The following is a 57,671-nucleotide window of genomic DNA, read 5'->3' on the forward strand; positions in this document are numbered from 1 at the left end:
GGCAACAAGGCCAGAGGCTCCGACGAGCCGGTCACGCTCGACACGATCTTCGACCTGCAGTCGCTGACCAAGGTGCTCGCGACGGCGGCGTCCGCGATCGCGCTCGCGAGCGCGGGCGTCGTCCAGCTGCACGATCGCGTGGCGCGCCATCTGCCAGAGTTCGCCGCGAACGGAAAGGGGTCGATCACGGTCCACGATATGCTCCGCTACGCGGCGGGGCTGCCGGTGGACAACCAGCTCCTGGACGAGCCGGACAGCGAGAAGGTCTGGCGCTGGATGGCCGAGACGCCGCTCGAATACCCGACGGGCTCGTCGGTGCTCTACAGCGACCTCACGTACCGCCTCCTCGGGCGCATGCTCGAGGCGGCCGCCGGGGAGGACCTCGACACCCTCGCGCGCGCGCGCGTCTGGGGCCCGCTCGGGATGAACGACACGATGTTCAACCCGCCCCCGGCGCTGGCCGAGCGCACCGCGGCCACGGGGTACTCCGAGCACCGCGGGTACCTGGTCCGGGGCGAGGTGCAGGACGAGCAGGACTTCGCGCTGGGCGGCGTCACCGGCTGCGACGGGGTCTTCTCGACCGCGATCGATATCGCCATCTTCTGCCAGATGATCCTGAACGGCGGCGCCTACGGCAGCGCCTATGTCCTGAGGCCCGATCTGGTGCGCCGCATGACGAGCAACAACACGCATGAGGTGACGGAGGCGGCGACCGACACGTCGCCCCTCAACAACCTGCTCTTCACCCCGAAGGGCCTCGGCTGGGAGCTGTGGACGAGGCGCTTCTCCCACGGCGGGACGCGCCTGTCCCGGGGCTCTTACGGCAAGGTGGGCGGCTCCGGCACGTTCATGTGGGTCGATCCGGCGCGCGCGCTCATCGGCGTCTTCCTGACCAACCACGGCCTGCCCCACCCGGTCGACGAGCTCAACTGGAATCGGATGCTCGACAGCGTCGGCTGCGTCGAGTTCTTCGACGGCATCGTCAACGCGCTGCGCGATTGACGCGCGCGGATGGCGCCGCAACGCGCTGCGCGATTGATGCGCGCGCGGAAGGCGCCGCCCGCCGCTCCTGCGGGCCTTCCCGGAGCCTCCGCCGGCCGCGCCGGATCGCGCGTGGCGCGGCGCGCCGAGAGACGTGAGACAGGCACCGTGAACCGCTGCGTCCGGCCGCGGCGGCCGCGCGGCCGCCGCCTTGACACTGCCCGTGCGACGCGGTTACGTAGGCGCGCGGGGCCCGCGTCGATGCCGGAGCGGGAGCGGCGCTTGGCAGATCCACGGTGAGGCCTGGGGGCATGGCGGGGGACGGCACACTCCACGATGTTCTGGTGAGCGCGAACGAGGCGCTCCGGAGGCGGAACGCGCAGCTCCGCCGCCAGCTCGACGAGCTGCGGCACAGGATGTCGCAGCGGGCGCGGCAGGGCGGGGCGGAGCCGGCGGCGCAAGAGCGCCCCGGGAGCGTCGATCACGACGCGTGTCAGCTCCGAGAGGACGCGTTGCTCGGCGCCGTCGAGCTGCTCCGCGCCGTCATGGACGCCGCGCCCATACTGCTCTTCGTCAAGGACACAGAGGGCCGCTACATCCTGGCCAACAAGCATTTTATGCGCTGGGCAGGCCTCGAGTGGGATCAGATAGAGGGGAAGACCGATTATGACCTCTTCCCGAAGTACCTCGCGGAGACCTTCCAGTCCTCCGATCTAGAGCTGCTGAAGACGGGGCAGCCGGCGGAGTGGGAGGAGAGTTATCCGATGCCGGACGGCCAGCTGCACCACTACGTGACCACGAAGTTCCTGGTCAGGGACGAGCAGGGGAATATCCGCGGGGTGTGCGGGATATCGACGGACGTCACCAGCTACAAGCGCGCGGAGGCGGAGAGCGGGCGGCGGTGACACGCGGCCTGTCGGAACGGGGCGTGGCCGCCTCCTCGGGACCAGGGGCAGGCTGGACGACAGGGGGCCGCGATCAGTCGGCGTCCAGCGCGTAGATGAACGTGGTCGTCTTGCGGCCCGTCAGGTTGCGCTCGCCCAGGGCGCGCAAGGGGAAAGCGTCGCCGGCGAGGTCCCGGGTCGCCTCGGAGACCAGGACCTGGTTGGGCGCGGCGATCGCCTCCAGGCGCGAGGCCACGTTCACCACGTCGCCGATCACCGTGTACTCCATCCGCTTGTCCGAGCCGATGTTGCCGACGATCGCCTCTCCCGAGTTCACGCCGATGCCGAGGCGGACCTCGATGTCGTATTTGTCGCGCCACTCCTCGTTCGCGGTCTCGAGGAAGCGCATCATGTCCTCCGCGGCCGCGAGCGCGCGGCGCGCGTGATCCGCCTGCGCGAGCGGGGCGCCCCACACCGCCATCACGCAGTCGCCGATGAACTTGTCGACCGTGCCCCCGTGGCGGAAGACGATCTCGGTCAACATCGAGAAGAGCTCGTTCAGGAGCGCGACCATCCGCTCGGCGTCGCGCGACTCGGCGAGCGGGGTGAAGCCGACCACATCGGCGAAGAGCACCGACACGGGCGCGCGCTTGCCGCCGAGCGCGAGCGGGTGCTCGCCCCGGACGATGGCGTCGACGACGGCCTTGTCCATGAAGCGGCCGAGATCGCCGCGGAGCTTCGCCTCCCGCGCGATCTCGGCCTCGCCCTGCTCGAGGTCGTCGGCCATGCGGCGGAGCGAGGTGGTGAGCTCGCCGATCTCGTCGCGCCGGGCGCCGCCCAGGGCGAGCTCGCGCCAGCGCCGGGCGCCGATGAGCCGCGCCTGCGCGACGAGGTGCAGGATCGGGCGCGTCACGTGCCCGGCCGTGAGGACCGCGAGGGCGAGCGCGAGGACCAGCGCGCCCGCGGCGACCGCGAGGCCGCGGCGCCGCATCTCGTCGAGCGCCGCGAAGGCGACGGGCTCGGGGCGCCAGATCGCGACCGCCCAGCCGAGATCGGGCAGCGTCTCGATGACGCCGATCATGCGGTGGCCGCCCTCGTCGTGCGGGCCGACCACGCTGAGCTTGTCGGTCCACACGGCGCCCGGCGGGAGCTTGCTCCAGAGCGGCAGCGCGGAGACGTCGCTCCCCGGCGCGGCGCCCGGCACGCCGAACGCCGCGATCGCCCGTCGATCGTGATCCGCGATGAGCAAGCGCACCTCGCCGCCGTCGAAGCGGCGCTCGGCGATGGCCGCGAGGTCGCGCGCCAGCGCGTCGAGCTCCACCTGCGCGACGACGTAGCCGGCGGGGCCGCCTGCGGCTGCGGCGCCGCCGGCCGCCTCGGGGGGGCGCACGCGGGCCACGAGCAGCCCGCGGGCCGGCCCGACCACGCCGAAGCCGACGCCGTGCTCGTCGGCGAGCCGGCGCAGCGCGGGCGGCGACGCGGGCACATCCGCGGAGGACGACGCCTTGCGGATCACCGTGCCGATGCCCGCCTCGGGCACCTCCAGCCGCACCGCGTCGATCAGCGCGCGCGTCGCGACCAGGGCGCGCACCGACGCGACCGCGTCCTCGTCCCGGATCGCGCCGCCCGCGGCGTGGCCGAAGATCGCCGCGGCCGCGACCGCGTCGCTCTCGACGTCCCGGACCAGCGCGATCGAGGCCGTGGCGATCTCGGAGAGGATCGCCGCCTGCAGGCTCTCCTCGGACGTCCGCACGGCGCGCCGGTTCACGTCGGCGAGCAGCACGACCGCGACGGCCACGGGCGCGAGCGCGATCGCCGCGAAGAGCGCGATCGCCTTCGTCTTGAGCGAGAGCGGCCTCACGCGAAGGCCTCCGCGCGCGCGTCACTCAAGCGGGCCGTCCTTCCAGCCGGCGGCGCCCTCGTCCGTGCGCCGGCGGATCTGGAACTCCACCCGGCGGTTCCTGGCGCGGCCCTCGGCGGCGCGGTTGTCGGCGATCGGGCGCCGCGCGCCGAAGCCGCGCGCCTCGAGCCGGCGGGCGTCGATGCCGTGCGCGGTCAGCCACGCGACCACGGCGAGCGCGCGGCGCTGCGACAGGCTCAGGTTCGCCCGATCCGTGCCCGAGTTGTCGGTGTGGCCGTCGACGGCGACCCGCGCGATCTCGGGGTGCTCCTGCAGCACGGCCGCGACCTCGGAGAGCAGCTCGAAGCTCTCCGGCTCGATCTCGGCCCTGCCCAGCGCGAACTGGACCTGCTGCAGGATCACGATCTGCGAGCCCTCGATGCGCACCGCGAAGGGGCAGCCGTGCGTCGCGCGATCCTCGCTCGGGCGGCCGCGCTCGTAAGGGCAGGCGTCGGCGGCGTTGGGGACGCCGTCGCCGTCCGTGTCGGCAGGGCAGCCGTTCTTCTCGGCGACCGCGCTGCTCTCGCCCGGCACGTCCGGGCAACGATCGTCGATGTCGTAGATCTTGTCGTCGTCCCGATCCGCGGGACAGCCGCGCCGGCCCCCCGCCGGCGGGCTCGCCTCGCCGACCACGCGGGGACACACGTCCTCCGCGTCGGGGACCGAGTCTCCGTCGAGATCGGCCACGGGGATCACCGGCTTCGACGGGACGCGCCGGCGCTCCTCCAGGGCCGGGGAGAGCCCGGCCGGCGTCGCGGGCGGGGCCGCGCGCGCCGCGGGCACGACGTCCGCGGCGACGCCGATCGCCGCGAAGAAACGCGCCTTCGGGACGCCGGGCAGGCGGCCGAGGCCCGGGCCGGCGCCCGCGTCGAACGTGAGCGGGCCGAGCGACCAGCGCGCGGTCAAGAGCAGCTCGGCCCCGGCGCGGCGCGGGCCGCCGAGCGCCATCGCGTCGTCGACGGCGGCCCAGAGGGAGAGCTCCGAGCCGAGCTGCAGCGGCCCCCGGCGGACGCCGGCCCCGGCGGCGACGAAGACCTCGCTGCCGGTCAGGCTGGCCGCCGAGGCCTCCTGGAAGCGGCCGCCCGCGGTCGCGGACCAGCGGAAGACCGGGTGCTCCGCGCCCACGATCACCCGCGGCGCGTAACGCACCGAGCCCGCCCCGGAGAACGCCGCGTCGTCGCCGGTCGGCACCCAGACGGAGAGCCCGATCGCGGCCGCGGGCCGGAGGCCCTCCTGCGGCACCAGCGAGACCCGCGCGCCCGCCTGGAGATCGCCGAGCGCCGCGCCGGAGGGCGCCTCGAGGCGCAGGCTCCCCACCGAGCCGGACGCGCCGCCCTGATCGAGCACGAACGGCGCGTCGAGGTCGAGCTTGAACCTCCGCATGAGCTCGACGCTCGCGAGCGCGTGCAGCACCACCTGCCGCTCCACCCACGCGACCGAGCCGAGCGAGGGCGATGTCCCGCGCACCGTGAGCGGCTGATGCGAATACGAGAACACAAGTCCGCCCGCCGGCCGCAGCTCGCCCGTCACGCCTGCAGAAGGGACAGACAAGAACACGTCGCCCGCCGGCGCAGGAGCGAGCCTGTCGAGCGGCGTGGCCCGCTGCGCCGCGGCCGGCTTGGAGACCAAGACCGAGGCCGAGGCGACGAGGAGCGGGAGAGCCACGAGGGGCGCGGTGACGCGCGCGCGCGTCGGCCAACAGGCCATCGGTCTGCTCGTATCCCATTGCCTCGTCCCTTGCAACGCCGATCTCGATCCGGTAGCGTGCCGCGGGCGTGCGCGTCGCACCGTCAAATGGCCTGTCCGCCGCGGTCGCGGCGCTCCTCGGCTGCGCCGGTCCCATTGGCTACGTCGGCGCCGCGAGCGCCAGAGAGCCGACGCCCGGATATCCGGAGGCAGTCATCCAGTGGGGCGTGCAGAAGGGGGATACATGCGAGGAGATCGCACAGGTCCTCTACGGCTCGGCCAAACATGCTGGGCTGATCCAGCGTTATAACCGCGTCGGGTGCGGCCCGGGCACGACGCTCGCCGAGGGCCTCACGCTCGTCCTCCCCGCCGAGGTGACGTCGATCCCCGACGCGAAGATCCGGGCGATGCGCCCGGACGTGCGCGCGCGCCCCGCCGGCGGGGCCTGGTCGCCCGCCGCGCCGGGGACGCCGCTCGTCACGAACTCCAGCGTCAACACGCTCGATGAGGGGCGCGCAGATATCGAGTTTGTCGACCGGACCCGGGTGCTGCTCGCGCCGAATACGCTCGTCGTCATCCACGGCACGGCGAGCCGCACCCGCGTGTCGAAGACGCCGCCCGCGGCGGTCGAGCTGGAGGCCGGCGAGGTGAAGGCGGCGCTCGCCGCGCTCCGCGGGCAGACGGTCGACGTCGTGACGAGCGGGGGCGGCCGGGTGAGCGCGGCGTCGCGGGACACGGTGGTGCAGCGGCGCGGCGAGCGCACCACGGTCGCGGTGTTCGACGGCAAGGCGGGCGTCAGCTCGGGCGGCCTGTCGGTCGTCGTCCCGAAGGACCACGGCACCCGGTTCGTCGGCAGGTCGCCGCCCGCGCGCCCGCGGCCGCTGCCGCCGGCGCCGGCGTGGGCGCCCGCGGGGAGCGCGCCGATCGCGCTCGCCCCGGCGGGGCTCGGCGCCCTGTCGGCGTCGTGGGAGCCCGCGTCCGGGGCTTCCGGCTACCGCGTCGAGATCGCGCGCGACCCGGAGTTCAACGACCTCGTCGCCCGCGAGGAGGTGAAGCCGGACGTCGTGTCCTTCCGCGCGGAGAAGATGCCGGCCGGCGCCTACTTCCTCCGCGTCCGGGTCGTCGACCGCGAGGAGTACCTCGGGGTGGGCGCGGTGCGCGGGTTCCACCTCGTCGCGGCGCGCGTCGCCGGCGGCGTCGCCCCGGCGGCGGGGGAGATCGCCGCGAGCCCCTACGGCGTCGTCGAGCTCACGCCGTCGCCCGCGCTCGAGCTGTCGATCGACGGCGGGCCGTTCGGCCCGATCCCGGAGCGCATCGACCTGCTCCAGCGCGCGCCGCGCGAGCTCCGGCTGCGCCCGCGGGGCAACGCCGCGCCCGAGGCGGCGGCGTCGATCCCCGTCCGGTACACGCAGGTGGGCGCCGCGGCGACGGCCTCGCGCGCCGCGGACGGGGAGACGCTCGAGGGGCGGGTCGAGCTCTCCGGGCTGGAGGGCATCGACGTCGCGGGGCGGGTCGCGCCGCGGCTCTTCGCCCACCTGCCGGGCGGCGTGCGCTCCGCCGCGCTCGCGCCGGGCCCGGACGGCGCGCTGACCGCGCGGATCCCGCTGCCCCGGGAGGCGACGCTGCCCGGCCCGCCGCTGCGCGTGCGGCTCGACGTCGTCGACGGCCGCGGCGGCGTGCTCGGCACGAGCCACGCCGACCTCCCCGCGGTCGCGGCGGCGGCGCGGGCGGCCCCGCCGGCGCCGCCGCCCGCGCCGGTGCTGGGCGCGTACCTGCCGCTCCTGCCGATGTCCGGGGTGGCCGACGTGCTCTGGCTCGGGCCGACGCCGCCCTCCGTCGCCGCCGCGGGCGCCGTGGCGGCGCGCTCCGGCGGCGGCTGGGTCGCCGCGGGGCAGGTGCGCGCGAGCGGCGCGGTCGGGCGGCTCGGGCTCGACGTCGCGCTCCGCTCGAACCCGGCCGGCGACGGCGAGGCGGTGGGCAGCGCCGGCTGGCTCGGCGCGCGCTTCCGCGCCGTGCGGCTCGGGCTGTCGGCGCTGGAGCTCGGCCCCACGCTCCGCGTGGGCGTGCCCATGGCCGAGGAGGGCCCGCCCGTGCGCGTGGAGCCCGGGATCGCCCTCGGCGGCGCCGCGGGCCGGCTCACGTGGGTGGTCGACGCGGGCGCCCGGATCCGGGCGTCGCGCCGCGGCGACGGCGACGGCGACGCCGCCGGCCCGGCCGCGGCGCCGCCGGTGCAGGGCTTCCTGGTGGCGGGCGCGGCGGGCGACGCGGCGCCGTGGCTCCGGCTGCACGGCGCGCTGGACCTGCACCTCGTCCACCGGGACGGCGGGGCGAACGACGTGCTCGGCGCGGTGTCGGCGGGCGCGGAGGCGGGCGGCGCGCTGTTCGGGGCGCTGTCGCTGCGGGTGAGCCCGTGGCGCGAGCCAGGTGAGGGCGCGGCGATGGCGCAGATCGCGGTGGGGCTCCGCGAGGCGTGGCCGTGAGCGGCGGCGACGGCCCGCGTCGGCCGCCGGACGGGGGCGGGCAGGGGCAGGGGGACCGCACGGTGCAGCGGGAGCCGCGCGCGCCGGGGGCGGCAGAGCGCGGCGCGTCCTACCGGCCGCCGGCGTGGGCGGCGGAGCCGGCGCCGGGGGCGGCGGGGCGCGGCGCGTCCTACCGGCCGCCGGGGCCGCCCGAGAGCGCGCCGCCGGCCTCGGAGGGGCCGCCCGCAGAGGCCTTCGCGGTCGCGGAGACGATCCCCTCGATCGTGCCGGGGCCGGCCGCGTCGCGGCGGGTCGGCGCGGGGCGGGTGCTCGGCGGCAAGTACAACCTCGTCCGGCTGCTCGGCGAGGGCGGGATGGGGGCGGTCTACGAGGCGGAGCACGTGCTGCTCGGCGTCCCGGTCGCGGTGAAGACGATGCACCCGCACCTCGCGGCGAGCGCGGACAGCCGGCGCCGGTTCCTCCGCGAGGCGCGCGCCGCGTCGCGGCTCGTGCACCGGAACGTGGTCAAGGTGCTCGATCTCGGGGGCGACGAGGACGAGGACGACGGGGTGATCTACCTCGTGATGGAGCTGCTCAAGGGCCAGTCGCTCGGCGCGTGGCTCCGGGCGTCGCGCGAGCTCCCCGGCCTCGAGGAGGTCGCGTCGATCTTCGCGGACATCCTCGACGGCGTGGGCGCCGCGCACGCGTCGGGCATCGTGCACCGCGACCTCAAGCCGGAGAACGTGCTGGTCGTGGAGCAGGACGGCGAGCGCGTCGCGAAGGTCGTCGACTTCGGCCTGGCGCACCTCGACGACCCGCTCGACGCGGGGCCGACGCTCACGTCGAAGGACATGGTCGCGGGCACGCCGGAGTACATGAGCCCGGAGCAGTGCCGCTCGCTCGCGGTGGGCCCGAGCGCGGATCTCTACGCGTGCGGCTGCATTCTTACAGCGCTGCTCCAGGGCAGGCCGCCGTTCACGGGGCTGCCCCCGATCGAGCTGATGGCCATGCACATGTTCTCGATCCCGCCGCCGCTCGCCCGGCCGCCCGGGGCCCCGCCGGTGCCGCCGCTCCTGGAGCGGCTCCGGCTGGACCTCCTCGCCAAGCTGCCGCAGAAGCGCCCGGAGAGCGCCGCGGCGGCGCGGTCGCGGCTCGCCGAGGCGATGTCGCGGGAGGCGGAGTCGCGCCGGCTGCCGACGCGAAAAGGCGACGCGCCGCTCGGCGAGCGGATCGAGCGCGCGCCGCGCTGGCCGGAGGGCGAGACGTCGCAGCTCGCGCCCGCCGCGGAGCACACGGTCGCGTTGCTCCGGCTCGCCCCGGCGGGCGAGGGGCTCAGCGAGGCGTGCGAGATCGGGCTCGACGCGCAGGGGATCCACCTCGCCGAGGTGCCCGACGCCGCCGCGCTCGCCGAGTCGGGGCTCGGCATGGCGGTGGTCGACGCCGGGCCGGACGTCGACGCCGCGTGCGCGCTGCTCGCCGCGCTGGCGCGCGCGGCGCCCGGGGTGCGCGCCGTGGTGTGCGCGGCCGGGCTCTCCTCCGATCGGATGAACGCGCTCGTCGAGGCGGGGGCCGCGGACGTCGTGCGTTATCCGGTGGCGCCGGACGTGCTGTCGCGCAAGATCGCGCGCGTCGTGCGCAGGGGGCGATGATCTGCGTGGGCGGCCTCCCTCGCTGAGGGCCTTGTGTCGTCGCGGGACCAGGGGCTCGAGGGAGCGCGGCGAGAAGGGCGCGCGCCGCGTTTCGAGACGTGGTACGCGGCCTCCATGTCCCAAGACGTCGAGCTCCAGTGTCGTTGCGGAAAGGTGCACGGATGGCTGCGCGGTGCGTCGCCGAGCGCGGTGAACCGCGCCGTCTGCTACTGCGACGACTGTCAGGCGTTTGCCCACCACCTCGGCCGCGCGGACCTGCTCGACGAGCACGGCGGCTCGGACATCGTGCAGGTCGCCCCGTCGATGGTCTCGTTCGACCGCGGCAGCGAGCTCGCCGCCGCCGTGCGCCTCACCCCGAAGGGGCTCTATCGGTGGTACGCGAGCTGCTGCAAGACGCCGCTCGGCAACATGGTGTCGCCGCGGCTGCCGTTCCTCGGCATCGCCTCCGAGCTGCTCCAGAAAGCGCCGAGCGCGCGCCCGCTCGACGAGGTCGTCGGCGCGCCGCGCGGCGCGATCCTCGGCAAGTTCGCGATCGGCGAGCCGCCGCCCGGGTCGGTGAAGCCGAACGTGCGCCTCCTCGCGCACGTGACGCGAAAGCTGCTCGGCTGGACGCTGCGCGGCAAGGGGTGGCCACATCCGTTCTTCGATCGCGCGAGCGGCAACCCGAAGCACCCCGTCACGGTGCTGTCCACGGCCGAGCGCGACGCGCTGCGCCCGCTGTGCGGCCCGCGCCCCGCGCGCGCGTGACGGGCCGGATCGCGCGATGGAGACGACGCCGGGCGGCGCGGCCGACACGGCGCCTCTGCGCCTCCTCGTGACCGAGGTGCAGGGCGCGGCGCCGCGCGCCTTGCCGCTCGGCGCCGCGCTCAGGGCGTGAACGCTTCATTGACGTCGGTCGCCCCGAAGCTCTGCTGCGTCCCGCCGCCGGGGACGTAGATCGTCTCGCCGACGGCGGCCGCGCCGGTCCCGTGGCGCGGCGTCCGCATCGGCGCGAGCACCTCCCACGTGTCGGTGGCGGTGTCGTAGGCCTCGTTGTCGTCGAAGACGCCGAGCGAGTCCGGCGCCTCGTTGCCCTCGCCGCCGAGGACGTAGATCTTCTCGCCCACCGCGGCCGCCGCGACGCCGCCGCGCGCCGTCGGCATCGGCGCGCGCGTCGACCAGGCGCGTTCCGACAGGTCGAACGCGAACACGGTATCCTTGACGTTCCCCTGGCCGTTCGCCCGCCCGCCGAGCACATAGAACGTCGAGCGCACGACCGCGCCGCCGACGTGATCGCGCGGCTCGGGCAGGTCCGGCAGCGCCTCCCACGCGCCCGTCTCGACGTCGTACGCGGAGAAATCGAGCACCGTGTCCTGGAAGGCTTCCGACAGCGAGCGCAGCCCGCCGGCGAGGTAGATCGTCGTGCCGTCCACGCCGACAGCCGCGCTCCCTCGCTCGGTGCCCTCGGGCATGGGCGCGAGCGCGGTCCACGCGTCCGTGCCCGGATCGTACACGAACCCGTCGCCGACCGCCGTCCAGGGAAAGCCGCCGAGCATGCCGCCGAGCAGGTAGATCTTGCCGTTCAGCGCCGCGATGTTCGGGTGATTCAGCGCGACGGGCAGCGGAGCGGCCTCGGACCACCTGTCCTCGCGCGGATCGTAGATCTCGACGCGCCCCGTGTTCATCCCGTCGCCGCCGAGGCCGGCGATGACGTAAACCTTGCCGTCGAGCTCCACGACGCTGTGCTCCTGGCGCGGCCCGGTCGCGATGGCGGCGAGCTCGCGCCAGCCAGAACCCTCGTCGGCGCCGGCGCCGGCGCCGGCGCCGCCGCCCCCGCCGGAGCCCGTGGCGCCCTGGCCGGCGCCAGGGCCGTCGTCCACGCAGGCGAGCGCGGACAGGGAGAGGCTGAGAGAGAAGCAGAGGGCAATGATGGGTCGCATGGGTCTCTTTCCTTGTGGTGTTCGGTGATGACAGACCTGCGGTCAGCGCACGACGCCGCGCGCCCGTCGCTCGTCGCAGCGCGCGGAGGTCCTCTCCGCGCTCCGCTGTTCCGAGGCGAGCGGCGGCGCGCGGGCCATTCACGGCGGCGGGGCCTGCGAGGCGAACGCGAGCGCGCTCGTTGTGCGCCCCTCCGCCGTGGTGCACCTTGACGATGCGCCCGCGGGCGCGGACGCGCCATTCGAGGTCGTCCGTGGTTCTTGATTCATCGTCTCTCCGGAGGTGTCGTGGACGCGCTCAGTGACGTACTTCAGACGATCCGCCTCGCGAGCAACCTGTTCTGCCGGTCCGAGCTGTCGGCGCCCTGGGGCGTTCGCCTGCGAGGCGGCACGCACGCGGGCTTTCACTACGTCGCCCGCGGGGGCTGCTGGCTCACGGTGGAGGGGGCCTCGGCGCCCGCCGCGGCGCTGTCGGAAGGCGACCTCGTGCTCCTGCCGCGCGGCCATGCGCACGCGCTGCGAGACCGGGCGGAGAGCCCTGTTCGAAGCCTCGAAGCGCTGTTCTCGGAGGCCCGCGGCGACGACGGCGTCGTCCGGTCCGGCGGCGGCGGCCCGACCACGACCGTGCTCTCGGGCTGCTTCACCGTCGAGGACCGGTCGACGAACCCGCTGCTCGCCTCGTTGCCCCCGCTCATCCGCATCACGCCCGACGAGGGGCGCGCGGTGCCGTGGCTCGAGCAGAACCTCCAGTTCATCGCCGCCGAATCCGCGTCGTCTCGGCCGGGCTCCCACGTCGTCCTCACGCGCATCGCCGACGTGGTGTTCGTGCAGGCCCTCCGGGCCTTCATCGAGCGGCTCCCCCACGACGCCGGAGGCTTCCTCCGGGCGCTTCGGGAGCCGCACATCGGGCAGGCGCTCGGGCTGATGCACCAGCAGCTGGAGCATCCCTGGACGGTGGAGACCCTCGCCTCGAAATGCGGCCTCTCGCGCTCGGCGTTCGCGGAGCGGTTCAAGCAGATCGTCGGCGAGCCGCCCCTCGGCTACCTCACGCGGCGCCGCATGGAGCGCGCGACCGAGCTGCTCCGGACGGGCTCGACCCTCGCCGACGTGGCGCGGCGGACGGGGTACTCGTCGGAGGCGGCCTTCAGCCACGCCTTCCGCCAGTGGGCGGGCACCCCCCCGGGCGCGTACCGCAAGGCGCAGCGGGACGAGCGAGCCCGTCTGGGCAGCAGCGGCGCGTCCGCGGTGGCGAGCGCCTTGGGGGAGGCTTGAGCCATCACCGCTCCGGCGCCGGCGACACGCCGAGCAGTCGATCGATCCCTTCGTGAGCGCCCCGCCGGTGTGCACGTCGAGCCCAGCTGCCCGCGGCGGGGCCGCTCCTCGCGCGGCGGCGCGGCGCGCTCCGGGCCGAGCGACGCCACCTTCGAGCTGGCCTCGCGCTTGTATCCGTGGCGGCGTGGCCCTCCGCGGCGCGCCCTGCCCGCCGGAGGTCCCGGGGGGGAAATCCATGGATCGAGCAGCGAGCGCGCCCCGAGGCGCGCGCCTCTGCCTGCGTCCGCTCGCCGAGCGGCCGCGGTGCAGCATCATTGTTCCCTGTTACAACGAGGAGCGGTACGTCGAGTCGACGCTCCGCTGCGCCCTCGGGCAGCGGTATCCGGAGGATCTCCTCGAGATCCTCGTGGTCGACGGCGGCTCGACCGACAGGACGAGGGAGATCGTCGCGCGCGTCGCCGCGGAGCACCCGCGGGTGACGCTGCTCCACAACCCGGCGCGGATCCAGGCTGCGGCCATGAACCTCGGCATCCGCCGATCGCGGGGTGAGGTGATCGTCCGGATGGACGCGCACGCCGACTACGCCCCCGACTACGTCGCCGCCTCGGTGGCCGTGCTCCGGCGGACCTCCGCGCTCAACGCGGGCGGCGCGGCGCGGCCGCGGCACCGGGGCGGCTTCCAGCGGGCGCTCTGCGCGGCGCTCTCGAGCCCGCTCGGCGTGGGGGGCTCGGCGTACCGCGACCCGTCGCGGGAAGGGTTCGTCGAGTCGGTGTGGGGCGGCGCCTTCCGGCGCGAGGCGTTCGAGATCGCCGGCCTCTACGACCCGGCCGCGATCACCAACGAGGACGCCGAGCTGAACCAGCGCATCATCGAGGCGGGCGGCGCGGTCTACCTGTCCCGGGACATCGTCGCCCACTACTACCCGCGGTCGTCCCTCGGGGCGCTCGCCCGCCAGTATTTCGCCTATGGCGCGGGGCGCGCGCGCACGCTGCTCCGCCGCCGGAAGCTCCTGTCGCTCCGGCCGATCGTGCCGTTCTGCATGGTGACGGCCTTCGCGCTCCTCGCGCTCGCCGCCGCGCTCCTGCCGGCCGCGCGCCCGCTGCTCGCCGCCGCGTCGCTCGCCTACGCCGCGCTCGTGATCGCCGAGTCGCTCCGGCTCGCGCGGCGCGCCTCGTCCCGCGATTTCCCCCTGCTCTGCGCCATCCTCCCCGCCATGCACGCCGCGCACGGGCTCGGGTTCTGGGCCGGGCTGCTCCGCGGCGCGCGGGGCCGCGTCGGCCGGCGCGACGCCGAGCGCCTGCCGGCTCGTTGACCGCGTCGCACACGGCGACCGCGCGCCGCGCACGGCGCGAGCAGGACGCCGCCTCGCGCGGCCCGGACCGACGAGGTCGGCGCGTTGATCGGCCGCAGGCCGTTTGGTATGGTCCCCGACGTGAGCGCGGGCTGGCCATCGTTCGACGCGGCTGCAGCCGAGCTGATCCAGCTGTCCCGCTGGTGCTGCGAGCACGGCTGGACGCCGGCCACGAGCGGCAACTTCTCCGTCCGGCTCGGGGAGGGCGCCCTCGCGATCACCGCGTCCGGGCGGCCCAAGGGCGCGCTCGCCGCGTCGGACATCGTGGTCGTCGATCTCGACGGGCGCCTCGCCGGGCCGGCCGCGGGCCGCCCGTCGGCCGAGACGCTGCTGCACTGCCAGCTTTACCGGCGCCACCCGGGCGTCGGCGCGGTCGCGCACACCCACTCGCGGGCCGCGACGGTGCTCTCGCGCCGGCACGCGAAGGAGGGCGCCTTGACGCTCGCGGACTACGAGCTGGCCAAGGCGCTCTCCGGGGTGGCGACGCACGAGGGCTCGGTGCTGCTGCCCGTCTTCGCCAACACGCAGGACATCGCGCGGTTGGCCGAGGAGGTGGAAGCGTTCATGTCCACGCGGCCGCCGGTGCACGGCTACCTCATCGCCGGCCACGGGCTCTACACGTGGGGCGCGGACGTCGCGGATGCGCGCCGCCATGTCGAGGCGCTCGAGTTCATGCTCGATTGCGCGGTGCTGGAAGGGAGGATCTCATGAGCGTGCTTCGGGTCTATCCAGACAACGATCCGACGAAGGCCGAGGAGTACACGGCGTTCGAGGACATCGCCCGCGTGGCCGCGGGGGCGAAGATCCGGTTCGAGCGCTGGTCCGCCGAGCGCCCGCTCGCCGCGGGCACGCCGCCGGCGGAGGTGCTCGAGGTGTACGCCGGCCCGGTGAAGCAGCTCTCGGAGGCGTGCGGGTTCGTCACGGCGGACGTGATCTCGGTCTCGCCGACCACCCCGAACCACCCCGAGATCCGGCGGAAGTTCCTGGACGAGCACATCCACACCGAGGACGAGGCGCGCTTCTTCGTCGAGGGCCGGGGGCTGTTCTGCATCCACCACGGCGAGCGCGTGCTCTCGTTCCTGGTCGAGAAGGGCGATCTCATCAGCGTCCCGGCCGGCACGCGGCACTGGTTCGACATGGGGCCGACCCCCTCGTTCACGTGCATCCGCTGGTTCTCCGACCCGAAGGGCTGGGTCGCCGAGCACACCGGGTCGGACATCGCGTCGCGTTTCCCCCGCCTCGAGGCGTGACCATGGCGGCGCCCTCCGCGCGTGCGGTGGTGGTCGACGTCGAGGGGACCACCACCGACGTGCGCTTCGTCCACGACACGTTGTTCCCGCTGGCGCGGCGCGAGCTCCCCGCCTACGTGGCCGCTCACCCCGGGAGCCCCGAGGTCGAAGCGGCCCGGAGCGCGGTCGCGCGCGAGCGGGGGCTCGGCGCGGAGGCCGTGGGCCAGGACGAGCTCACCGCCGCGCTGCTCGCGTGGATCGACGCGGACCGCAAGGAGACGGCGCTCAAGGCGCTGCAGGGGAAGATCTGGCGCAGCGCCTATGAATCGGGGGGCCTCCGGAGCCACGTCTATCCCGACGTGGAGCCCGCGCTGCGGAGGTGGCGGGACCTCGGGGTGACGCTCGCGGTGTTCAGCTCCGGATCGGTCGAGGCGCAGCGGCTGCTCTTCCGGCACACGACGTCCGGCGACCTGAGCGGCCTGTTCGCGGCGTTCTTCGACACGACGACCGGCCCGAAGCGGGAGCCGGCCGCTTACCAGCGGATCGCGGCGGCGCTCGGCCTGCCTCCGGGAGACGTGCTGTTCCTGTCCGACATCGTGGCCGAGCTCGACGCCGCCGCGGCCGCCGGCATGCGCACCGTCCAGCTGCTCCGGCCGGGGACGGCGCGGGACGCGGAGCCCCGCCACGCGGTGGCGGAGCGCTTCGACGAGATCGCGCTGCAGGCTCTGTCTGACGAACGTCGCGAGCGGCCCGCGTAGACAGCTCCGCTAGCCGGCTCTGCTGCACCCGGATGATCTCCTCCTGCAACGCTGCGCGCTCGCGGTCTCGCGTTCTCGCGCGCCGACATATCGAGCGCGAGGCGGGTGCTCGGCGAGCGCCTCCGCCGCCGCGGCAGCAAGCGTCGCGGCCCGCCGCCCCCCGGCCCGCCGCTCCGCCATGGCGCCGCCATGGGCGATAGCCCGGCGGGTTGTCGAAATTCGCGGCGAAAACGCGCCCTCACCGCGTGGCGTGCGGCGTGCGGTGTCGGCGCCGTATGGCCAGCGCGGCTCGCACCACGGGCGTCGTCTACGAGCGCCGTCGTCCCGAGAAGACGACGCTCTACGAGATCGTGCGCGACAACGTGGAGACGCTGTACGGGGCCATCGACGACGGCGCCATCGCGGTCCGGATACCCAAGCACGCGAAGAAGGAGATCGAAGCCTACCTCGACTGCGGGCTGCTCTGCCGCGGGTTCGCGCGGCTCCGGTGCGAGCGCTGCGAAGAGAGTCGGCTGGTGGCCTTCAGCTGTAAAGGACGCGGTTTCTGCCCGTCGTGTCTGGGCCGACGCATGTGTTCCACGGCGGCGAACCTGATCGAGGACGTCCTGCCCGAGGTGGCGCGCCGTCCGTGGGTGTTGACGTTTCCGTTTCCGTGGCGGCGCAGGCTCGCCCAGGACGGGTGTTGTTCGGCGTGCTGACCCGCATCTTCGTCGAGAGCGTGGAGCGGTTCTACGAAGAGCGCGGTGCGCGCCTAGGCGCGTGCGGCGCGGTCAAGAGCGGCGCGGTGACCGTCGTGCAACGCACGTCCGGCGACATGCGGCTCAATCCGCATCTGCACGTGGCCTTCCTAGACGGGGCTTATCACGAAGACGGCACCGAGCTCGTGTGGAACGAACTCGGTCATCTTCCAACTCGCGCGGTCGGTCAGGTCCTAGAGCACGCCGTCGGGCGGATGCTCCGTTACCTCCGGCGGCACGGGCATCTCGAGATCGAGCACGACGTCGAGGAGGACGACGAGCCCGAGGCAGCGCTCTGCGCCTCCGCCGTCTCGGGACGAGAGCCGCGCCACACGTCGTCGCCCCGCAAAGGCTCCGCGGGCTCTCGCCGTCCTCTCCGAGCGCGCTCGCGTACGACAAGCCGCTGTGCGCTGCGCTCGATGGCTTCACCTTGCACGCAGCGACGCGCGCCGGTGCGCACCATGCCGCGGCGAGGGAGGCGCTGCTGCGTTACGTGTTGCGACCCCCCCATCGCAAACGAGCGCGTCGAGCCGCAGCAGGACGGCCTGGTGCGGCTCTTGCTCAAGCGCGCCTTCGCTGACGGGACTGTCGCGGTGGACATGGATCCGCTCTCGCTCCTGTGCCGCCTCGCGGCCAGCGTCCCGCCGCCGCGCTTTCACACCGTCAAGTACGCCGGCGTGCTCGCCTCGGCAAGTCGCCCACGTTGGCGCGCAAGCGCATCGGACCGCGCCCTGCGAAGCCAGAAGAGCCTACGAAGGCGGACGATGACGCCGCTCCGAAACGCAAGCGTGGCGGCTATCGACCGTGGACCGAGCTCTTGCGCCGCACATTTGCGATCGATGTCCTCGAGTGCCCAGCTTGCAAGGGGCGGATGAAGCTCGTCGCCATGGTGACCGAGCCAACGAACATCGCCCGCTTCCTCTCCGCGCTCGGCGAGCCGACCGACGTCCCAGCACGCTCTCCCAACCGGGGGCCACCGTACTGGAAAAGCACCCCCCCTCGCCTTCGCAGGCGGCACCGCGCCAAGCGCGATGGTCCCCTTCGTGACCGCCGCTTCGAAGAACTGGGCCGAAGGAACTCCCGTCACCGTAACGGACGCCACGCTCCCGATGGCCCTCGAAGCCATGAGCGTGACGACGTTCGTGAGTCAGTGAAGCCTAGCCAGATCGGCCCCGTCGCTCAGGGGACCTTCATCAGGGCGTTCTGCTCTGCTTGCACGCGGCCATCGGTGCAGAACTTGCAGTTGTCGCCGTAGAAGAAGTTCCTGTTCGCTGTGTCATCCATCAGATGAACGCGGAACCAGGCCGCGGCCGACGACAGGGACACGCCATTTGCGCCCTGATAGACCCAGCTACCGTGATCCGCGTTGAGCTCGTTGAGGAAAAACGCGGGCTGATCGGTGACCGTCCTGAAGACATCGTGGACCCCGCTGCATCTCACCGTGGAGTCGTTCCCCCCGCAGAAGAACAACATGGGGGTGTGCACTCCCTCGAGGGCACCGGTGCCGCAAATCGTGCCGAGGGCCGAGAAACGGGGATCGGAGGCCGTCTTGCAAGTCGACATGCCCCCATAGGAATGGCCAAGCTGGCCGATCTTCGTGGTGTCGAGGGCGTGATAGTACGGGCTGCTCGCATCCTCGGCTTGTTCCAAGATCCAATCGAGGCCCGCGGTCGTGGGAAGAGGATCGCCTGCGGCGGTCGCGGTGCTGAGAGAAGCCACCACGACGAAACCGTGGGACGCGAGATGGTTGACGATCGGTCCGTATTGTCCGCACCACTGATTGCTGCCGGCGTTGACGACGCATTTCGGCGGGTTCTGCTCCGGATTGTCCCGGTAGCCATTGGCCCAGATCAGGATCGGATGGCAGTGGCCGCTGGTTGCGATATTGCTCGGGCGGTACACGTTGAAGCGCTGTTGCTCGTCCCCATAGATCGGATCGGGAACGACGCCGGCGAGGGGGCCGACGTTCTTGTCTGCGGTGACCGAGAAGGGGCCCGTCCTGGTAGGATCGGCCGTGGGGAACGGGTCGCCGACGCAGCTACTGACCGAGCCGCCGCTACCGGTCGTGCCGCCGCTTCCGGCATTTCCTTGGCCGCCGCTGCCCGGTTGCCCGCCCGAAGCCGCGCCACCCGTGGCCCCACTCGAGCCGCCAGCCCCACCACTGGATGCGCCGCCGCTTTCGGCCGTTCCCCCAGAGCCCGTCGCACCACCGGAGGCCGTGCCCCCGCTGCCCGTCCCACCGCTGTCCGTGCCAACCGCGCCCCCGCTCGCGGCAGCGTCCCCATTCGATCCGTTACCACACGCCGCGGTGGAAACGCACACGCCCAAAGCCAGTAGCCAACGCTTCATGGTGACTCTGTCCTCGCCCAGCCGCTCAGCGTCGTCAAGCGCTTTGGCGGATAGGACAAGCAAACGCGTTCCGCAAAGTCAAGATTCTCGGAGCCGTTCCTGGCTCGTGCAGTCCGACTGTACGAGCTTATCGACAGAACGGGCCTTATGCGATCAGACAGGCCTTCCACTCGTGAAACGCCTGCGATTACCGCGACGTCGCACCAAGCGGAAGGCATCCTACCGTATAGCTGTACACTACTGGCACCAAGCGGAAGGCATCCTACCGTATAGCTGTACACTACTGAGCTCGTCCAAACGGCCGCCGTCGCGGTTCGCGGCGCGTCGTGATGGCCGGCGCACGCACCTCAGGGCAGACCTCCCCCCGGCCACGTCGTCGAGCAGCGTCCCTCCCCTTTCAGTTTCGTCACGCGGGGTCCGCCGGGTACCGCGCGCGGCACTCCAGCGGCTCGGCGAACAGACCGAGGTGGCTCAAGATCTTCCTCGCCGTCGCCTTGTCCGTGATCGCGGCCATGAGTCGCATCCGCCCGCTGCATCGCGGGCACGCGAGAACATCTACTGCGTAAGTCCGCCGCAAAAGCTTCGCCGCGAGGCGCAGGCGCGCGAGCGGGTGCTCACCTGCGCGGACCTGGCGCAGCCGCCGGCGTGGGTCCCGCCGTGGAGCAGCGGCGGCGAGATGCAGTGGTGGCTCGCGCGCGCGTGGGACGTGGGGGCGGTCGTGGCGATCGTCGCGCGGGGGGCGCAGCTCCTGGTCTAGGTTCGCGCGTCGGAAATACCGCCAGAGAAACCGGTCGATGCTGAGCGGTCGCCGGAAACAGTAGCGATTTTCATGGTTTTCGCCTGTTTCGCCGCCGAGGGCGGCTCCGGTGTGGCCCAACGGGGCGCCCTTCCGCCGCCGCATCGCCTGCGGTCAAGGGCCCGCGGCATCACCGATCGGGTCGGCGCCCGGCCCGGCGGCGCGGCGCCGAGAAATTCTCCTTCACTCGCCGCCCCGTTGCCGGACCCTCCGATGCGTTGCCGCCTGCTTCGGGATCGTGCCTGCGCCCCTGCACTCTGCCGGCCCAAGGGCCGCGGCTGACGCTCTTGTTGGGCAGCGTCAGGGAAGTCGCGTGCCATGTTTCTGGATGAGCTCTACGAGATCCGATGCCGTGATCGCAAAGCGCTGCACGTCGGAAGAACCGACCTATCGCGTCATCCCCTGCACGTCCCTAGCGGCGGGTTGCCGATATCGCGCGCCAGCACCCGCAATTTGCGCTCGCCCTCAAGCTTTTGTGCGCAAACGATTAACCAGCAAATCATCCTGAATGATTTGGTCTTTGATTTGCGTCAACTCATCAACGTCCCAGTTGCAGCTCAAGTATCGGCCCTTGGCCCAATCAGCCTTGCCGGAGCAAAGCCAAACAGCGAACCCGGCTGGCAAATCAGGTTCGTCGACAAGGCCGGCGTGAATCTCCTTGGGCATGTTCTTTGCGAGCGCGGTGGAAACACCTCCTGGATGGATGGCGAAGCATTTGATGCCCTCCTCGCCATGATCAACGTTGACGAACTCGCAAAGACGGTTGATCGCGTGCTTGGATGTCTGATAGTCCGACGCCGCAGGCGTTACCAATTGAGCGCCGATGGAGGAGACGAGGATCAGATGGCCACCCGTCGATCCTGCGGCAAGATGCTTCCTGGCCGACTGGATAAGATGGGGGATGGCAAATCGAATCACGTGATATGTGCCTTTTAGGTTGACTTCCCATGTCTTCCACCAGCTGGCTGTGTCAGACTCGCCAATCTTCTTCCACTGGTCGAGATAACCGGCATTCGAATCGACCACATCGATGCCGCCAAATTTGGCCACACAATCCATGACGGACGCCTTGACCTGCTCTTCATCTGTTACGTCGCAGGCCGAATACTCACACTGCGTCTCTGGATTCGCCTCGGTCACTCGTCTTTTCGTTGCCTCAAGCCCCTTTTCTGACCTCGCGGTGATATAGATCGCTTTGGCGCCCGCGTGAGCGAAAGCCACCGCGGTAGCCTGACCAATACCCTGCGATGCACCGGTGATAAAAATGGCTTTGCCCGATGCGCTCCCGCTCAACGTAGTCTTGGGATCGATGGCAGGGTATAGCGAGTGATGCGCCTTGATATCGAGAAACTGTGTTCGAATAGAGGACATGAGACTCCTTGCGTTCCTTGTGCTGGCCCCCGCGGCTGAAGAGGCGCAGCCTGCGGCATGTTGGGAGTGCGTCCAGCACAGCGACTGCGACGCCATGTGCCCCGCGGAGCGGGCTCAGTCGATCACCGGCCCCAGCACTTCGGCGATGCGCCGCGCGATGTGGGGGGCATGTGTCTCCAGCGCGAAGTGGCCGCTGTCCACGAACTCCACCACGGCACCGGGGTTGTCGCGGCGGTAGGCCTCGGCGCCGGGCGGGATGAAGAACGGGTCGTTCTTGCCCCAGATCGCCAGCGTCGGCAGCGCCCGCTCGCGGAAGAACGCCTGGAACTTCGGATACAGCGCCACGTTGTTCGCGTAGTCGAGGAACAGGTCCAGCTGGAGCTCGGCGTTGCCCGGCCGCTGCAACAGCAGGTAGTCGAGCATGTACGCCTCCGGTGCCACCAGGCTGGTGTCGGCCACGCCGTGCTCGTACTGCCAGCGCGTGCCTTCGAGCGTGAGCAAGCCGCGCAGGCCGTCGCGGTTCTCCGGCGTGGGGTTTTCCCAGTAACGGCGCACCGGCGCCCAGGCCTGCTCGCCCAGGCCGTCCAGATAGGCGTTGCCGTTCTGCGACACCAGCCCAGTCACCTGCTGCGGCCGCGCCAGCGCTAGGCGCAGGCCCACCGGCGCGCCGTAGTCGAACACGTACAGCGCATAACGCTTCAGGCCGATCGCATCGACGAACGCCTCGACGGTCCTGGCCAGGTCGTCGAAGGTGTACACGTAGCCGCGCTCGGCCGGCACCTCGGTGAAGCCGAAGCCGGGCAGGTCCGGCGCGACCAGGTGGAACTGCGACTTCAATTCGTCGATCAGCCGCCGGTACATGTGCGAGGAGCTGGGGAAGCCGTGCAGCAGCAGCAAGGTCGGCCGCGAGAGGTCGCCGGCCTCGCGGTAGAACACCTTCACCCCGTCAGCCTCGACGTGGCGGAAGTGGACGGCGGCGGCGGAAGCATCGGCGGGGACAGCGGCGGCAGCGGGCGTTGCGTTCATGGAGATGGCTCCGAAGCGTAACCCGTATAAACGATTTATACAGGTTACAGGAGAAACTTGCGTCGGCCCCTGTAACTTGTCAACAGACTTTTCTCAGGTTACATCACGACGGCGCTTCAACCGGTACGCATCCATGGATTGCAACGAAATCCCGGTCGACTGGCCGCCGCTGATCGCCGACCAGCTGGCCCTGGACTTGCTGAATACGGTGGTCCAGCAGGACGGCGCCCCGGTCGAGCACCTCGTCGACGACGCGGCCGCGGCGCGCTGGCTGGCTCGCGCCACCGGCGCCGCCGTCCTCTCCCCCGCCCCCAGCGGCCTGGCCCGCAAAGCCCGCGGGCTGCGTGAAGCGGTCCGCGCCGTCGTCGAGGCGCGCAAGGCCGGCCGGCCGGCCGACCTGGGCGAGCTGAACCGGCTCCTGGCGAGGGTGCCCAGCCACTGGACCTTGCACGGCGGCCGCGACGGCATCCGCGTGCATCGCAGCGCGCTCGGCGCCGCCGCCTGGCGACCGCTGGCGCCGCTGGCCGAGGCCGCGGTCGCCCTGCTCGCCGACGGCGACTTCGACCTGGTGCGCCAGTGCGAGCACCCGCTGTGCACGCTGTGGTTCTACGACCGCACCAAATCGCACAAGCGCCGCTGGTGCAGCATGGCGCTGTGCGGCAACCGGCACAAGGTGAGCGAGTTCCGCAAGCGCCGGCAGGCGTCGGCCGAGTAGCGTCACGCCATGAAGTGGGGAGTGGTCGCCGCCGCCTCCGCGATGGCGCCGCCACCCCTGAGCTCGATCTCTCCTCGGCGCGTAGGCAAAGCAAGCCGGAGCGCAGCGCGAGGAAGTTTAGCGCGGCAGAGCGAAAGGGTGGGACCGCGAGCGTCGTGATGGCTCGGTCCTGGGTCGAAAGAGCGTGGTCCGGGCGGCGCCGGGCGCGCTACGGGGCGCATCGGCGTGCCGTGGGCACACGTGTCCGTCCGGGCGTTGGTCTGGCCCGGGAGGCGCGTCGCGAGACGTTATGCGGCGTCACCGAGCGCCCTGCGGCGCAGAACGGTGCTTTTGCAGTACGGTGGCCGCCGCGTGGACGCTGGGAGATCGTGCTGGAACATCGCTCGGCTCGCCGAGCGCGGAGAGGAAGCGGACGATGTTCCGGCGCTCGGTGACCGCGGAGGCGCGCTTGATCGACAGCCGCACCAGGCCGTCCTGCTGCGGCTCGACGCGCTCCTTCGGGTCAGGTGCGGGTGATGGAGAGGCCGCCGTCGACCAGCGCGGCCGTCCCGGTGACGAAGGAGGCGTCGTCCGAGGCGAAGTAGAGCACGGAGCGGGCCACCTCCTCCGGGGTCGCGACGCGCTTGAGGGCGTGGAGGCTCGTGATGAACGCCTGCGACTCCTTCGTGCTGTTCGCCTCGTGGTACATCGCGGTGTCGACGGCGCCCGGTAGGATCGCGTTGACCCGCACGCCTTGCGGCCCGAACTCGGCGGCGAGGGCCTGCGTCAAGCCGATCAGGCCGGACTTGCTCGCGGCGTACGCGGCGGTGCCCGGGAACGCGACGGTGTAGCCGACGAAGGTCGAGGTGAAGATGATCGACCCTCCGCCGTGCTTCAGCATCGCGGGGATCTGGTGCTTGGCGCCGAGGAACGCGCCGGTGAGGTTCACGGCGAGGGTGTCGCGAAAGCCGGCCTCGGAGACCCCGGTGCTGGGGCCACCCTCGCCCAGGGTGCCCGCGTTGTTGAAGGCGATATCGAGCTTGCCGAACTTCTCTGTCGCCAGCGCCACGAGGGCCTTGGCGTAGTCTTCCGAGCGCACGTCGCCGGCCAGCGCGGCGGCGCGCCCGCCGCTCTTCTCGATCTCGTTCACCAGGCGCGCGAGCTCGCTCTCGCGCCGCGCCCCGAGGATGACCTTCGCCCCCTCGGCGGCGAAGAGCTTGGCCGTGGCCTCGCCGATACCAGCGCTTGCGCCCGTGATGATAGCCACCTTGTCTTGCAAACGTCCCATGATCCTTCTCTCCTGTCCGGCGCGCGGCGTCCCAGGGGCCGAGTTACCGACGGTCGGCGTTGCTGCTCGAAAGAGGGGAGAGGGCGCCGCCACCAGCCAGCGCGTCAGCCCCTCTGACAGGCGAGAGTGTAGAGCCCGGCGCGCGTTCGCAGTAGGCTCCCGTCGGTGGAACTGGATTTCGGAAACGCCGAACGATGAAGATCGAGGGCATCGCGACGTTCGTGGCCGTCGCCGAGGCGGGATCGCTCAGCGAGGCGGCGCGGCGCCTGCGCCTGTCGAAGTCCGTCGTCAGCGAGCGCCTGGCCGAGCTCGAGAAGAGCGTGGGCGCGAGCCTCATCCACCGCACGACGCGCAAGCTGTCGCTCACGGAAGATGGGGCGGCGTTCCTGGAGCGGGCGGTCCGGATCGTCCGCGAGGTCGAGGACGCGACCGCCGACCTCGCCGCGCGGCGCGGCACCCTGGCGGGCCCCCTCCGGCTGTCGGCGCCGGTGACCTTCGGGCGCATGCACCTCGGCCCGGCGCTCTACCCCTTCCTTTTGCAGCACCCGAGGATCGAGCTGACGCTCGATCTGGATGACCGCCGCGTGGACGCTGCCGCCGCCGGCCACGACGCGGTGGTGCGGCACGGGCCCATCGTCGACTCGCGCCTCGTGGTCTGGCGCCTTGCGCCGAGCCAGCGCGTCCTCGTCGCTTCGCCGGATTACCTGGCGCGCCACGGCGCGCCGGCGTCCATCGCCGAGCTGGAGAAGCATCGGGGCATCTTCTACACGAACCGCGGCATCGCCGACTGGCGCTTCCCGGCGCCGGACGGCGCCGTGCTCGTGCGGGCGCGCGTCGGACTCCGCGTCAACAACGGCGACATGATGCGGGACGCCGCCGTCGCCGGCCTCGGCGTCGCTCTTCTGCCGATGTTCATCGTGGGCGCGGCGCTCAGGGCAGGTGAGCTGCGCGTCATCGACGTCGGCGCCCAGCCCGAGCCCGAGTTCATCTTCATCGCGCACACGGAGGGGCGGCGCCCCTCGGCCAAGCTCCGCGCGCTCGCCGACCATCTCGTCACCGCCTTCGGGAAGCCGCCGTACTGGGATGAATTTGCATCGCCGCAAGCTTCCCGGTCGAGCAAATCCGCGCCGCGGTCGAGCTCCAGGCCGACCGGCACGTGAAGGGCAAAGTCGTCATCGACCTCCAGTTCTCGAGGGGTTCGAAAGGGCGTACTTGACGGAACGTTGGATGCTGCGGCGCAGAACGGTGCTTTTGCAGTGCGGTGGCCGCCGCGTGGACGCTGGGAGAGCGTGCTGGAACATCGGTCGGCTCGCCGAGCGCGGAGAGGAAGCGGAACGGGGGCGTGCGTCCAGGTCGTACATGCATGCTGGCGTGCGCATTGAGCATGCAGTGCGCATCACAGGCAGCGCGCTGTAAGATTTTAACACAGCGTCCATGTTCTGGGCGTATTGGTTCCGAGGATCCCCGGGCTGATTGGCACATAGTACATCGCGTCGCCGAGCACGAACGTTGCCATCGAAGCGCCACGCTGAGGAAAGTGTGACAAAATCAGCATTGTTAATGTTGTCCACGGAAGACCCGCCCGCCGCCTTGCGCGCGCATTCACTCGCGGTCGACCTGGACGGCGCATTGGTGAAGACAGACGTGTCGCTCGAGGCGCTCGTTGAGTTGCTCCGGCGGAACGTCGGCCATGCCCTCCTGTGCCTGCTCTGGCTTGCGCGGGGCCGCAGGATTTGCTGTGGCTTCTGTGTCCGCTTCTGCCGTATCGGATCGGTAGGGCCCGGATCCTCGCGAACCGGGGCGAAATGCACACCGATCCCGTCCTGTTCGCGCTGAAGGACCGCGTGAGCTCTGGGGTGGGGCTCTGTGCGGCGATCATCATGCTGCTGGCGGCAACCGACTTCTAGAGCTGAGATGTTGACGTTTGCAGACTAAGGCGGCCTCGGGGGGGCGTCGGCGTGGCGTTCCGCGGGCCCGTGGAGCTGGGAGGAAGAGTCATGTACGTGTTGAGAACGGCACCTTCGCGCTCGACGCTGATCTCGATCCTCGGCGCTGCCATACTCTTCAGGGCAGCATGCTGCGTTCTTTTTCCAATCGGGACCGAGGCTGGCATGCAGCAGCGGGTCGGAGACGAAAAATTCTATTTTCAGATTGCACATGCGATCGTCGAGCGTGGAGAGTTCGTAGAGGGCCACCTGCGCGCCTATCGACCTCCCCTCTATCCAGCAATGCTCGCGCTGAATCTTTGGCTCTTCGGCGACCGCACATGGATCCTCTCGTTCGTGCAAAATCTCATGATCCTCGGCGCGGCCGCGCTGCTGTCGGTGCACGTAGCGAAGCGGTACAGCGCGCAAGGTGGCCTGATATGCGGCATGTTGATCATCCTGAGCCCGTGCTGGGTGTTGCTTCCACAGCAGGCGAACTCGGAGTCACTGTTCGTGCTGTTGCTCATTGGTGGGATCATAGGCGCTGCGCGCCTCTTGGAGCGCGGGGGCGTCGCTTTGGAGCGCGGGGGCATCGCCCGTGCGCTGGGGTGCGGCGTCCTGCTCGGGGGCGCCGCGCTCACGCGAGAGATCGGCCTCTTCTTCGGCGTCGCCATCGTCGCGTGCCTCTGGCTCACCGCGCGCACACAGCTTGGCGCCAAGGCGGCCACGCGCACCGCCGCCCTCATGCTCCTCGGCATGGCGCTCGTCGTCGGCGCCTGGACAGCCCGAAATTACGGCGTCTTTGGTCGCATCGTGCCCATAGCCACCAATGGGCCGCTGAACTTCTTTATCGGGAACAGTCCTCAGGCAACAGGGCATTTCCACTTCTTTATCCCGGCGCAATCTCGGGCGCTCTGGAACACCCCTAGCGAGCATGGCGCGAATGAGATCGAATCGATGGCGATCATGGGGAGAGAAGCCGTCCGGTTCATCTCGGAAAACCCGGGGCGCGTCGCGGCGCTCAGCCTCAAGAGGCTCGCGTGGCTCTGGTTCCCCACACCCACCGCTCCGCTGGCGCTGACGCCGCGCATGCTGGCGCTTTGCGCACGCGCGGCGTTCCTCTCCGTATACAGTCTGCTCGCCATCTACGGGCTCTTTCGGATGCGGCGGATGTTCCTCGGAAAAGCCTTGATTGCCCTCGCGTGTGTCACCAGCCTGGTCCATGCGATGACGCATGTGGATGTGCGCTTTCGCGCTCCGCTCGACGTGGCGCTGGCCGTCCCGGTATCCCTCATCCTCCTCGAGGTAGCGGCGCGTCGCCGGCTCCGTTGGTCAGGGGCTCACGATGGCCAGATGGAGAGCCCGGGACTATCCCCTGTCCGATCCATGTCCTCCGCGATCCGAGGCGAGCCTCTGGAAGCCCATGAACACATGGTACACAAGAAACCGCGTGCCTCCGGCGCGGAGCGTTGAAGTTTCGCGCTCTCGCCTCGTGGAGCAGGGGGCTCGGACGGCTCCTCTTTACGCAGTCAGTGAACGGAACGTCGCGCCGCCCTGGTTTACCACGTCGGGGTCTGGAGGCGCGGCCCCGACGCCGGTGAATCGACCCTTCGTGTTCCCCGCCCGGACACGCCGAGCACCATCGAGGTGCAGGGGACGAACGACGCAGTGCCTGAGCACGGCGAGGACGACGGAGGGGGCGAACCAGGTGTGGAGCTTCCGGCGGAGGTGCAGGACGAGCAGCCACTTTCCGTAGATCGTCGCGTCGTACGCCGAGATCTCCGCGAGCTTCGTCGTGTACCACGTCATCGCGCCGAGCCAGAACGGCCGCGCGCCCGTCGCCTCCGGGAACTGGAGATCCTCGGCCGTGGCCAGCTGCCAGGGGAGGTCGGTGAGCGACGCGAGCTCGCGCTGGAACCGCCTCGCGAGGCCGCGCAGGTCTGCCGTCGGCTGCTCGCGCAGGCAGCGGGCCAGCGCGCTCGCGCCGAGGCACGCCACGCTCATTCCCTGCGCGTAGATCGGATCGAACGCGCAGGCGGCGTCGCCGAGGACCACGAGACCTTCCAGGTAGCGCGGCATGCGCTCGAAATGGCGCCTCCGATCCGCAGAGAACCTGTAGGTCGCCGGGGCCGAAAGCGGCTCGGCCTCCTTGATGGCCGCGTGGATGTCGGGCCGCTCGAGGGTCCGCGCGAACTCGACGAACCCCGCCTCGTCGAGCGGCGGGTGGTCGCCGAAGCAGCCGCTGAGGGAGACGAGCCAGCGATCCCCTTCGATGCTGTGCATGAACCCTCCGCGCTTCTGGCCCGGCGGGCGCGGCGAGATGACGCAGAACAGCGGGCTGTCCCGGTAGCGCTCGGGGGGCCTGTAGATCCGGGACGTATAGGCGATGTCGATCGTGACCTTGCTCTCCGGGGGGCGCATGTAGCCGGCGGCCTCCAGCCAGTCGGGCGCCCTCGAGCCGCGGCCGCTCGCGTCCGCCACGAGCTCCGCGGGGAGCTCGCCGGAGCCGCCCCCCGGGCGCTCGACGTACACGCCGGCGACCCGCGCGCCGTCCGCGCTGAGGCGCAGGCCGGCGGCGGTCGTCTGCTCCAGCAGCTCGACGTTCGGGAGCGCGCGCACGCGCTGGCGGACGTGGTGCTCGAGCAGCGCGCGGCTGCACTGGACGAGCGGGATCCCGCTCGCGAACTGCACCTTCCACACGCCGTGGTGGTGCCAGGCGATGTGCTCGCCGAAGTCCCGCAGGAGGGCGCCGCCGGCGGCCATCTCCTCCAGGATGCCGGGGAACAGAGCGCCCAGGATGTCGAGACCGGCCCCGAGCAGCACGTGGAGGTGACGCCCCTGCGGGACGCACCTCCGGACCTCCGGGGAGCCGGGGAGGTGATCGCGATCGACGATAGTCACCCGATCGAAGTGCTCTGCCAGCCCCCTCGCCGCGACGAGCCCGGCGATACCCGACCCCAGGACAACCGCATGCGCGCCCTTGAAGCCGCGCGCGCCGCGGGGCGCAGGATGACCCTCTCCGCTCGGTGCCATGAATGCCTCCGCTCACCCGCTAGAACGCCGCCCGGCACGAAATGGCCGGACGGACATGCTGGATCACGCCCGGTGAGATCATGGGGCGAGCCGCTCACGTCGTCATCGCATCGCTCATCACCTCCTCTCGATCTCGGAGGTGCGGTCTCGCGCGGTCGCGCTTGCCCCCTACCGTGCGCGGCCTTTCGCCGCGCCGATGGGCGCGTCGTAGGCCGAAGGAGCTCTCGCTCGCCCGGAACACGAGCGCAGCTGGACCCTCGCGCTTGCCGCGAGCGAGCCATCCATCACAAGAACCCGGATCCGATCCACAAGCCGGGCTCGTACGCCAGCAGCGCGTGCACATCGCTCGATCCGAGCGCGAGGAAACTCGCCGGAGAGAGCCCGACGAACAGGTGCGAGCCGATCGGGAGCTGGATCCCCCACGCGAAGCGCACGCCGAAGGCGCCGACGCTCTCGAAATAGGGGGAGTCGAAGGAGATGCGGTAATAGCCCGGGGTGATCCCGACCGACATCTCGACGTGCGGGCCCACAGCCATCATGAGCCGGAGCGGCACGCCGGCCGCAATCTGGTGGACGTCGGGCGTGGAGAGGCTCCGGAGCTCGATGCCGATCTCGAAGCGACGTGTATCGCTCACGCGCAGGCGCGCCACGGCGTCGAGATCCAGCGACATGCCGTCCTTGACCGCGAAGCGCGCGGGGACGAAGTAGCCGGAAATACCCAATGAAGTTGCCATCTTGCGCGCGTTGGCCTCCACCTGGTGGCTCGTCCCGGGCTTCGCGGCGGCGCCGTCCGGAGGTGCATCGGGCGCGCGGTCGGGCGGCCCGGCGGCCGCGGGCGCGGCAGGCGCATCCGGCGTGCGGCCGGGCGGCTGTGCGGCGGCCGCGGGCGCGGGCGCGGGCGGGTAGGGGTACGGCCATGCTCCTGCCGGAGGCGGCGCATAGGGGTAGGGCGGCGGATATCCTCCTGCCGGGGGCGGCGGGTAGGGATAGGGCGCGGGGGGCCCTGCCGCTGGCGGCGGCGCATAGGGGTAGGGCGCGGGGTATCCTCCCGGAGGCGGCGCGTACGGGTAGGGGGCGGGATATCCTCCCGGCGGCGGGTAGGGGTAGGGCGCACGACCCGGCGGCGGCGACGGCGCAGGCGCCGCGCTCGCGCCCGCGGGCGGGGCCGGCTCCGGCGGAGCCCCCTCGGGCGCCGCCGTGCGCGCCGGCTGGGCCGCAGCCTCGCCCGCGGCGAGACCCAGGGACAAAAGCGACAGCAGCGCAGGCGCCGCGGCGGCCGCGCGGCGCGCGCCGCGAGCCCGGCGCGCGCGCACGACGGCGGCCGCGAGCCCGAGCAGGAGCGCCAGCGAGACGAGCTGGCCGGTGCTGAGGCCCGCGTACACGCCGCGCCCGGCGTCGCCGCGGAGGAGCTCGATGAGGAACCGGCCCGCGGCGTAGAGCGCGAGCCACGCGCCGAACGCGCGGCCGTCGCGGTGCCCCCGGGCGAGCCAGAGGGCGGCGACCGCGCTGGCCAGCGCGCCGAGCGCCGCCTCGTAGAGCTGCGTGGGGTGCACGGGCAGGCTCGGCGCCCCGAGCGGGACCCAGCCGGCCGCGGCGTGGTCCACGGCGGCGGGGCTGCCGGCGGGGAAACGCACGCCCAGCGCGCCCGCCGTGACGCGGCCGTAATCGCACCCGGCGAGGAAACACCCGGTGCGCACGCAGGCGTACGTGATCCCGAGGCCCGGCACGAGCCGGTCGAGGAACGGGCGCACGGCCGCGCCGCGCCGGAGCAGGACCAGGCACGCGACGACGAGGCCCGCGAGGAGGCCGCCGTACGCGGCGCGGCCGGCGTGGAGCACGGGGCCCCACGAGCCCCGCGCGAGCGCCTCGGGCGCGGCGCGCAGCGCCTCGAAGGCATACCCGCCGAGGAGCGCCGCGACGTAACCCGCGAGGAGCGCGCGGCCCTCGAGGGCGACGTCCGCGCCGTCGCGGCGCACGAGCCGGAAGAACGCCGTCGCCCCGAGCAGCCCCGCGACGGCGACCATCACCATGTACGTCGGCGAGAGCCACGGCGGCAGGCCGTGGCGCTCCAGCCAGAACATCACCGCCCGGCTCACGGCCGCCTCCGGAGGTGCACCAGCATGTAGCCCGCGGGCACGAGCAGCCAGAACGCGGCGCCGAGCGGAAGCGGCGCGCCCGGCGGGCCCCCTTCCAGCCCGTGCCGGCCGGCGCTCAGCCGGCAGCTCGCGCTCGATCCGCTCCCGGCCGAAGGATCGTTGTCCTTGCAGCTCTGGTTGCAATCGCGGCAGTTCTGGTTGCAATCGCGGCAGTTCTGGTTGCAGTCGCTGCAGTTCTGGTTGCAGCCCGCGACGTCCTCGTTGCAGCCCCCGCAGCCGCAGCCGCTGCTGCTTCCACAGCCGCTCTCGCTCGACGCGCCGCTCGACGAGCCGCTCGGGACGCCGGCCGGGGTGGTCGGCTTGCCGTACTGGAGGCAGCGGTCGAGCGCGGCCATGCAGCCCGCGTCCGCGGCGAACGCGAGCGCCCCGTCGCGGCCCGCGATCGGCAGCGCGCCGCACGCGCCGCTGCCCGCGGCCTGGACACACTCCTTCACCCCGTCGATGCTCATCAGCGCGAGCACGCAGAGCGCCTCGGCGCGCAGCGGCTCGGCGTTCACCCACGCGCACTCTTCCTGGGCGTCCGCGAAGGCCGGGTCGGTGCGCTCGTGGTCGCACGTCCCGGCCACGGCGCAGGTGCACACGTCGCGCACCCCGGCGGCGCATTCGGCGATCGACCCCGGGAGGTGGTAGGGGTTTCCGCGCACGGATCTCGGCTCGCTCCGGGGCGGCTCGAGGAGCACGACGCCGTCGGCCGGAGGGCTCGGGCGCGCGGGCCGGTCCGGAGGCGCGAGGGCGCTCAGCGCGACCAGCCACGACGCGTTGACGTAGACCGTGTGATCCCGGGCGACGACGCCCACGGGCAGCCCGGTGACGCGGACGAGGTCGCGCGCCCCGGCGCGCCGCGCGAGCTCCGCCACGATCGCGCCCGCGCGGCCGTCGAGCGCGGCGTCCTCGAGCCCCGCGGTCTCCGGCGACGCCGGCTGTCCCGCGAGGGCGGGCCGATCGAGCGGGCCCGCGGGGGCGCGCTCCGCCGCGAGCGAGCGGAGCACGAACCCGCCCGCGGACGGCTCGAGCGCGCCGAGGACGATCGCGTCCTCCCCGAGCTCCTCCCGCGCCGCGTCCGCGCTGCGGACCAGCGCGGGGACGCTCGCGATCTCCACGCCGTCCACGGCCGTCGTTTCCTCGGTCGCGCCGTGCGCCTCCTCCAGCCGCACGGCCATGTCGTGGAGGGCTTCCTCGGGCAGCGCCGCGAGCACCTCCGGCGCGGCGCTCAGCGCGTCGCGCAGCGGCAGGTCGTCGTAGGGGGGCGACTCGGCGCCGCACGCCCCGAGCGCCGGGATCGAGAGCAGCACAGCGGCACAGCGGAGCGCTTTCGCGAGGACGACCTTGATTTGCATTCCCCCACCCTCGCTCCCTGCGAGCACACGAGTCCTGACAGGACACGCCGCGCCCGGCTGCGCGGGCGGGCGGAACACCTTCGAGGACACCGCCGCGAGGAGACCAGGAAGAGCCTGCCAGAACGAGGCGCGCTGGCCAAGGCCCATGAGGGAGCGAGCAGGCGGGAGCTCGCGCCGATCGCGAGAGGGCTCACGCGAGCTTCACCCGACATCAGGGCGGTTCGCTAACCTGGTGAGACAACCGCGGTGCGGCGGTGCGGGTCCGCCCGCGGACGTCGTCAGGACGGCGGCGCGGCGCTCGCGGCGACCGCCGCGCCGCCGAGCGCCGCGTCGAGCCGGCCGAGGACGCCCGGCCACCCGGCCTTCATGCCTTCGAGCGCCGCGCGCCCCATCGGCGAGTCGAGGTTGAAGCCCTCGTGCGTGAGGGTGAGGCGCGTGCCCGCCCCTTCCGGCGCGAGCTCCCACGTGATGAGCGTGTCGAGCGACCCCGCCGCGAAGCGGTACTTCAGGAGGCGCTCGTGCTCCACCGCGAGCACCTCACACGGCTGCTTTCCCCACTTGCCCATGTCGAGCGTGAAGTGGTGGCCGACGACCGCGCGGACGTCCCCCGCGGCCCACCAGCGCGCGTGGAGCTCGGGATCGGTGAGCGCGCGCCAGATCGCGGCCGGGGAATGCGCGTAGGAGCGTTCGATACGAATGGTCGACGGAGCGGTCATCTCGGCTTCTCCTGGTTCAAGACGTCATCGAGCGCGTCGAGGCGGCGATCCCAGTACTGCGTGAACGCCTCGATCCACGTCTCGACCTCGGCGAGCGGCCGCGGATCGAGGTGGTAGTAGCGCTCCCGGCCGCGCGGCTCCTCGCGCACGAGGCGCGCGGCGCGCAGCACCTGGAGGTGCTCGGAGATCGCTGGGCGGCCGACGTCGAAGCCGCGCGCGAGCTCGTTCACGGCGCACGGCCCTGCCCGCAAGCGGACCAGCAGGTCGCGCCGGATGGGGTTCGCGAGCGCGGCGAAGACATCGGCGTTGGGCACGCCGGACAATATGTCGGAAAGATCCGACGCGTCAACAAAATCCGACGCATCGGGGGGTACCCCAACCCGGGTCGGGTCGCCACCAGGTGTGTACAAGGCGTGATCACTTCCGTCGGGTCCGGGAATACATCGGGGTCACACAGCGAGCCCTCGTTTCAACGTGAGCTCGTTGCAATTTAACTTGACATCGTTGTCGGTTTGATTCCTGCGAGCAGCAGCAGATCGAGCGATGTCGCGCAGGTGCAGAGTTCGCTGCCCGTCGGGACACCTTTGTCTAGGCCACTCAAAAACCTGGAGATGGGATGAAGCCTCGGGGCAAGCCAGGTCGGTGAACGATCCCTGGCCACTCTCGAGGTCCTGATGATGGCCGCCGGCCGCCTGCGCCCCTCGGAGCACCGTCTTTCATGAGAATCGTCGATATCCGCGCCACCACCGTCACCGTGCCGCTCGAGGCGCCCTTGCGCCACGCGAACGGCTGCCACTGGGGGCGCTTCGTGCGCACGATCGTCGAGGTCGAGGCGGATAGCGGCCTCGTCGGCCTCGGTGAGATGGGCGGCGGCGGCGAGTCGGCCGAGGCCGTGTTCCGCGCCATGAAGGGGTATCTCCTGGGCCACGACCCCGCCCGGCTCGAGGAGATGCGGTTCAAGATCGCGAACCCGACTGCCTCTCTTTACAACAACCGTACCCAGATCCTCGCCGCGCTGGAGTTCGCCTGCCTCGACCTGCTCGGGCAGGCCTTCGGCGTGCCCGTCCACGACCTGCTCGGCGGCAAGCTCCAGGACGAGGTCCCGTTCGCGTCCTACCTCTTCTTCCGCTACCCGAACGCCGACGGCTCCGGCGAGGTCCGCACGCCGAAGCAGCTCGCCGAGCAGGCCAGGGCGCTGAAGAAGAAGCACGGCTTCACCTCCCACAAGCTGAAGGGCGGCGTCTTCCACCCCGACTACGAGCTCGAGTGCTACCGCGCCGTGGCCGAGGCCGTCGAGGGCGACCGCATCCGCTTCGACCCGAACGCCGTCTGGTCGACGGAGCAGGGCATCCGCTTCGGGCAGGCCATCGAGGACCTGAACAACGACTACCTCGAAGACCCCGTCTTCGGCCTGCACGCGATGCGGCGCACCCGCGAGAAGGTGCGGATGCCGCTCGCCACGAACACCGTCGTCGTCAACTTCGAGCAGCTCGCCGCCAACGTGCTGGACACGGCCGTGGACGTCATCCTGCTCGACACCACGTTCTGGGGCGGCATCCGGCCCTGCGTGAAGGCCGCCGGCATCTGCGAGACGTTCGGCCTCGGCGTCGCCGTCCACTCCTCGGGCGAGCTCGGCGTGCAGCTCGCGACCATGCTGCACCTCGGCGCCGTCATCCCGAACCTCTCGTTCGCCGCCGACGCGCACTACCACCACCTGAAAGACGACGTGATCCGGGGCGGCCCGCTCCCCTACCGGAACGGCCGCATCCGCGTCCCCGAGGGCCCCGGGCTCGGCGTCCGCCTCGATCGCGAGAAGCTCGCGCACTACGCCGAGGAGTACCGCCGCCTCGGCTCCTATCCCTACGACAAGGACCCGCTGCGCCCGGCCTGGTGCGCGACCGTGCCGAACGAGCGCTGGGCCGATCCGAAGGACGATCGCATCCCCGAGGTGCCCCGATGAGCCTCGCCGAGCGTGTCGCCAGGGCCGTCGACGCCGCGCCCGTCGTCGACCTCCACACCCACCTCTTCGCGCCGCAGTTCGGCGCGCTGAACCTGTGGGGCGTCGACGAGCTGCTCACCTACCACTACCTCGTCGCCGAGGTCCTGCGCGCCGAGCCCAAGGTCTCGCCCGAGGCGTTCTTCGCCCGCGACAAGGCGGCGCAGGCCGACCTCGTGTGGGACGCGCTCTTCGTCCGGAGGTCGCCGCTCTCCGAGGCCACCTCGGGCGTCGCGACCGTCCTCCACGCGTTCGGCCTCGACCCCGCCGCGAAGGACCTGCGCGAGGCGCGCGCCTTCTTCGCCGCGCGCCGGGTCGAGCAGCACGTGGAGGACGTGCTGCGCCTCGCGGGCGTGACCGCGCTCGCGATGACCAACGACCCCACCGACCCCGCGGAGCGCGCGATCTGGGAGGCGGGCGTCGCGCCCGACCCGCGGTTCCACGCGGCGCTGCGCATCGATCGCCTCGTCTCCTCGCAGGACCTCGCGCGCGAGCTCGACCGCTGGATCGCCCGCATGCGGCCGCGTTACCTCGCGATCTCCGTCGAGGAGGTCGCCGCCCCGCCCCGGGCCGTGCTCGACGCGTGCCGCGCGCACGACCTGCCGTTCGCGATGATGATCGGCGTCCGGCGCGCGGTGAACCCGCGCCTCGGCGTGGCCGGCGACGGGATGCGCGCCGTCTCGCTCGCACCGCTCGAGTCGCTCGCCGCCGAGAACCCCGACGTCCGCTTCCTCGTCACGACGCTCGCGCGCGAGAACACCCACGGCCTCTGCGTCGTGGCGCGCAAGTTCGCCAACGTCCTCCCGTTCGGGTGCTGGTGGTTCATGAACAACCCGAGCCTCATCGAGGAGACGACCTCGATGCGCCTCGAGATGCTCGGGCCGACCTTCGTCCCGCAGCACTCCGACGCGCGCGTCCTGGATCAGCTGATTTACAAGTGGCGCCACGCGCGGCGAGCGATCGCGAGCGCGCTGACGCGGCGTTACGCGGCGATGTCCGTCCCGCCGACCGACGCGCAGATCGAGCGCGACGCGCGGGCGCTCTTGGGCGGCATCGCCGGGGAGTGGCTTGGAGCATGACGACCCTCTTCGACATCGCTGGCCGCACGGCCGTCGTGATCGGCGGCACGTCCGGCATCGGGCGCGCGATCGCCCTCGGCCTCGCCGAGGCCGGCGTCCACACCGTCGCCACCGGCACCCGAGGGGACGGGGTGCGATCCATCACGGAGAAGATCCGCGCCCGGGGCGTCCGCTCCCTCGCGGCGACCTGCGACGTCGGCGACCGGGCGACGCTCGACTCCCTGCGCGACAAGGTCCTCGAGGCGCTCGGCGGCGTCGACATCCTCGTCAACTGCGCCGGCCGGACCTTCCGCAAGCCCACCGCCGAGGTCGGCGACGCGGAGTGGAACGGCCTGCTCGACACGAACGTGACGGGCATGCTGCGCGCCTGCCAGGCCTTCCACGCCCCCCTGAGCGAGAGCGGCCGCGGCCGCATCGTCAACGTCGCCTCGCTCTCGAGCTTCGTCGCGTTCCACGAGGTGGCGGCCTACAGCGCGTCCAAGGCCGGCGTCATGGCGCTCACCCGGAGCCTCGGGACCGAGTGGGCGAAGTACGGCATCAGGACGAACGCCCTCGTCCCCGGCGTCTTCGTGACCGATCTGAACCGCGCCCTGCTCGACGGCACCCCGCGCGGGCAAGAGCTGCTCTCGCGCACGCCCCTCGGCCGCTTCGGCGAGGCCTGGGAGCTCATCGGCGCGGCGCTCTTCCTCTGCTCCGACGCGGTGAGCTTCATCACCGGAACCAGCATCGCAGTCGACGGCGGCTTTCTCGCCTCCGGAGTGAACCAATGACCGTGGCGTCTCCCGTGGTCCCGGCGCGTGCCGGCGTCATGACCCGCACCCGCTGGACCGTCTGCGCGCTGCTCTTCTTCGCGACGACGATCAACTACCTCGACCGGCAGCTCTTCTCGCTGCTCGTCCCGTTCTTCGAGAACGACCTGCGCCTCGGGCCGACGGATCTCGCGCTCATCAACGTGAGCTTCCTGCTCGCCTACGGCTTCGGCATGGTGTTCGTGGGGCGCTGGATCGACCGCGTCGGCACGCGCAAGGGGCTCAGCGCGACCTTCCTGCTCTGGAACGTCGCCTCCGCGGCCCACGCCTTCGTCGGCAGCTTCGGCGGCTTCGCGGCGATCCGCTTCCTGCTCGGGGTCGGCGAGGCGGGCAACTTCCCGTCCGCCGTGCGCACGGTCGCCGAGTGGTTCCCCAAGAAGGAGCGGGCGCTCGCGACCGGGCTCTTCAACTGCGGCTCGAACGTGGGCGCCATCCTCGCCCCGCTGCTCGCGGTGCGCATCGCCGAGGCGTACGGCTGGCGCGCCTGCTTCCTCACCCTCGGCGGCGTCGGCGTCGTGTGGATCGCCTTCTGGATGCGCTTCTACCGGCGCCCCGAGGAGCACCCGAAGGTGTCGCCCGAGGAGCTCGCGCACATCCGCTCCGACGCGAAGGAGTCGACCGAGGCCCTCGGCGTCGGCGAGGTGTTCGGCATGCGGCCCGTCTACGCGGTCGCGATGGCGAAGTTCTTCACGGACGCGCCGTGGTGGTTCTACCTCACCTGGCTGCCGAAATTCCTCGTCGGCGAGTTCAAGCTCACGCCGACGTTCATGGCCTACGCGATCCCGGTCGTGTTCATCGTCGCCGACATCGGCGCGATCGGCGGCGGCTGGATCTCCTCGAGGCTCATCGCGAGCGGCCGCTCCGTCGGCGCGTCGCGGAAGCTCGCGATGCTCGCCTGCGCGCTCGCCGCGGTGCCGGTCATGGCCGTCGGGCAGCTCGTCGATGTCCCGAGCGTCGCGGGCATCCCGTCGGTGTACGTCGCGGTCGCGATCCTGTCGCTCGCCGCGGCGGCGCACCAGGGCTGGAGCAGCAACCTCTACACGCTCGTCTCGGACACCCTCCCGCGCCCCGCCATGGCGACGGTGGTCGGCATCAAGACCGCGTTCGGCGTCGTCGGCGGCGCGCTCTTCCAGATCTTCGTGGCCCGGTCGCTCACGCTCACCGGCTCGTACGCCCTGCCGTTCCTGCTCGCCGGGAGCCTGTACCTCGTCGGGCTGCTCGTCTTGCACCTGCTCTTGCCGCGGGTCGAGCCGGTCGTGCCGAAGCGGCGCGTGCCGCAGGCGGTCATCGTCGCCGGCGGCCTGGCGATGCTCGCCGGCATCGCGGCGACGCAGTTCACCCTGAACCGCCCCCCGTACGGCTCCGTCGCCGACTACCGCGCGACGCGCACCGCCCAGCTCAGCGCGACGGGCGCGCCGACCGAGGGCCCCGCCGCCCGCGTGGGCTGGATGGACGCGCGCTGGTACCTCTGGCCGACGGCCAAGGGGACCAAGGCCGAGCTCGTCAAGTTCGACCGCGATGGGCGGCCGATCGTCGAGACCCGGGGCGCCGGCGCCAAGGGCTACACGGGCCCGTCCGCCGCCGAGGTGGAGGCGAGCCGAGCGCCGGGAGGCGCCCCTTGATCACCGCCCTCGGCGCGCCCCGGCGCCGCTCCGCCGTCGCAGCGGACCTCGACACCGTCCCCCTCGCTCCAGCGCTCCCGCCCCGCGGCCTGCGCCCCTGCCGGTAAATCATGTCCTTCACGCTCCGCGATCCTGCCGCCTGTCGCTGGGACCTCGTCTCCCTGGGCGAGGTCATGCTGCGCCTCGATCCCGGCGACGGGCGGATCTCGACCACCCGCAGCTTCCACGCCTGGGAGGGCGGCGGCGAGTACAACGTCGCCCGCGGCCTGCGCCGCTGCTTCCGCCTCAGGTCGGCCATCGTGACCGCCCTCGCGGACAACCCCGTCGGCCGCCTCATCGAGGACCTCATGCTGCAGGGCGGCGTGGACCTCACGCACCTGCGCTGGGTCCCGCACGACGGCGTGGGGCGGACCGTGCGCAACGGGCTGAACTTCACCGAGCGGGGCTTCGGCATCCGCGGTGCGGTCGGCGTCTCGGACCGCGGTCACACCGCCGCGTCGCAGCTCAAGGCCGGCGACGTCGACTGGGATGCAATCTTCGGCCGCGAGGGCGCGAGGTGGTTCCACACCGGCGGCATCTTCGCCGCCCTGTCCGAGACCACCCCGGGCGTGGCGAAGGAGGCCATGGAGGCGGCCCGCCGGCACGGCGTCGTCGTCTCGTACGACCTCAACTACCGCCCCTCGCTCTGGAAGTCGATCGGCGGCCAGGCCCGCGCGCGCGAGGTCAACCGCGCGCTCGCGCCGTACGTCGACGTCATGCTGGGCAACGAGGAGGACTTCACCGCGGCCCTCGGCTTCGAGGTGGAGGACCTCGACGAGGGGCACGCCAAGCTGCACGTCGGCGCGTTCGCGGCGATGATCGAGCGCGTCGTCGCGGCGTTCCCGAACATCCAGGCCGTCGCGACGACCCTGCGCGTGGCGACCTCCGCGACGCGCAACGACTGGAGCGCGGTGCTGTACCAGGGCGGCCGGCTCTACCAGGCGCCCGAGCGCAAGGACCTCGAGATCTTCGACCGCGTGGGCGGCGGCGACTCGTTCGCCTCGGGCCTCCTCTACGGATTCTTGGCGGGCAAGGGGCCGCAGTGGGCCGTCGACTGCGGCGCGGCGCACGGGGCGCTCGCGATGACGACGCCCGGCGACACGACGATGGCGACCCTCGACGAGGTACTCAAGGCGATGAAGATGGGCACGGCGCGGGTGGATCGATGAGCGGGACGAGGAGCAAGCAAGAGGTGCTCGCGTGGATCGCGCACACGCGGATCGTCCCTGTCGTGCGCGCGGGTTCGGCCGACGAGGCGCTCCAGGCCGTCGAGGCCCTGCTCGAGGGCGGCATCGACGTGCTCGAGATCACGATGACCGTGCCCGGCGCGGTGGAGGTCGTGCGCGAGGTCGCCGCGCGCCACGGCGATCGGGCGCTCGTCGGCGCGGGCACCGTGCTCGACGCCCGCACCGCCGAGGCGTGCGTCGAGGCCGGGGCGCGCTTCGTCGTCAGCCCCGCGCTGGACGAGCCGACGGCGAAGGCGTGCCGCGCGATGGACATCGTGCACGCCCCCGGCGCGCTCACGCCCACCGAGGTCGTGGCGGCGCACCGGGCGGGCGGGGACGTCGTGAAGGTGTTCCCCTGCGACGCCCTCGGCGGCGCGTCGTACCTGAAGTCGCTCAAGGCGCCGCTGCCGCATATCCCGCTCATGCCCACCGGCGGCGTGACGCTCCAGAACGTGGGCGCGTTCCTCGCGGCGGGCGCGGTGGCGGTCGGCGTCGGCGGCAACCTCGTGGACCTCAAGCTCCTCCGCGAGGGGCGGCGCGAGGAGCTCGTCGCCCGCGCCCGCGCGTTCCGCGACGCGGGCCGCCCGGATTGAAGCGCGCGCGGGGGGCGCGATCGCCGTTCGTCGACTCGGTCGCGGCCAGCGCCGACGGCGGAGATCGACGCGGCGCCGCGCGCCGCGACCGGCGCGGTGTGAGACAGAAACGTAAGTAAAATCAATGACTTACGGTGCCAGCGGGCCATCCCGGCACCCTCGATAACCCAGGGGCTTCGAACATGATCCAATCGAAGGTTGCGAACCTATTCGGTGCGTCGATTTTCTTCGTCGTGGCGGCGGCGCACGCCCAGACCCCCCCGCCGGCGCCGGCGGTGTCTCCTCCGGGCGCGACGCCTCCCCCGGCGGCGGCAGCGCCGGGCCAGCCGGCGGCGACACAAGCCCCCCAGCCGGCCGACGCCGGCATGACGCAGGTGCCGACGGGCACGCAGGCGCCGGCCACGCCGCCGCCGCTGCCGGGGACCGAGGCCGCGGCCGCGGCGCCGCCGCCGGCCCCCCCGGCGGAGCTGGCCAAGCCCGCCGCCGCGATCCCCGTCCCCGTGACCTCGAAGTGGAAGGCCTCGATCTACGGGATGGCGGAGTTCGACGTCATGCACGACTCCACCCAGAGCTTCGGCGAGTCGGTGGGGGCCACGGTGATCCAGCGCGACGACACCTATGCTGGGTCACACGGCCGCACGCATTTCACGACGCGCAACTCCAGGTTCGGCGTCAAGGTGAGCGCGCCGGAGTACGCGGGGATCAAGACCACCGCCGTCCTGGAGCTCGACTTCTTCGGCAACCAGCCGCCCGGCATCTCCGAGGCCTCGCTGGTGAGCAACGGCACCTTCCGCCTGCGTCAGGCCAACCTCAAGGTGGAATCGGAGTACGTCGACGTGCTGCTCGGCCAGACGTATCACCTGTTCGGATGGCAGCCGTTCTTCTTCCCGGCCACCACGTCCTTCTTCCCGGTGATGAACCAGGTCTTCGGGCGGATGCCGCAGCTGCGCGTCGGCCACACCTTCAAGACCGAGCCCTCCAACGTGGAGATCGCGGTCGCCGCCGTGAAGCCGCCGCAGCGCGACTCCGAGGTGCCCGACCTGCAGGCGGGGCTGCGCTTCGGCCTCAACGGCTGGAAGGGCATCCACACGCTCGGCGCCGGGGGGATGTTGATCGACCCGCTGACCCTCGGCGTCTCGGGCGTCTTCCGCCACTTCAGGGTCAACGAGCACTCGGCCGCTCCGGTCGACTCGAATTCGGCGAACGGCTACGGGATCTCCGTCGACGCGCTGGTCCCCATCATCCCGGCGAGCGCGCTGGACGATCCCGGCAACGCGCTGACGCTCACCGGCTCGTTCTTCGCCGGCACCGGCGTCTCCGACATGGCCGGCGTCGCCAACAACGTGCCGCACGCGCCGCTCCCCGACGAGGCGGTCTACACGCCGAACATCGACAACGGCCTCGCGGTCTACGACGCGAACGGCCGCCTGAAGACGATCGGCTGGAAAGGCATGATGGTGGGGCTCCAGTACTATCTCCCCCCCTCGGGGCGCGTCTCCGCCTCCGTCAACTACACCCAGGGGTGGTCGGACCGGGTGACGGCGGAGAACGGCTACAGCGCCCTCCGCACCGCGTTCCGCGAGTCGCGCTACATCGATGGCAATCTGTTCGCCGACGTCACGCCTGCCGTCCGCCTGGGCCTGTCGTACCAGCGCTCCGAGCAGACCTTCGCCGACGACGTGACCGCGCTCAACCACCGCTTCAAGTTCTCTGCCTATTGCTTCTTTTAGACCTCATGTGGGGAATGGGGCGCGCCAGGCGCCCCTGTGTGTGACCGGACCCCGCGGCGTCGATCCTCCGGATGATCTCAGCCGCGCGTGGGAGCGCTCCGCGGCGTTTCATCGCCTCTTGCCCGGCTCGATCCAGCCGTGGTAAATTTTCGCTGCTCATGAGCTCGGGGGGGTGAACTGGCTCCGGTACACGCCGGGATGTGCTCTTCTCCTCGGCATCTCCCGTTCCGGTTCGTCGCCGCTAGCCCACATCGCCCCAAGGCCGTTGTCCTACCCCGTAGCGGGCCCGTGCGGTCGAGGCAGGGGCGACCATCACACTTATACGCCGGCCCGCCAGCCGGCGCGGCGGTCTCGCAATGTCGGCAATGCTCACCTTACCCAGCTACCACTCCGTCATCCACTTCGACCCGAGCGGCGACTCGCCCCGCTACCGCGCCGTCCGCGCGAGCGACGGCGCCCCCGTGGTGCTCAAGGTGCTCGGCGCCGGCGGCTCGCGTGTCGTGGATCGCGCCCGCCTCAAGCACGAGTACAAGCACATTGCGCGGATCGAGTCCGATCGTGTCGTCAAGGTGCACGGCGTGGAGGAGCACGACGGCGACCTCGTCCTCGTGTTCGAGGACACCGTCGGAGAGGAGCTCGGGCAATTCCTCGCCGCGCACGGCCGGCTCGACGTCGGCAAGTGCCTCGATCTCGCCATCGCCATGACCGAGGCGGTGCGCGTGCTGCACGGGCACGACATCGTGCACGGCGCCATCCGGCCGAGGAGCTTCGTCGTCTCCGGCGACGGCCAGGTGCGGATCCTGAACTACGGGGTCGACGCCGCGGTCACCCAGGAGGGAGAGTCGCTGTACAGCGAGGCTGTCCTGTCCGACGTGTTGCCTTACCTCTCGCCCGAGCAGACAGGCCGGATGAACCGCAGCGTCGACCACCGCTCGGACCTCTACTCGCTCGGCGTGCTCTTCTACCGGATGCTCACCGGCAGCCTGCCCTTCGAGGCGAGCGACCCGCTCGAGCTCATCCACGCCCACATCGCCCTCGTCCCCGAGCACCCGACGGCGCGCAACGCCGCCGTGCCGCCCCCGCTCGGCGATCTGGTCATCAAGCTGCTCTCCAAGAACGCGGAGGACCGTTATCAATCCGCGGGCGGCCTCCTCGCCGATCTGCTCGAGTGCCGGCGGCGCCTCGCGCAGGGCCGCCTCGATCGCTTCGAGCTCGGCCAGCGCGACGCGGCGTACGTGCTCCAGATCCACCAGCGGCTCTACGGCCGCGAGGAGAGCATCCAGCGCCTCACCGACGCCTTCTTCGGCGTCCTCGGCGGCGCGCGCAAGGTCGTCCTCGTCTCCGGTTATTCGGGCATCGGCAAGTCGTCGCTCGTGCAGGAGATCCTGAAGCCCCTCGCGCGGGAGAAGGGGTATTACATCAGCGGCAAGTACGACCAGTACAACCGGGATCGGCCGCTCGGCCCGGTGCTCCAGGCGTTCGACGCGCTGCTCCGGCAGATCCTGTCCGAGAGCGAGGAGCGCATCGCGCGCTGGCGTGAGGCGATGATCCAGGGGCTGGGGAGCAACGCGCAGGTCATCTGCGAGGTCCTCCCCGCGCTCGGGTACCTCATCGGCGAGCAGCCGCCCGTGCCCGCCCTCGGCCCCGTCGAGGCGCAGAACCGCCTGAACCTCACCTTCCAGCGCTTCGTCTCGGTGTTCACGGGGCAGGGGCGCCCCGTCGTCCTCTTCCTCGACGACCTCCAGTGGATCGACGCCGCGAGCCTGAGCCTCGTCAACGCGCTGCTCGAGGGCGACGGGCTCGGGGCCTTCTTCTTCTGCGGCGCCTACCGCGACAACGAGGTGAGCGCCGCGCACCCCTTCATCCGCGCCGTGGAGGACCTCCGGAAGGGCGGCGTCGAGATCGAGTCCATCGTGCTCACCCCGCTGGAGCTCGCGCACGTCACGGCGCTCGTCAACGACAGCCTCGGGCGCTCGGACGGCAAGCAGCTCGCGGCGCTCGTGCTGAAGAAGACCGGCGGCAACCCGTTCTTCATCAAGCGCTTCCTCCGATCGATCCACGACAGCGGCGCGCTCACCTTCGATCAGGCCGGCCGCTGGTCATGGGACCTCACGGCGATAAGCTCCCTCGAGTACACGGACAACGTCCTCGACCTCATGGCGAGCAACATCCGCCGCCTGCCCCAGCCCACGCAGGAGGCGCTGGAGGTCGCGTCGGCCATCGGCAACCGCTTCGACCTGGGCACGCTCTCGATCATCAGCGGGTGCTCCGTCGACGAGTTCTACGCGCGCGTCGAGCCGGCGCTGAAGGAAGAGCTCATCACGAGCGACGGCGCGCTCCACCGCTTCGTCCACGACAAGATCCAGGAGGCCGCCTACTCGATGATCCCGGCCCCGGAGCGGCCGGGGCTCCATCACCGCATCGGGGTGCTCCTCCAGAAGCAGCTCGGGGCCGACGCGCGCGCGCTCTTCGACGTCGTGAACCACCTGAACCGCGCCGGTGACCTGATCCGCGAGCCCGCGGCGCGCCTCGAGCTCGCGCGCATGAACCTCCGCGCGGCCGAGCGGGCGGAGGAGAGCTCGGCCTTCGACGCCGCGCTCAAGTACCTGGGCGAGGGGATCGCGCGCCTCCCCGACGATCCCTGGGCGACGGAGTACGAGCTCAGCTTCGCGATCACCACCAAGATGGGCCTGATGCAGGCGCTCTCCGGCCGCCCGGACGACGCCCTCGCCACGCTGGACCAGGCCGTGGTCCACGGGGGGAGCCGGCTCGACAAGACGCGGGCTTACGGGCTCAAGGTGAGGGTGCATATCCTCAAGGGCGATCTGCACACCGCGCTCCTCGAAGGGCTCGTGGCGCTGCGCGCCTTCGGGATCGATCTCCCGCCCTTCCCCTCGGACGAGGCGGTCGCCGGCGACGTGGAGGCGACGCTGAAGTTCATCGAGGGCCGCTCGATGGAGTCGCTCTGCGACCTGCCGATGCTCGCCGACCCCGAGATCGCCGTCCTGCACAGCGTGCTCGAGGAGATGATCTCGTCCTGCTACTTCCTCGCGAGCAACAACTTCGGTTTCTGCGTGATGAAGATCCTGCGGGACACCGTGCAATACGGCTACTCGCAGAGCTCGGTCTTCGCCTACGTCGTCTTCGGCCAGATCCTGTGTGTCCGAGGGCGGATCGATCTCGGTTATGCCTTCGGCGAGGCCGCGGTCGAGATCAACCGGCGTTATCACGACAAGCGGAACGACCCGATCCTCGCGTGCATGTGGGGCGGCTTCGTCATGCACTGGAAGACGAGCTACGCCCGGGGGCGTGAGTTCCTCTTCTCCGGCATCCACACCGGCCTGGAGACCGGGCAGTACATCTGGACGTTCTACTGCATGGTCAACGCGAACACGGCGAGCCTCCTCCTCGGCATGCCGCTCGCCGAGCTCAAGGCCGAGTCGCGGTCGCTGCTCCCCCTGCGGAAGTACGACAAGTGGAACTTCATCACGTGGATGGTCAGCGCCATCGGCCAGCTCTGCGAGAACCTCATGAGCCCGGCTCCGGGCCCGACGGACCTCTCCGGGGAGTGGATCGAGATCCACGAGATCATCGCGGCCGCGGCCAGCATCAACAACCAGGCCTCGATCTTCTTCGCCCTCTTCTACCGCCTCGTCCTGCGGCTGTTCCAGGGCGATTACGCCGGGGCGGCGGCGCTCGCGTTCGAGGCGAACCCCACCATCATCGGCATCGCGGGCTGGCAGGGCAACCCGCCATTCCATTTCTACGGGGGCGTCGCCCTGATCCAGGCGGCCGACAGCGCCGATCCGGAGACCCGGGAGAAGTACCTCGCGAAGGCCCGCGCGTTCGGCGACAAGGTTGCGTTCTGGGCGAGCCACGCCCCCGACAACATGAAGCACCGCCACCTCCTGCTCGCGGCCGAGCTCGCGCGGGTGAGCGGCGACAGGCACCTCGCCATGGACCTCTATGATGAGGGCATCCGCGCGGCGGACGAGCGCGGCTATCTGAGCGACGTCGCGCTCGGCAACGAGCTCTGCGCGCGCTTCTGCCTCCACCTCGGGAGGACCACGGTCGCGCGCGCCTACATGACCGAGGCCCACGCCCGGTATGCGCGCTGGGGCGCCCAGAGCGCCATGACCCGCCTCGAGCGCGCCTATCCCGATCTCTTCAAGCGCGACGTGCCCGCCGTCGCCGTCGCCCCCAGCGCGCCGGTCGTCGTCAGGGAGGACCTCGATCTGCGCAGCGTGCTCAAGGCCTCCCAGGCCCTCGCGGGGGAGATCGTCCTGCCCCGGCTGCTCGAGGCGCTGATGCGCATCATGGTCGAGAACGCCGGCGCGCGCCGCGGCTTCCTGATCCTGAAGCACGACGGCCGCCTCACCATCGAGGCCGCCGGCGACGTCGCGGTCGACCGCTTCGAGCGGGTCGCCTCGGCCCCGCTGGAGTCCCGCCCCGACCTGGCCGCGAGCGTGGTCCAGTACGTCGCGCGGACCGAGGAGAGCGTCGTCGTCGACGACGCCCCGAGCCATGTGTCCTTCGGCGCCGACCCCTATATCCGGTCTGCTCAGCCGAGATCGCTGCTCGCCTCACCCATCCTGCATCAGGGTCGCGTCGTCGGGATCGTTTACCTGGAGAACTCGCTCGCCCGCGCCGCCTTCACGCGTGATCGCGTCGAGCTCCTCGGCCTGCTCTCGACGCAGGTGGCGGTCTCGCTGGAGAACGCCCGCCTCTTCGCCGAGCTCGAGGAGAAGGTGGAGGCCCGCACGGCCGAGCTCCGGGAGGCGCACGCCGAGCTGAGCTCGGCGCACGCCCAGCTCGGCGACCTCTACGCCGCGCGGGAGCGCGAGCAGGAGGAGAGGATGCTGGAGCAGCGCGCCCTCATCGAGCAGCAGCGCGAGGTCATTCACGCCCTCTCCGCGCCCATCCTCCAGGTCTGGGACGGCGTGCTGGCGGTGCCGCTCATCGGCGCCCTGGACCGCGAGCGCGCCGACGAGCTGATGCACAGCCTGCTGAACGCGGTCGCGCGCGGCAACGTCCGCTTCGCCATCCTCGACACCACCGGCGTCGAGGGCATCGACGAGGCCGTCGCCGATCACCTCGTTCGTATCGTGCGCGCCGTCGATCTCCTGGGCGTCCGGGCGATCGTCACCGGGATCCGCCCCGCGGTCGCCCGGACCATGACGTCGCTCGACATCGACCTGCGCGCCCTGGGCACCCACGCCACCCTGCGCGAGGCGCTCAAGTTCTGCATGCGAAGCCTCGCCGCCCTCCCGCGCTGACCGGCATCCACGAATCCGGCATCCACGCATCACGGCCTGTCGAAGCTGGCTTCGGGCACGCCCCTGCCGAGTGAGAGAAAAGAAATTTAACGCAAAGGCGCAAAGGCGCAAAGACGCAAAAATACAGAGAAAATTCTGGTTTGCGTCTTTGCGCCTTTGCGCCTTTGCGTTGAAATCTCTCGGGCTCCCTGGCCAGTCTTGTGATGCTCGGAGTCAGGCGAGCTGCCAGCACGCAAGCGCAGCAGTGCCGAGCAAGCGAGTGACGCACATCGGGGATCTCCCCGACAGGCCCACTGCACAGCGGGATTCTGATCGAGATGGATAACTGAATCGGAGCTGCGGTGAGATCTCCGCCGCCCTTGCTGCTTGAGAATGTAATTCCCGGCCTGAGGTTTTCTGATCACGGCTGCACGGATCGCCTGTTGGGGTATAACGTGGCTTCGACGCGGGAGGTTCGCAGGGCGCCACGGCCGGCACGCCGCCGGCCGGCGCCCTCGCCGCCGCTGTCCGGAGGTCAACATGCTCGAACGTCACAAGCTTACGCTCGCTTTGCTCGGTTGTTTCTCGCTCCTCCTGGCCAACTGCGGCGACGACGGCGGGGGCGGGGAGCCGACCGGCACCAGCGGCACGACCGGCACCAGCGGCGCGACGACCTCTGGCTCCGGCAGCACGACCAGCAGCGGCACCACGACGCCCGGGGGCACCGGCGGCGGCGGTGACGGCGGGGGCGGCGGAGACATCGTGGGTCCCGGAGAAGGGGGCGGCGGAGCGGGCGGGGACGGGGGAGGAGATCAGGCGGAGTTCAGGCTGACGAGCGAGAAGATCACGCCTGGGCAGCCCATCCCCCCCGAGCACACCTGCGCTGGCGTCGACGAGTCGCCCCCGCTCACGTGGACCCCTGGGCCCGCGGGCACGATGAGCTACGCCATCCTGTTCCTCGACACGACGCTGACCTCCATGTCACCGCCGAACCCGAACGGCTATCACTATGCCATCTATGACATCCCGGCGAGCGTGACGTCCCTCCCCGGGGCGCTCCCGGCCGGCGCCACGCTGACCACCCCGGTCGCGGCCAAGCAGAAGAGCCCGGCGAACCCGTTCACCAGCGCGCCGGCCAACAAGTATTTCGGGCCTTGCCCCAACGCGATCGGCAACACCACGAACACGGACACCTACGAGTTCCGCATCTTCGCGCTCGACGTCGCCTCGCTGCCGGGCAACCTGAACAACGTCCAGGCCGTCGAGGCTGCGATCCTCGAGCACGACATCGGGATGACCGCGCTCAGCGGTACCTCGGACGCTCGCCCTCGGCGCTGATCCGTGACACCTGAGCCCGCGCGCAGGAGCCCGCTGCTCCTGCGTCGCGGGTGACGTCGATGGGGCGTCGGAAGAGGACGTCGCGGGATCGGAGGGACCTGTGTCCGCCCGGCCGGAACGGGCTTGACCGGTTAGGTGAGCCCGGGCAGCGGGCCGCTGCTGAACTCCGGGTCGCCGAAGGTCGTGTCGTTGGTCCCCATCGCGTTCGCGATCGTGAGCAGCAGATCGTTGTGCTGGCGCGGGGAGCCGCCGTTCGCGAGGTAATCGATGAAGCGGCCGGTGCGGAAGACCCCGCCCGCGCTGCCCGCGAGCAAGAACGGCATGTTCGTGAGCGCGTGCTGCGTCGACTCGCTGATCTCCGTGACCCACAGCACGACGGTGTTGTCGAGCAGCGTGCGATCCCCCTCCGCGTAGGAGTCGAGCTTGCCGAGCAGGTAGGCGAGCTGCTCCGCGAGCCAGGTGTGGATCATCGAGTACTGCGCCTTGCCCTGCGTGTCCCACTGGTGCGAGATGGCGTGGTGATTGCCCCTCAGGTTGAGGAACGGATAGAGGTGCTCGCTCTCGGCGTACGACCACTGGATCGTGACGATCCGGGTGAGGTCGCACGCGAGCGCCGCGGCCGCCATGTCCATCTGGAGCTTGCCGATGGCGGGCATGTTCGCGTCGTCCGAGAGGTCGATGCGCTCCCCCAGCGCCGGCGGCGTGCAGGTCGTGGTCGGGGTCGTGGGGGAGGTGCCGCCGCCGGCCAGGCGCCCCTCGATGTCCCGGATCGCCTGCATGTGCGCGTCGAGCTTGATCCGATCCTCCGCGCCGATGCGGGGCCGCACGTCCGCGATGTCCTCGCGGAGGAGATCGAACACCGTCCGTCGCTGGGCGCGGAGGCGATCCAGCGCGTCTGCGCCGCCCTGGTCCGGCGGCGCGGCGGCGAAGAGCTGCGCGAACGTGTCGTAGGGGTCCTCGCGCGGCGGGATCGGCTGGTCGGGCCCGGCATAACAGATCCGACCGCGCACCTCCGCGTCCCGGACCTGGACGCCGAGCTCCAGCGTGCGGAACAACGTCGCGGGGTTCAGCGTCTTCGCGAGGTGCTGGTCGAGCGAGATCCCCGACGACCAGCCCGCGTTGCTCGAGTTGAAGCTCCGGAAGTTCCCCCGGAGCAGCGCCCGCCCCGTGAGCAGGCCGCCGATGCCCCGCGCGTGCTCGGAGCCGATGTTCGAGTTGACGACGACGTCCATGTTGATCCCGCGGAACGGGAGCAGCTTCGACTTGAACGGCTCCAGCGGGGCCAGGAGCGGGCCCAGCGTGAAGTTGGTCTCCGTGCCGCGGGGCATCCACTCCGACTCGAGCGTGCCGTTCGGCGTGTAGAACACCACGAAGCGCTTCGGCGCGGTGCTCTCGTCCCCGCGGGCGAACTCGGAGCTCAAGAGGGGGATCGCCGCCGTCGCTGCCAGCGTGCCCTGGAGCAGCCGCCGTCGAGAAATCATGCGCGCTCTCATGTCACTTCTCCTCTGCCGCGATGGCGCTGCGGTACATGAACGCCTCGGTCTGGGTCGTGGCCACGATGAGCTCCACGAGATCGCCCTCGGTGCCGTTGAACGTCGCGCGCAGCTCGCCGAGCGAGCACGCGTCGCCGTCGGTCTCGAAGCGGCCTGCCGTGAAGCGGAACCATTGCGTCGCGAGGCAGTCGCGGACCTCCGCGCTCCCGGCGAGCTTCTCCGCCAGCTCGCGGACGCCGACGAACGGGCCGTTCATGTCCGCGGACCGGACGATCTCTCCGGAGCTGTCGATGACCTGCCCGCCCTCCTCGGTGCGGTACGCGCCGACGGAGTCGTAGTTCTCGAACGCGAAGCCGATGGGATCCATCAGCTCGTGGCAGCCGGCGCACCTGGCGTCGGAGGAGTGCTGCGAGAACCGCTCGCGCGCGGTGACGCCCACCTCGCCCTCGGGCAGCGTGAGGTCGACGTCGGGCGGCGGCGGCGGCGGCTCCTGGCACATGAACTTCTGCCGGATGGCCTTGCCACGCAGGACCGGAGACGTCTGATCGGGGTGCGCGTGCACCGCGAGGAACGCGGGCTGCGTGAGCACGCCCGCGCGCTGATCGGGCGGGAGATCCACGAGCTGGGGCGTTGTCGATCCAGGCGGCACGTTCACCCCGTACAGCCGGGCGACCGACTCGGTCGCGAAGCCGATGGGCAACGTGAGCAGGCTCGAGAGCTTGCGGTCCCCCGACCACAGGACATGCTCGATGAACGCGGGCGTCTCCGCGCTCATCCCCGCGACGAGCTCCTCGTCGTACCCGGGGAACGCGCCCTCCTCCTTGACGATGGTCTCGAGCTTCCCGAGGCTGAGCCATTGCTTGTAGAACTCCGCAACGGCGAGGCGAGCCAGCGGGCTCTTCAGCATCTCGCGGGCCCGCTCGGCGAGCTGCTCGCGCGTCTCGAGCAGGCCGGCCTCGGCGGCGTCGAGCAGCGCGTCGTCGGGCGCCGACGCCCAGACGAGGTACGACAGGCGCGACGCCATCTCGTACGGATCGAGGCGCACCTTCGGCGAGGCGTCGTCGAGATCGCGGCGCAGCTCCAGGCGGAACAGGAACTTCGGCGACTGCAGCGCGGCCCGGATGACCACCTCGACGCCCTCGCGCAGCGACCCGCCCGTGCGCCCCGCCGCGTAGGCGCGCATCAGCCGATCGACGTCCTGCGGCTCGAGCCGCCGGCGGTACGCGCGGCGGCCGAAGTCCTCGACGAACTGCCGCGCGCACGCCTCCTCCTCCGCGACGTTCCCCTCGACGGCCGCCGGATCACACGGGAGCAGCGCCGAGAGGTCGCCGGCCACGGCCTCGGCCGCGAGCTGCTCGGCGGCCAGGAGGTACTTCTCGGCGTGCAGCGCCGAGACGGTCAGCACGGACGCGTTGTTGCTGAACCCGCCCGCGATCTCGTCCGCGGGGAACTGATCGGCCGGCGTGAGCGAGGTCCCGAGCAGATCCCGCACCGTGTTGTTGTATTCGAAGCGCGTCAGCCGCCGCTGCGGCGCGAGGATCCGCTCGGTCCCCCCGCACGTGCCCTGGGGCTCCAGGCCGTCCGGCCCGGAACCCGCCGCTCCTATCACGCCCGGGTCGCACCCGGCCGCGAGCGTCAGCGCGAGCGCCGCGAGGGGTGCGTGACCGGCTCGCCAGCGACGATATCCCGAGTTGTTCATGCTGTGACCTCCTACCGTCTCTCGATCGACTGCAGGGCTCAAAGGCCGGGGATAGGTCCGCTCTTCGGGTCGCCGTACTCGGAGAGCTCGATGCCGAAGTAATTGATGATGGAGCAGTGCAGCGCGCCGGTCGGGGCGGAGCTCGACTTGACCGCGCGGCCTGTCTTGAAGCCCCCCACGTGCCCGGCGAGCATGTACGGCATGTTGCCCCGACCGTGGGAGTCCCCGTCGCCGTTCTCGGACGTGTAGAGCACGAGCGACTCGTCGAGCAGGTTGCCGGTCGGGGTGGAGGCGGCCTTCATCGCGTTGAGCAGGTAGGCGAACCGGCGCACCTTGAACCGCGACGTCTGGACCACGCGGGCGTTGGCGATGCGCGACGCCTCCGCCTGCGGCAGCCCGTCGAGGTCGGTCGCGCGGTCGCGATCGCCGAGCTTGTGCGAGATGAAGTGATCGCTCCAGTCACCGACGCCGTCCGGCAGATCGTACCCGGAGAAGTTGAGATCCCAGCTGTTCGAGTACTGCAGGATGAGCACCCGCGTCAGGTCGCAGGTGAGCGCGAGGATCCCGAGATCGATCATCTGCTTGAATTTGCCGTGCAGATCGAGCCTCCCCGGGGGCGCGCTCGGGATGGCGCAGCTCGACGCGGTGGTGGACTGCAGCTGCCTCTCCAGCTCGAACACCGACTCGAGGTGCTGCTCCACGCGCGCCCGGTCCGCGGCGCCGAGGCGCTGGTTCAGGCGCCGCGCGTCCTCCCTCACCCAGTCGAGCACGCTGGCGCGGCGCCGCCGGATGTCCTCCATCTGCCCGCTCGGGTTGCTCATGCCGCTGAAGAGCGTGTCGAACACGGTGATCGGGTCGCGGAACGCGTCCTCGACCTGGCCGCCGTCCCGGAAGGAGATGAACCCCTGCGTGACGGCCGTGTCGCCGGTGGGAGACAGGTTGAGGCTGCGGTACGGGGTCTCGCTCGCGATGTGATCGGCCAGGTACTGATCCAGCGTGGCCTTGCGAGGAACGGCCTGCCCGCCGCCGTCGGTGTGGGCGCAGAGCGACATCGCCGGGCTGTGGATGTCGGAGCAGATCGCCTGGTGGTTGACGCCGGACACCATGGTCACGTCCTGCCAGATGGCGTCGCCGGCGGGCCACTCGCGCTCGGCGGCGAAGCCCTTCATGTCGACGAGGCACGGCGGCAGGTTGTCCGCCGAGAGCGCCCCTTCCGAGCGGGGGTGCCACGCGCCGGGATCGGTGCCGTTCGGGGCGAAGAACGCCACGAAGCGCTTCGGGTCCGCGGGCGCGGCGTTGGCGCGCTCCGGCCGCATCGCGTCCAGGAACGGCAGGGCGACCGCGACGCCGGCGCCGCGGAGCAGAGCTCTTCTCGAGATCTTCACGGGCGACTCTCCTCTCCAGTGCGCTGTCGGCTGGGCGGGCGCATCACTCCGGCGCCCTCCGCAGGCGGAACGCCGGGGACTGCACCAGGTTGGTCAGGAACGAACGGAACCGGTTGCCGCCCTGCGAGAAGCCCTTGGCGGCCGCGTCGATCGCGCACTGGTCGTCGTCCTCCGGCTCGCGCCCCTGGGTGTAGATGAACAGCTTCTCCGCGATGCACGAGGCGAGCTGGGGGCTCCGGCGGAGCTCCGCCGCCAGTGCGGCGAGCGAGTCGAACGACTCGTTCTCTGCGCCCTCGAAGCGCGGCTCCAGCCCGAACTCCTCGATGCGGACGCGCTCGTCGTACCGCCCTTCCTTGTCGTACTGGGCGAACCCGACGCCGATCGGGTCGATCCGCGCGTGGCAGCCGGCGCACCCCGCCTGCGTGTTGCGCTTCTTGATGACGTCGATGTAGCTGAGCCCCGAGAGCTCGCCCTCCAGCTGCTCGAGCAGCCCCGGGGGGATCTCGAGGTGCTCGCAGAGGAACGCCGCGCGGAGCCACTTGCCGCGCACCGAGATCAGGTCGCCGTCGCTCTTGGCGCTGATCAGGCTGGCGTGTGTGAGCAGCCCCGTGTTCGCCCGGTGGTGGCCGCTCGGGAACTCCACGCGGGTCGTGCCGTCGCCCGACACCTCGAGGCCGTAGAACTTCCCGAGCTCCGGGGTGACGTAGGTGTAGTTCGCGGTGAGCGCGTCGAGGAAGTCGGTGTCGGGGGTGAAGGCGTGCTCGCCGAGGACGCGCTCGCTCTCGGCGATCATGTCGTCGAGCAGGGCGGGCGTCCATCCTTCCGCCGGGCTTACCGGGGCGCGGAGCGCCTCGAAGCCGAGCCATTGCTTGAAGAAGGCGTTGATGAAGATCTGCGTCCGCTCGTCTTCGACCATCTCCTCGGCGATCTCGAGCAGGCCCTCCGGGCTGTCGAGCTCGCCGGCCTCGGCCCGCGAGAGCAGCTGTGCGCTCGGGGCGCGCCCCCACAGCGTGAACGACAGCCTCGACGCGAGCTCGAGGGATGACAGCGGCGACGTCTCCTCGTCGCCTGCGCCGACCTCGACCCTGAAGAGGAAGCTGGGCGAGGTGAGCAGCGCCTCGATCACGAACCGGAACGTGTCCTGCTCGTCCTGCGCGACCTCGTTCGCCCGCGCGGCCAGGTCGCTCACCTCCTCGGCGGTCAGCGGCCGGCGATAGGCCAGCTTGCCGAAGTGGCCGACGAAGCTCGCGAGGCAATCGGCGGCGCCCGGCTCGCAGCCGATGACACGCGCCCGGCGCGCCTCGTCCGCCATGAGCTCCTGCCCGAGCGTCTCCGCCACCGCCAGGTAGGCGCGGAGGTGCTGATCCGACACGTTCTGGAGGGCCGCGATCGTCCGGAAGCCGTTTTGCCCCGTGTCCTCCGGGATGTTGTCCACGCTGGGCGGCTCGGCGAGCTGGAAGAGATCCTGGAGGGTCAGCTGGATCTCGAGCCTGGACAGGCGGCGCAGGACGCTGGGGCTCGTCCGCGCGACGCGGCAGTCCTGCGCCGCCGGCTCCCCCGGCGCGCCGCCCACGTCGTCGGGCGGCGTGTTGTCGCCGAGCCGCCCCGTACAGGCGACCGCCGTCAGCCCGAGGAGCGCCATCGCGGACATGCCCGCCGCAAGGGAGCGGCGGAGGAACGGTACCGAGCGATCGGTGTCGTGCGGCATGGTCTTGCTCATCGGGTGATCAGCCATTCACGTGGAATGCACGTGGCGCACACCGAGACTTCCGGCCCTGCGCCGCGCATCTCGCCAAGAAAGAATTTTGAATCAGGGCGAGGCCCCGACCCCAACGCCAGATCGGGGCTAAGGGTATATTCCCGACCAGCACGCTTCTGATCACGAATGTGCAGATCGTGCTCCCGGGCGCTCGCGCGGGGGTCCAAGCGACACCGCGCTTCCGCTCACGGCGGTCTTGAAGGACCCAGGGCGGGGGCGACGCGTTGCGTTGTGCGTTCGGGGGGAGACGCGCGCGAGGGGGGCGGCGCGCGCCGCGGAGCGGTGGATATTTACGTCGGGTTGACGGCGATCTGCATCTGCGCGACCACGACGTCCCCCTCCATCCATGCCTTGGCACGAAGCCCGCTGTTGTTCGCCTCGTCGGCCTTGATGGCGCCTGCGTAGTAGTTCGCCAGGTTGCCGGTGGTGCGCGCCTTGTACGGCTCGTACGTGGTATGAACGGAGTCGGTGAACTCGGGCTCGAAGTAGAACTGCGTCGTGAAGATGTGGTCTCCACCCTGATAATTCACGCGACCCCTCGACGTAGATCCCTTCTTGAAGCAGACGAAGTGGATGTGAACGTCGCGGCCGTTGTACCAGCCGGGGAAGATGCTTCGGAAAGAGACGACACCGTCTGCGTCCGTGGTCTGCACGCCGCGACAGAAACGCTCCGTGGTGTCGAGGTTGTTCTGGTTCGGCCTGCCCGCGTACGGCGCGTCGGGGTTCTGCTCGTTGGCGGAGCCCCTGGCCCCGAAGCCGCTATAGAACCCCTGTCCGTCCGTGTGCCAGATGTAGACGTCCACGTCGGCCAGGCCGACGCCCCTGCCATCGCAGTCGGGCTTGCTCATGTCGAGCACGCGCAGGTGGAGCTGCATCTCCACGCCGGGCTCTGCATCCTCATTGTAGCGACCACGAATGTCCTGCCGGACCAGGGAGACGTCGTCGTCCTTCTCGAGCTCGTGAATGAAGAAGGGACCCTGACCGGCGCCGTCCGTCTTGTTGAGCGCCCTGCACGTCGGCACGTTCTCGAACGGCGGCGCGACCAGGGCGTCGCCGCCGCCGTCACCACCTCCCGCGCCCCCTGCACCTGAGCCGCTCGAGCCTGCCGTGGTGCTGGCGCCAGGTCCCGCGCCGCCCGAGCCGGGGCCTGCCGTGGTGCTGGCGCCAGGTCCCGCGCCTCCCGTGCCCGAGCCGGTGGTCCCGCTGGCCCCGGAGCCCGCAGGGCTCCCCGTGCCGCTCCCGCCGGGGTCCGGCTCCGACTCGCCCCCATCGCCGCACGACACGGTGATGGCGATCGCCCCCAGCCCCAGGAGGGCCTGCCGCCGGTCAACGACCCTGCACGACGGGTCCTGGGTCTCGGTATCTCGTTCCTTGCTCATAAGCAGCTCTCCTCAGGTGGTCGATGACCTGTCCGTCCGGCCGACAAGGCGCAGAACAGGCAGCATCTTCCCAAGAACGGCAACATTAAAGCATGACGGTGTGGAGCGTGGAAGATCGAACCCGAGTCGATCCCATCTTCCTGCCCTCATGTAGTTATCCTCCGCTGGTGGGATGGTACCCTGACGGTGAGTTCACTCGAATCGACCGTGGTGGGGATCGGAGCCCAGTCCATGGACCCCTGGCGCAGCATCCCCAGGTGGACCAGGTCCGCGCGTCGCGCTGCGGCGCGTGATCGCAAGTCATCGGACCGCTGAGGCAAGTAGGGTTGCTCGACTCGACTGTTCCCTTGATGTGCCGAACCCGGTCACCCGGACGCTCTGAAGCCGATCCGCCGCACGTTGCCGTGTACAGGGCAGCAGCGACGGCAAAGAAGTACAATGGGCTCGTACGAGACGAGCCGCCTCTTGGCTGACAAGTGGCTGAGCAGAATTCCCGGAAGGGTCCGATGTGATCACACCTCGAGGTCGAAAGGAGGTCGAACACGTCGAGCGGCCCATGTTCACCGCAGGGCGCGCGGGAGGTCCACGGGCCGCCGAGCTGTTCAATGAAAAATTACAAGAGCAGCTTCAATGCGGGTGAATCCAGCTGACGGACGGATGGCGAGGGCAGGCGAGCCGCCACGTCCGTCGGTGTTGCGCGTGCGCGGGGCACACGCGCTGCGCGTGCGGCGCGGCGCCCGCGGGGCGAGCGGCTTC

The 57,671-nt window shown here is 71.2% G+C and carries 42 protein-coding genes (1 of these 42 cut by a window edge); 25 read left to right on the forward strand and 17 right to left on the reverse strand.

The genetic code is table 11. From position 1 onward, the window contains the following. Nucleotides 1-1,002, forward strand: the 3' portion of a protein-coding gene (locus WMF43_RS09820) for a serine hydrolase domain-containing protein (protein ID WP_437679228.1). Its footprint begins 123 nt before the window's first position; 1,002 of the gene's 1,125 nt are visible here — the last part of the coding sequence; its start codon lies off the left edge, out of view; the stop codon is at nt 1,000-1,002. A gap of 323 nt (nt 1,003-1,325) precedes the next feature. Next, nucleotides 1,326-1,886, forward strand: coding sequence for a PAS domain-containing protein (locus WMF43_RS09825; protein ID WP_437679229.1), 561 nt, complete (start codon nt 1,326-1,328; stop codon nt 1,884-1,886). A 73-nt stretch (nt 1,887-1,959) separates the two neighbouring features. On the opposite strand, the gene WMF43_RS09830 is transcribed toward WMF43_RS09825, so the two are convergent. Both WMF43_RS09830 and WMF43_RS09835 read right to left on the reverse strand, forming a co-directional pair. After that, complete coding sequence (locus WMF43_RS09830) at nt 1,960-3,726, reverse strand: adenylate/guanylate cyclase domain-containing protein (RefSeq protein ID WP_437679230.1); 1,767 nt, start codon at nt 3,724-3,726, stop codon at nt 1,960-1,962. A 21-nt stretch (nt 3,727-3,747) separates the two neighbouring features. After that, nucleotides 3,748-5,472: an OmpA family protein gene (locus WMF43_RS09835; RefSeq protein ID WP_437679231.1), complete on the reverse strand. Its 1,725-nt coding sequence runs from the start codon at nt 5,470-5,472 to the stop codon at nt 3,748-3,750. 68 nt (nt 5,473-5,540) lie between these two features. Between WMF43_RS09835 and WMF43_RS09840 the strand changes: the two genes are divergently transcribed. The 3 genes from WMF43_RS09840 to WMF43_RS09850 all read left to right on the forward strand — a co-directional run bounded on the left by WMF43_RS09840 (nt 5,541) and on the right by WMF43_RS09850 (nt 10,306). Continuing rightward, entirely contained in the window at nt 5,541-7,931 is a 2,391-nt protein-coding gene (locus WMF43_RS09840) for a FecR domain-containing protein (RefSeq protein ID WP_437679232.1), read from the forward strand. Continuing rightward, nucleotides 7,928-9,559: a serine/threonine-protein kinase gene (locus WMF43_RS09845; protein ID WP_437679233.1), complete on the forward strand. Its 1,632-nt coding sequence runs from the start codon at nt 7,928-7,930 to the stop codon at nt 9,557-9,559. The genes WMF43_RS09840 and WMF43_RS09845 overlap by 4 nt, the downstream gene beginning before the upstream one ends. 114 nt (nt 9,560-9,673) lie before the next feature. Further along, entirely contained in the window at nt 9,674-10,306 is a 633-nt protein-coding gene (locus WMF43_RS09850; RefSeq protein ID WP_437679234.1) for a DUF6151 family protein, read from the forward strand. A 119-nt stretch (nt 10,307-10,425) separates the two neighbouring features. On the opposite strand, the gene WMF43_RS09855 is transcribed toward WMF43_RS09850, so the two are convergent. Beyond that, nucleotides 10,426-11,478 (reverse strand): Kelch repeat-containing protein, encoded by a 1,053-nt coding sequence (locus tag WMF43_RS09855; RefSeq protein WP_437679235.1) that lies wholly within the window; start codon nt 11,476-11,478, stop codon nt 10,426-10,428. Between the two features lie 285 nt (nt 11,479-11,763). Here WMF43_RS09855 and WMF43_RS09860 point away from each other — a divergent pair, with 285 nt between their 5' ends. The 7 genes from WMF43_RS09860 (at nt 11,764) to WMF43_RS09890 (ending at nt 17,697) form a co-directional block, all read left to right on the forward strand. Then, nucleotides 11,764-12,747, forward strand: a complete 984-nt coding sequence (locus WMF43_RS09860; protein ID WP_437679236.1) for an AraC family transcriptional regulator — start codon at nt 11,764-11,766, stop codon at nt 12,745-12,747. A 235-nt stretch (nt 12,748-12,982) separates the two neighbouring features. Next, nucleotides 12,983-14,059, forward strand: a complete 1,077-nt coding sequence (locus WMF43_RS09865; RefSeq protein ID WP_437679237.1) for a glycosyltransferase family 2 protein — start codon at nt 12,983-12,985, stop codon at nt 14,057-14,059. A gap of 108 nt (nt 14,060-14,167) precedes the next feature. Continuing rightward, entirely contained in the window at nt 14,168-14,809 is a 642-nt protein-coding gene (locus WMF43_RS09870) for a methylthioribulose 1-phosphate dehydratase (RefSeq protein ID WP_437679238.1), read from the forward strand. After that, the gene (locus tag WMF43_RS09875; protein WP_437679239.1) at nt 14,806-15,348 is read left to right on the forward strand and encodes a 1,2-dihydroxy-3-keto-5-methylthiopentene dioxygenase; all 543 of its coding nucleotides are present in this window, start codon (nt 14,806-14,808) and stop codon (nt 15,346-15,348) included. The genes WMF43_RS09870 and WMF43_RS09875 overlap by 4 nt, the downstream gene beginning before the upstream one ends. A 2-nt stretch (nt 15,349-15,350) precedes the next feature. Then, complete coding sequence (gene mtnC / locus WMF43_RS09880; protein WP_437679240.1) at nt 15,351-16,085, forward strand: acireductone synthase; 735 nt, start codon at nt 15,351-15,353, stop codon at nt 16,083-16,085. A gap of 275 nt (nt 16,086-16,360) precedes the next feature. Next, nucleotides 16,361-16,783, forward strand: a complete 423-nt coding sequence (locus tag WMF43_RS09885) for a transposase zinc-binding domain-containing protein (protein ID WP_437679241.1) — start codon at nt 16,361-16,363, stop codon at nt 16,781-16,783. Between the two features lie 116 nt (nt 16,784-16,899). After that, nucleotides 16,900-17,697: a transposase gene (locus WMF43_RS09890; RefSeq protein WP_437683981.1), complete on the forward strand. Its 798-nt coding sequence runs from the start codon at nt 16,900-16,902 to the stop codon at nt 17,695-17,697. A 304-nt stretch (nt 17,698-18,001) separates the two neighbouring features. Here the strand turns inward: WMF43_RS09890 and WMF43_RS09895 are convergent, their stop codons facing one another. Then, nucleotides 18,002-19,171 (reverse strand): poly(ethylene terephthalate) hydrolase family protein, encoded by a 1,170-nt coding sequence (locus tag WMF43_RS09895; protein ID WP_437679242.1) that lies wholly within the window; start codon nt 19,169-19,171, stop codon nt 18,002-18,004. A 610-nt stretch (nt 19,172-19,781) separates the two neighbouring features. Here WMF43_RS09895 and WMF43_RS09900 point away from each other — a divergent pair. Then, nucleotides 19,782-19,928 (forward strand): hypothetical protein, encoded by a 147-nt coding sequence (locus WMF43_RS09900; protein WP_437679243.1) that lies wholly within the window; start codon nt 19,782-19,784, stop codon nt 19,926-19,928. A 504-nt stretch (nt 19,929-20,432) separates the two neighbouring features. Here WMF43_RS09900 and WMF43_RS09905 read toward each other — a convergent pair. Together WMF43_RS09905 and WMF43_RS09910 are read right to left on the reverse strand one after the other, a co-directional pair. Beyond that, nucleotides 20,433-21,338 (reverse strand): SDR family NAD(P)-dependent oxidoreductase, encoded by a 906-nt coding sequence (locus WMF43_RS09905; protein ID WP_437679244.1) that lies wholly within the window; start codon nt 21,336-21,338, stop codon nt 20,433-20,435. 114 nt (nt 21,339-21,452) lie between these two features. Continuing rightward, nucleotides 21,453-22,364: an alpha/beta fold hydrolase gene (locus WMF43_RS09910; RefSeq protein WP_437679245.1), complete on the reverse strand. Its 912-nt coding sequence runs from the start codon at nt 22,362-22,364 to the stop codon at nt 21,453-21,455. Nucleotides 22,365-22,497: 133 nt separating this feature from the next. Here WMF43_RS09910 and WMF43_RS09915 point away from each other — a divergent pair, with 133 nt between their 5' ends. Beyond that, nucleotides 22,498-23,079, forward strand: coding sequence for a CGNR zinc finger domain-containing protein (locus WMF43_RS09915; protein WP_437679246.1), 582 nt, complete (start codon nt 22,498-22,500; stop codon nt 23,077-23,079). A 502-nt stretch (nt 23,080-23,581) separates the two neighbouring features. Here the strand turns inward: WMF43_RS09915 and WMF43_RS09920 are convergent. After that, nucleotides 23,582-24,346 carry an SDR family oxidoreductase gene (locus WMF43_RS09920; protein ID WP_437679247.1) on the reverse strand — a complete coding sequence of 255 codons (765 nt, stop codon included), beginning with the start codon at nt 24,344-24,346 and terminating at the stop codon, nt 23,582-23,584. Between the two features lie 194 nt (nt 24,347-24,540). Between WMF43_RS09920 and WMF43_RS09925 the strand changes: the two genes are divergently transcribed. Both WMF43_RS09925 and WMF43_RS09930 read left to right on the forward strand, forming a co-directional pair. Continuing rightward, nucleotides 24,541-25,506 carry a LysR family transcriptional regulator gene (locus WMF43_RS09925; protein ID WP_437679248.1) on the forward strand — a complete coding sequence of 322 codons (966 nt, stop codon included), beginning with the start codon at nt 24,541-24,543 and terminating at the stop codon, nt 25,504-25,506. A gap of 837 nt (nt 25,507-26,343) precedes the next feature. After that, the gene (locus WMF43_RS09930; RefSeq protein WP_437679249.1) at nt 26,344-27,744 is read left to right on the forward strand and encodes an ArnT family glycosyltransferase; all 1,401 of its coding nucleotides are present in this window, start codon (nt 26,344-26,346) and stop codon (nt 27,742-27,744) included. 48 nt (nt 27,745-27,792) lie between these two features. Here the strand turns inward: WMF43_RS09930 and WMF43_RS09935 are convergent, their stop codons facing one another. From WMF43_RS09935 to WMF43_RS09955, 5 genes are all read right to left on the reverse strand, one after another. After that, nucleotides 27,793-29,304, reverse strand: a complete 1,512-nt coding sequence (locus WMF43_RS09935; protein WP_437679250.1) for an FAD-dependent oxidoreductase — start codon at nt 29,302-29,304, stop codon at nt 27,793-27,795. Between the two features lie 284 nt (nt 29,305-29,588). After that, nucleotides 29,589-31,400: a prolipoprotein diacylglyceryl transferase gene (locus WMF43_RS09940; RefSeq protein WP_437679251.1), complete on the reverse strand. Its 1,812-nt coding sequence runs from the start codon at nt 31,398-31,400 to the stop codon at nt 29,589-29,591. After that, nucleotides 31,397-32,797 (reverse strand): hypothetical protein, encoded by a 1,401-nt coding sequence (locus tag WMF43_RS09945; RefSeq protein ID WP_437679252.1) that lies wholly within the window; start codon nt 32,795-32,797, stop codon nt 31,397-31,399. Before WMF43_RS09945 ends, WMF43_RS09940 begins: the two co-directional genes overlap by 4 nt. A 278-nt stretch (nt 32,798-33,075) precedes the next feature. After that, on the reverse strand, nt 33,076-33,513 hold the full coding sequence (locus WMF43_RS09950; RefSeq protein ID WP_437679253.1) for an SRPBCC family protein: 438 nt from the start codon (nt 33,511-33,513) through the stop codon (nt 33,076-33,078). Further along, nucleotides 33,510-33,827 (reverse strand): ArsR/SmtB family transcription factor, encoded by a 318-nt coding sequence (locus tag WMF43_RS09955; protein WP_437679254.1) that lies wholly within the window; start codon nt 33,825-33,827, stop codon nt 33,510-33,512. Before WMF43_RS09955 ends, WMF43_RS09950 begins: the two co-directional genes overlap by 4 nt. Nucleotides 33,828-34,231: 404 nt before the next feature. Between WMF43_RS09955 and WMF43_RS09960 the strand changes: the two genes are divergently transcribed. The 9 genes from WMF43_RS09960 (at nt 34,232) to WMF43_RS10000 (ending at nt 49,200) form a co-directional block, all read left to right on the forward strand. After that, nucleotides 34,232-35,473 carry an enolase C-terminal domain-like protein gene (locus WMF43_RS09960; RefSeq protein ID WP_437679255.1) on the forward strand — a complete coding sequence of 414 codons (1,242 nt, stop codon included), beginning with the start codon at nt 34,232-34,234 and terminating at the stop codon, nt 35,471-35,473. Further along, nucleotides 35,470-36,588, forward strand: coding sequence for a hypothetical protein (locus WMF43_RS09965; RefSeq protein WP_437679256.1), 1,119 nt, complete (start codon nt 35,470-35,472; stop codon nt 36,586-36,588). Before WMF43_RS09960 ends, WMF43_RS09965 begins: the two co-directional genes overlap by 4 nt. Then, nucleotides 36,585-37,358 (forward strand): SDR family NAD(P)-dependent oxidoreductase, encoded by a 774-nt coding sequence (locus WMF43_RS09970; protein WP_437679257.1) that lies wholly within the window; start codon nt 36,585-36,587, stop codon nt 37,356-37,358. Before WMF43_RS09965 ends, WMF43_RS09970 begins: the two co-directional genes overlap by 4 nt. Then, entirely contained in the window at nt 37,355-39,019 is a 1,665-nt protein-coding gene (locus WMF43_RS09975; protein WP_437679258.1) for an MFS transporter, read from the forward strand. Before WMF43_RS09970 ends, WMF43_RS09975 begins: the two co-directional genes overlap by 4 nt. A 110-nt stretch (nt 39,020-39,129) precedes the next feature. Continuing rightward, complete coding sequence (locus WMF43_RS09980; RefSeq protein WP_437679259.1) at nt 39,130-40,227, forward strand: PfkB family carbohydrate kinase; 1,098 nt, start codon at nt 39,130-39,132, stop codon at nt 40,225-40,227. Further along, a complete protein-coding gene (locus WMF43_RS09985) occupies nt 40,224-40,877 on the forward strand; it encodes a bifunctional 4-hydroxy-2-oxoglutarate aldolase/2-dehydro-3-deoxy-phosphogluconate aldolase (RefSeq protein WP_437679260.1) in 654 nt (217 codons plus the stop codon). The genes WMF43_RS09980 and WMF43_RS09985 overlap by 4 nt, the downstream gene beginning before the upstream one ends. Nucleotides 40,878-41,059: 182 nt before the next feature. Then, nucleotides 41,060-42,607, forward strand: coding sequence for a hypothetical protein (locus tag WMF43_RS09990; RefSeq protein ID WP_437679261.1), 1,548 nt, complete (start codon nt 41,060-41,062; stop codon nt 42,605-42,607). Nucleotides 42,608-42,972: 365 nt separating this feature from the next. Beyond that, nucleotides 42,973-47,883, forward strand: a complete 4,911-nt coding sequence (locus WMF43_RS09995; RefSeq protein ID WP_437679262.1) for an AAA family ATPase — start codon at nt 42,973-42,975, stop codon at nt 47,881-47,883. A 519-nt stretch (nt 47,884-48,402) separates the two neighbouring features. Further along, nucleotides 48,403-49,200 (forward strand): YbhB/YbcL family Raf kinase inhibitor-like protein, encoded by a 798-nt coding sequence (locus WMF43_RS10000; protein ID WP_437679263.1) that lies wholly within the window; start codon nt 48,403-48,405, stop codon nt 49,198-49,200. Nucleotides 49,201-49,331: 131 nt separating this feature from the next. On the opposite strand, the gene WMF43_RS10005 is transcribed toward WMF43_RS10000, so the two are convergent. The 5 genes from WMF43_RS10005 to WMF43_RS10025 form a co-directional block, all read right to left on the reverse strand. Further along, nucleotides 49,332-50,681 carry a DUF1552 domain-containing protein gene (locus tag WMF43_RS10005; protein WP_437679264.1) on the reverse strand — a complete coding sequence of 450 codons (1,350 nt, stop codon included), beginning with the start codon at nt 50,679-50,681 and terminating at the stop codon, nt 49,332-49,334. Between the two features lie 13 nt (nt 50,682-50,694). Further along, a complete protein-coding gene (locus WMF43_RS10010; RefSeq protein ID WP_437679265.1) occupies nt 50,695-52,392 on the reverse strand; it encodes a DUF1592 domain-containing protein in 1,698 nt (565 codons plus the stop codon). Nucleotides 52,393-52,430: 38 nt separating this feature from the next. Next, the gene (locus tag WMF43_RS10015; protein WP_437679266.1) at nt 52,431-53,777 is read right to left on the reverse strand and encodes a DUF1552 domain-containing protein; all 1,347 of its coding nucleotides are present in this window, start codon (nt 53,775-53,777) and stop codon (nt 52,431-52,433) included. Between the two features lie 43 nt (nt 53,778-53,820). Further along, nucleotides 53,821-55,497, reverse strand: coding sequence for a DUF1592 domain-containing protein (locus tag WMF43_RS10020; RefSeq protein ID WP_437679267.1), 1,677 nt, complete (start codon nt 55,495-55,497; stop codon nt 53,821-53,823). Nucleotides 55,498-55,826: 329 nt separating this feature from the next. Beyond that, a complete protein-coding gene (locus tag WMF43_RS10025; RefSeq protein WP_437679268.1) occupies nt 55,827-56,915 on the reverse strand; it encodes a hypothetical protein in 1,089 nt (362 codons plus the stop codon). Between the last annotated feature and the right edge of the window lie 756 nt (nt 56,916-57,671).

The sequence above is a fragment of the Sorangium sp. So ce131 genome, assembly GCF_051519095.1.
Classification (GTDB): Bacteria; Myxococcota_A; Polyangia; order Polyangiales; family Polyangiaceae; genus Sorangium.

Bases quoted from the DNA above. Each gene is read 5' to 3' on its own strand.
- WMF43_RS09835 (WP_437679231.1), bottom strand. From the start codon at position 5,472: ATGGCCTGTTGGCCGACGCGCGCGCGCGTCACCGCGCCCCTCGTGGCT.
- WMF43_RS09850 (WP_437679234.1), top strand. From the start codon at position 9,674: ATGTCCCAAGACGTCGAGCTCCAGTGTCGTTGCGGAAAGGTGCACGGA.
- WMF43_RS09855 (WP_437679235.1), bottom strand. From the start codon at position 11,478: ATGCGACCCATCATTGCCCTCTGCTTCTCTCTCAGCCTCTCCCTGTCC.
- WMF43_RS09865 (WP_437679237.1), top strand. From the start codon at position 12,983: ATGGATCGAGCAGCGAGCGCGCCCCGAGGCGCGCGCCTCTGCCTGCGT.
- WMF43_RS09870 (WP_437679238.1), top strand. From the start codon at position 14,168: ATGGTCCCCGACGTGAGCGCGGGCTGGCCATCGTTCGACGCGGCTGCA.
- WMF43_RS09875 (WP_437679239.1), top strand. From the start codon at position 14,806: ATGAGCGTGCTTCGGGTCTATCCAGACAACGATCCGACGAAGGCCGAG.
- mtnC (WP_437679240.1), top strand. From the start codon at position 15,351: ATGGCGGCGCCCTCCGCGCGTGCGGTGGTGGTCGACGTCGAGGGGACC.
- WMF43_RS09885 (WP_437679241.1), top strand. From the start codon at position 16,361: ATGGCCAGCGCGGCTCGCACCACGGGCGTCGTCTACGAGCGCCGTCGT.
- WMF43_RS09890 (WP_437683981.1), top strand. From the start codon at position 16,900: ATGCGGCTCAATCCGCATCTGCACGTGGCCTTCCTAGACGGGGCTTAT.
- WMF43_RS09895 (WP_437679242.1), bottom strand. From the start codon at position 19,171: ATGAAGCGTTGGCTACTGGCTTTGGGCGTGTGCGTTTCCACCGCGGCG.
- WMF43_RS09905 (WP_437679244.1), bottom strand. From the start codon at position 21,338: ATGTCCTCTATTCGAACACAGTTTCTCGATATCAAGGCGCATCACTCG.
- WMF43_RS09910 (WP_437679245.1), bottom strand. From the start codon at position 22,364: ATGAACGCAACGCCCGCTGCCGCCGCTGTCCCCGCCGATGCTTCCGCC.
- WMF43_RS09915 (WP_437679246.1), top strand. From the start codon at position 22,498: ATGGATTGCAACGAAATCCCGGTCGACTGGCCGCCGCTGATCGCCGAC.
- WMF43_RS09920 (WP_437679247.1), bottom strand. From the start codon at position 24,346: ATGGGACGTTTGCAAGACAAGGTGGCTATCATCACGGGCGCAAGCGCT.
- WMF43_RS09925 (WP_437679248.1), top strand. From the start codon at position 24,541: ATGAAGATCGAGGGCATCGCGACGTTCGTGGCCGTCGCCGAGGCGGGA.
- WMF43_RS09930 (WP_437679249.1), top strand. From the start codon at position 26,344: ATGTACGTGTTGAGAACGGCACCTTCGCGCTCGACGCTGATCTCGATC.
- WMF43_RS09935 (WP_437679250.1), bottom strand. From the start codon at position 29,304: ATGGCACCGAGCGGAGAGGGTCATCCTGCGCCCCGCGGCGCGCGCGGC.
- WMF43_RS09945 (WP_437679252.1), bottom strand. From the start codon at position 32,797: ATGCAAATCAAGGTCGTCCTCGCGAAAGCGCTCCGCTGTGCCGCTGTG.
- WMF43_RS09950 (WP_437679253.1), bottom strand. From the start codon at position 33,513: ATGACCGCTCCGTCGACCATTCGTATCGAACGCTCCTACGCGCATTCC.
- WMF43_RS09960 (WP_437679255.1), top strand. From the start codon at position 34,232: ATGAGAATCGTCGATATCCGCGCCACCACCGTCACCGTGCCGCTCGAG.
- WMF43_RS09965 (WP_437679256.1), top strand. From the start codon at position 35,470: ATGAGCCTCGCCGAGCGTGTCGCCAGGGCCGTCGACGCCGCGCCCGTC.
- WMF43_RS09970 (WP_437679257.1), top strand. From the start codon at position 36,585: ATGACGACCCTCTTCGACATCGCTGGCCGCACGGCCGTCGTGATCGGC.
- WMF43_RS09975 (WP_437679258.1), top strand. From the start codon at position 37,355: ATGACCGTGGCGTCTCCCGTGGTCCCGGCGCGTGCCGGCGTCATGACC.
- WMF43_RS09980 (WP_437679259.1), top strand. From the start codon at position 39,130: ATGTCCTTCACGCTCCGCGATCCTGCCGCCTGTCGCTGGGACCTCGTC.
- WMF43_RS09985 (WP_437679260.1), top strand. From the start codon at position 40,224: ATGAGCGGGACGAGGAGCAAGCAAGAGGTGCTCGCGTGGATCGCGCAC.
- WMF43_RS09990 (WP_437679261.1), top strand. From the start codon at position 41,060: ATGATCCAATCGAAGGTTGCGAACCTATTCGGTGCGTCGATTTTCTTC.
- WMF43_RS09995 (WP_437679262.1), top strand. From the start codon at position 42,973: ATGCTCACCTTACCCAGCTACCACTCCGTCATCCACTTCGACCCGAGC.
- WMF43_RS10000 (WP_437679263.1), top strand. From the start codon at position 48,403: ATGCTCGAACGTCACAAGCTTACGCTCGCTTTGCTCGGTTGTTTCTCG.
- WMF43_RS10005 (WP_437679264.1), bottom strand. From the start codon at position 50,681: ATGATTTCTCGACGGCGGCTGCTCCAGGGCACGCTGGCAGCGACGGCG.
- WMF43_RS10010 (WP_437679265.1), bottom strand. From the start codon at position 52,392: ATGAACAACTCGGGATATCGTCGCTGGCGAGCCGGTCACGCACCCCTC.
- WMF43_RS10020 (WP_437679267.1), bottom strand. From the start codon at position 55,497: ATGAGCAAGACCATGCCGCACGACACCGATCGCTCGGTACCGTTCCTC.
- WMF43_RS10025 (WP_437679268.1), bottom strand. From the start codon at position 56,915: ATGAGCAAGGAACGAGATACCGAGACCCAGGACCCGTCGTGCAGGGTC.